Source organism: Microcoleus sp. EPA2 (genome assembly GCA_020882975.1).
Taxonomy (GTDB): domain Bacteria; phylum Cyanobacteriota; class Cyanobacteriia; order Cyanobacteriales; family Microcoleaceae; genus Microcoleus.
In genome coordinates this window covers 1-57,671 of the sequence record JAHRFD010000022.1, presented here as the reverse complement: position 1 = coordinate 57,671, position 57,671 = coordinate 1, and the positions used below count along the sequence as shown (strand labels likewise).

General features: G+C 43.3%; 56 protein-coding genes and 1 pseudogene. 32 read left to right on the top strand and 25 right to left on the bottom strand.

What is annotated here, in order from left to right; genetic code table 11:
- Window positions 1–131: 131 nt before the first annotated feature.
- Window positions 132–1,247 carry a phospho-N-acetylmuramoyl-pentapeptide-transferase gene (mraY, locus tag AAFP14_RS18580; protein WP_341733714.1) on the bottom strand — a complete coding sequence of 372 codons (1,116 nt, stop codon included), beginning with the start codon at window positions 1,245–1,247 and terminating at the stop codon, window positions 132–134.
- Window positions 1,248–1,464: 217 nt separating this feature from the next.
- Window positions 1,465–1,704: a DUF3134 domain-containing protein gene (locus tag AAFP14_RS18575; RefSeq protein WP_340522256.1), complete on the bottom strand. Its 240-nt coding sequence runs from the start codon at window positions 1,702–1,704 to the stop codon at window positions 1,465–1,467.
- A gap of 257 nt (window positions 1,705–1,961) precedes the next feature.
- On the opposite strand from AAFP14_RS18575, the gene AAFP14_RS18570 reads away from it, so the two are divergent.
- The 17 genes from AAFP14_RS18570 to AAFP14_RS18495 all read left to right on the top strand — a co-directional run bounded on the left by AAFP14_RS18570 (window position 1,962) and on the right by AAFP14_RS18495 (window position 24,119).
- Window positions 1,962–2,156, top strand: coding sequence for a hypothetical protein (locus tag AAFP14_RS18570; RefSeq protein WP_341733713.1), 195 nt, complete (start codon window positions 1,962–1,964; stop codon window positions 2,154–2,156).
- Entirely contained in the window at window positions 2,147–3,823 is a 1,677-nt protein-coding gene (locus AAFP14_RS18565; protein WP_341733712.1) for a glycosyltransferase family 4 protein, read from the top strand. Before AAFP14_RS18570 ends, AAFP14_RS18565 begins: the two co-directional genes overlap by 10 nt.
- Window positions 3,824–4,274: 451 nt before the next feature.
- Complete coding sequence (locus AAFP14_RS18560; RefSeq protein WP_341733711.1) at window positions 4,275–4,859, top strand: PAP/fibrillin family protein; 585 nt, start codon at window positions 4,275–4,277, stop codon at window positions 4,857–4,859.
- Between the two features lie 745 nt (window positions 4,860–5,604).
- Window positions 5,605–5,955, top strand: a complete 351-nt coding sequence (locus tag AAFP14_RS18555) for a tyrosine-type recombinase/integrase (RefSeq protein WP_341733710.1) — start codon at window positions 5,605–5,607, stop codon at window positions 5,953–5,955.
- A gap of 223 nt (window positions 5,956–6,178) precedes the next feature.
- Window positions 6,179–7,426, top strand: a complete 1,248-nt coding sequence (locus AAFP14_RS18550) for a hypothetical protein (protein ID WP_341733709.1) — start codon at window positions 6,179–6,181, stop codon at window positions 7,424–7,426.
- Between the two features lie 118 nt (window positions 7,427–7,544).
- Entirely contained in the window at window positions 7,545–9,878 is a 2,334-nt protein-coding gene (locus tag AAFP14_RS18545; RefSeq protein WP_341733708.1) for an NAD(P)-binding protein, read from the top strand.
- A 134-nt stretch (window positions 9,879–10,012) separates the two neighbouring features.
- Complete coding sequence (locus AAFP14_RS18540; RefSeq protein ID WP_341733707.1) at window positions 10,013–15,613, top strand: trifunctional serine/threonine-protein kinase/ATP-binding protein/sensor histidine kinase; 5,601 nt, start codon at window positions 10,013–10,015, stop codon at window positions 15,611–15,613.
- Window positions 15,614–15,796: 183 nt separating this feature from the next.
- The gene (locus AAFP14_RS26725) at window positions 15,797–16,030 is read left to right on the top strand and encodes a transposase (protein ID WP_472851070.1); all 234 of its coding nucleotides are present in this window, start codon (window positions 15,797–15,799) and stop codon (window positions 16,028–16,030) included.
- A 50-nt stretch (window positions 16,031–16,080) separates the two neighbouring features.
- Complete coding sequence (locus AAFP14_RS18535) at window positions 16,081–16,359, top strand: ribbon-helix-helix domain-containing protein (protein ID WP_341733706.1); 279 nt, start codon at window positions 16,081–16,083, stop codon at window positions 16,357–16,359.
- A 69-nt stretch (window positions 16,360–16,428) separates the two neighbouring features.
- Entirely contained in the window at window positions 16,429–17,244 is an 816-nt protein-coding gene (locus AAFP14_RS18530; protein WP_341733705.1) for a PD-(D/E)XK nuclease family protein, read from the top strand.
- A 104-nt stretch (window positions 17,245–17,348) separates the two neighbouring features.
- On the top strand, window positions 17,349–19,022 hold the full coding sequence (locus tag AAFP14_RS18525) for a family 10 glycosylhydrolase (RefSeq protein ID WP_341733704.1): 1,674 nt from the start codon (window positions 17,349–17,351) through the stop codon (window positions 19,020–19,022).
- Window positions 19,023–19,128: 106 nt separating this feature from the next.
- Window positions 19,129–19,275: a hypothetical protein gene (locus AAFP14_RS18520; RefSeq protein WP_341733703.1), complete on the top strand. Its 147-nt coding sequence runs from the start codon at window positions 19,129–19,131 to the stop codon at window positions 19,273–19,275.
- Window positions 19,276–19,401: 126 nt separating this feature from the next.
- Window positions 19,402–20,556, top strand: coding sequence for a DUF262 domain-containing protein (locus AAFP14_RS18515; RefSeq protein WP_341733702.1), 1,155 nt, complete (start codon window positions 19,402–19,404; stop codon window positions 20,554–20,556).
- Window positions 20,553–21,704, top strand: coding sequence for a DUF3696 domain-containing protein (locus AAFP14_RS18510; protein WP_341733701.1), 1,152 nt, complete (start codon window positions 20,553–20,555; stop codon window positions 21,702–21,704). Before AAFP14_RS18515 ends, AAFP14_RS18510 begins: the two co-directional genes overlap by 4 nt.
- 3 nt (window positions 21,705–21,707) lie before the next feature.
- A complete protein-coding gene (locus AAFP14_RS18505) occupies window positions 21,708–22,292 on the top strand; it encodes a hypothetical protein (protein WP_341733700.1) in 585 nt (194 codons plus the stop codon).
- A 72-nt stretch (window positions 22,293–22,364) separates the two neighbouring features.
- The gene (locus AAFP14_RS18500; protein ID WP_341733699.1) at window positions 22,365–22,649 is read left to right on the top strand and encodes a hypothetical protein; all 285 of its coding nucleotides are present in this window, start codon (window positions 22,365–22,367) and stop codon (window positions 22,647–22,649) included.
- 192 nt (window positions 22,650–22,841) lie between these two features.
- Window positions 22,842–24,119, top strand: a complete 1,278-nt coding sequence (locus tag AAFP14_RS18495) for a bifunctional sterol desaturase/short chain dehydrogenase (RefSeq protein ID WP_341733698.1) — start codon at window positions 22,842–22,844, stop codon at window positions 24,117–24,119.
- A 53-nt stretch (window positions 24,120–24,172) separates the two neighbouring features.
- On the opposite strand, the gene AAFP14_RS18490 is transcribed toward AAFP14_RS18495, so the two are convergent.
- A complete protein-coding gene (locus AAFP14_RS18490) occupies window positions 24,173–24,772 on the bottom strand; it encodes a VOC family protein (RefSeq protein WP_341733697.1) in 600 nt (199 codons plus the stop codon).
- A gap of 279 nt (window positions 24,773–25,051) precedes the next feature.
- Here AAFP14_RS18490 and AAFP14_RS18485 point away from each other — a divergent pair, with 279 nt between their 5' ends.
- Window positions 25,052–25,453: a gamma-glutamylcyclotransferase family protein gene (locus AAFP14_RS18485; RefSeq protein WP_341733696.1), complete on the top strand. Its 402-nt coding sequence runs from the start codon at window positions 25,052–25,054 to the stop codon at window positions 25,451–25,453.
- 258 nt (window positions 25,454–25,711) lie between these two features.
- On the opposite strand, the gene AAFP14_RS18480 is transcribed toward AAFP14_RS18485, so the two are convergent.
- Window positions 25,712–27,151 carry a helix-turn-helix domain-containing protein gene (locus AAFP14_RS18480; RefSeq protein WP_341733695.1) on the bottom strand — a complete coding sequence of 480 codons (1,440 nt, stop codon included), beginning with the start codon at window positions 27,149–27,151 and terminating at the stop codon, window positions 25,712–25,714.
- Window positions 27,152–27,385: 234 nt separating this feature from the next.
- On the opposite strand from AAFP14_RS18480, the gene AAFP14_RS18475 reads away from it, so the two are divergent.
- From AAFP14_RS18475 to AAFP14_RS18455, 5 genes are all read left to right on the top strand, one after another.
- Window positions 27,386–28,585: a hypothetical protein gene (locus AAFP14_RS18475; protein ID WP_341733694.1), complete on the top strand. Its 1,200-nt coding sequence runs from the start codon at window positions 27,386–27,388 to the stop codon at window positions 28,583–28,585.
- Between the two features lie 26 nt (window positions 28,586–28,611).
- Complete coding sequence (locus AAFP14_RS18470) at window positions 28,612–29,574, top strand: hypothetical protein (protein WP_341733693.1); 963 nt, start codon at window positions 28,612–28,614, stop codon at window positions 29,572–29,574.
- A gap of 11 nt (window positions 29,575–29,585) precedes the next feature.
- Window positions 29,586–29,972, top strand: coding sequence for a hypothetical protein (locus AAFP14_RS18465; RefSeq protein WP_341733692.1), 387 nt, complete (start codon window positions 29,586–29,588; stop codon window positions 29,970–29,972).
- 69 nt (window positions 29,973–30,041) lie between these two features.
- Window positions 30,042–31,679 (top strand): hypothetical protein, encoded by a 1,638-nt coding sequence (locus AAFP14_RS18460; protein ID WP_341733691.1) that lies wholly within the window; start codon window positions 30,042–30,044, stop codon window positions 31,677–31,679.
- 54 nt (window positions 31,680–31,733) lie between these two features.
- A complete protein-coding gene (locus AAFP14_RS18455; RefSeq protein WP_341733690.1) occupies window positions 31,734–32,483 on the top strand; it encodes a hypothetical protein in 750 nt (249 codons plus the stop codon).
- Between the two features lie 72 nt (window positions 32,484–32,555).
- Here the strand turns inward: AAFP14_RS18455 and AAFP14_RS18450 are convergent, their stop codons facing one another.
- The 6 genes and pseudogenes from AAFP14_RS18450 to AAFP14_RS18425 form a co-directional block, all read right to left on the bottom strand.
- Window positions 32,556–32,912: a hypothetical protein gene (locus AAFP14_RS18450; RefSeq protein WP_341733689.1), complete on the bottom strand. Its 357-nt coding sequence runs from the start codon at window positions 32,910–32,912 to the stop codon at window positions 32,556–32,558.
- Between the two features lie 14 nt (window positions 32,913–32,926).
- Window positions 32,927–33,325, bottom strand: a complete 399-nt coding sequence (locus tag AAFP14_RS18445) for a hypothetical protein (RefSeq protein ID WP_341733688.1) — start codon at window positions 33,323–33,325, stop codon at window positions 32,927–32,929.
- Window positions 33,326–33,496: 171 nt separating this feature from the next.
- Window positions 33,497–33,814, bottom strand: a complete 318-nt coding sequence (locus AAFP14_RS18440) for a helix-turn-helix domain-containing transcriptional regulator (protein ID WP_341733687.1) — start codon at window positions 33,812–33,814, stop codon at window positions 33,497–33,499.
- Window positions 33,786–33,956 (bottom strand): annotated as a pseudogene (locus tag AAFP14_RS18435) (type II toxin-antitoxin system RelE/ParE family toxin); the annotation flags it as partial. The pseudogene AAFP14_RS18435 and the gene AAFP14_RS18440, both read right to left, overlap by 29 nt.
- Before the next feature lie 365 nt (window positions 33,957–34,321).
- Window positions 34,322–34,573 (bottom strand): hypothetical protein, encoded by a 252-nt coding sequence (locus AAFP14_RS18430; RefSeq protein ID WP_341733686.1) that lies wholly within the window; start codon window positions 34,571–34,573, stop codon window positions 34,322–34,324.
- A 56-nt stretch (window positions 34,574–34,629) separates the two neighbouring features.
- Window positions 34,630–34,869: a DUF2283 domain-containing protein gene (locus tag AAFP14_RS18425; protein WP_341733685.1), complete on the bottom strand. Its 240-nt coding sequence runs from the start codon at window positions 34,867–34,869 to the stop codon at window positions 34,630–34,632.
- Window positions 34,870–34,935: 66 nt separating this feature from the next.
- Between AAFP14_RS18425 and AAFP14_RS18420 the strand changes: the two genes are divergently transcribed.
- Complete coding sequence (locus AAFP14_RS18420) at window positions 34,936–35,175, top strand: hypothetical protein (protein ID WP_341733684.1); 240 nt, start codon at window positions 34,936–34,938, stop codon at window positions 35,173–35,175.
- A 303-nt stretch (window positions 35,176–35,478) separates the two neighbouring features.
- Here the strand turns inward: AAFP14_RS18420 and AAFP14_RS18415 are convergent, their stop codons facing one another.
- The 6 genes from AAFP14_RS18415 to AAFP14_RS18390 form a co-directional block, all read right to left on the bottom strand.
- Entirely contained in the window at window positions 35,479–37,116 is a 1,638-nt protein-coding gene (locus AAFP14_RS18415) for an acetolactate synthase large subunit (RefSeq protein WP_341733753.1), read from the bottom strand.
- Window positions 37,117–37,296: 180 nt separating this feature from the next.
- Window positions 37,297–38,664: an NAD-dependent succinate-semialdehyde dehydrogenase gene (locus AAFP14_RS18410; protein ID WP_341733683.1), complete on the bottom strand. Its 1,368-nt coding sequence runs from the start codon at window positions 38,662–38,664 to the stop codon at window positions 37,297–37,299.
- A gap of 445 nt (window positions 38,665–39,109) precedes the next feature.
- Entirely contained in the window at window positions 39,110–41,440 is a 2,331-nt protein-coding gene (locus AAFP14_RS18405) for a GumC family protein (protein ID WP_341733682.1), read from the bottom strand.
- Between the two features lie 38 nt (window positions 41,441–41,478).
- Entirely contained in the window at window positions 41,479–43,074 is a 1,596-nt protein-coding gene (locus AAFP14_RS18400; protein ID WP_341733681.1) for an SLBB domain-containing protein, read from the bottom strand.
- A 36-nt stretch (window positions 43,075–43,110) separates the two neighbouring features.
- The gene (gene cysC / locus AAFP14_RS18395) at window positions 43,111–43,635 is read right to left on the bottom strand and encodes an adenylyl-sulfate kinase (protein ID WP_341733680.1); all 525 of its coding nucleotides are present in this window, start codon (window positions 43,633–43,635) and stop codon (window positions 43,111–43,113) included.
- Between the two features lie 54 nt (window positions 43,636–43,689).
- Complete coding sequence (locus AAFP14_RS18390) at window positions 43,690–43,980, bottom strand: hypothetical protein (RefSeq protein WP_341733679.1); 291 nt, start codon at window positions 43,978–43,980, stop codon at window positions 43,690–43,692.
- 50 nt (window positions 43,981–44,030) lie between these two features.
- Between AAFP14_RS18390 and AAFP14_RS18385 the strand changes: the two genes are divergently transcribed.
- The 3 genes from AAFP14_RS18385 to AAFP14_RS18375 all read left to right on the top strand — a co-directional run bounded on the left by AAFP14_RS18385 (window position 44,031) and on the right by AAFP14_RS18375 (window position 46,830).
- Window positions 44,031–45,998 (top strand): FAD-dependent oxidoreductase, encoded by a 1,968-nt coding sequence (locus AAFP14_RS18385; RefSeq protein ID WP_341733678.1) that lies wholly within the window; start codon window positions 44,031–44,033, stop codon window positions 45,996–45,998.
- Window positions 45,999–46,075: 77 nt separating this feature from the next.
- The gene (locus AAFP14_RS18380; RefSeq protein WP_341733677.1) at window positions 46,076–46,270 is read left to right on the top strand and encodes a hypothetical protein; all 195 of its coding nucleotides are present in this window, start codon (window positions 46,076–46,078) and stop codon (window positions 46,268–46,270) included.
- Window positions 46,271–46,608: 338 nt separating this feature from the next.
- Window positions 46,609–46,830, top strand: coding sequence for a hypothetical protein (locus AAFP14_RS18375; protein ID WP_341733676.1), 222 nt, complete (start codon window positions 46,609–46,611; stop codon window positions 46,828–46,830).
- A gap of 442 nt (window positions 46,831–47,272) precedes the next feature.
- On the opposite strand, the gene AAFP14_RS18370 is transcribed toward AAFP14_RS18375, so the two are convergent.
- Window positions 47,273–47,395 (bottom strand): hypothetical protein, encoded by a 123-nt coding sequence (locus AAFP14_RS18370; protein WP_341733675.1) that lies wholly within the window; start codon window positions 47,393–47,395, stop codon window positions 47,273–47,275.
- A 67-nt stretch (window positions 47,396–47,462) separates the two neighbouring features.
- On the opposite strand from AAFP14_RS18370, the gene hetR reads away from it, so the two are divergent.
- On the top strand, window positions 47,463–48,365 hold the full coding sequence (gene hetR / locus AAFP14_RS18365; RefSeq protein WP_341733674.1) for a heterocyst differentiation master regulator HetR: 903 nt from the start codon (window positions 47,463–47,465) through the stop codon (window positions 48,363–48,365).
- Between the two features lie 130 nt (window positions 48,366–48,495).
- Here hetR and AAFP14_RS18360 read toward each other — a convergent pair whose 3' ends face one another.
- Complete coding sequence (locus AAFP14_RS18360) at window positions 48,496–49,314, bottom strand: TIGR00297 family protein (RefSeq protein WP_341733673.1); 819 nt, start codon at window positions 49,312–49,314, stop codon at window positions 48,496–48,498.
- Between the two features lie 12 nt (window positions 49,315–49,326).
- On the opposite strand from AAFP14_RS18360, the gene AAFP14_RS18355 reads away from it, so the two are divergent.
- Window positions 49,327–49,758, top strand: a complete 432-nt coding sequence (locus AAFP14_RS18355; protein WP_341733672.1) for a VOC family protein — start codon at window positions 49,327–49,329, stop codon at window positions 49,756–49,758.
- Window positions 49,759–49,821: 63 nt separating this feature from the next.
- On the opposite strand, the gene AAFP14_RS18350 is transcribed toward AAFP14_RS18355, so the two are convergent.
- Together AAFP14_RS18350 and AAFP14_RS18345 are read right to left on the bottom strand one after the other, a co-directional pair.
- Window positions 49,822–50,433, bottom strand: a complete 612-nt coding sequence (locus tag AAFP14_RS18350; RefSeq protein WP_341733671.1) for an esterase/lipase family protein — start codon at window positions 50,431–50,433, stop codon at window positions 49,822–49,824.
- A 2-nt stretch (window positions 50,434–50,435) separates the two neighbouring features.
- Window positions 50,436–51,053, bottom strand: coding sequence for an esterase/lipase family protein (locus AAFP14_RS18345; protein WP_341733670.1), 618 nt, complete (start codon window positions 51,051–51,053; stop codon window positions 50,436–50,438).
- A 453-nt stretch (window positions 51,054–51,506) separates the two neighbouring features.
- Between AAFP14_RS18345 and AAFP14_RS18340 the strand changes: the two genes are divergently transcribed.
- The gene (locus AAFP14_RS18340) at window positions 51,507–51,938 is read left to right on the top strand and encodes a hypothetical protein (protein ID WP_341733669.1); all 432 of its coding nucleotides are present in this window, start codon (window positions 51,507–51,509) and stop codon (window positions 51,936–51,938) included.
- A 109-nt stretch (window positions 51,939–52,047) separates the two neighbouring features.
- On the opposite strand, the gene AAFP14_RS18335 is transcribed toward AAFP14_RS18340, so the two are convergent.
- The gene (locus AAFP14_RS18335) at window positions 52,048–53,199 is read right to left on the bottom strand and encodes a tetratricopeptide repeat protein (RefSeq protein WP_341733668.1); all 1,152 of its coding nucleotides are present in this window, start codon (window positions 53,197–53,199) and stop codon (window positions 52,048–52,050) included.
- Window positions 53,200–53,337: 138 nt separating this feature from the next.
- Here AAFP14_RS18335 and AAFP14_RS18330 point away from each other — a divergent pair, with 138 nt between their 5' ends.
- Both AAFP14_RS18330 and AAFP14_RS18325 read left to right on the top strand, forming a co-directional pair.
- Complete coding sequence (locus tag AAFP14_RS18330) at window positions 53,338–53,535, top strand: YgiT-type zinc finger protein (protein WP_341733667.1); 198 nt, start codon at window positions 53,338–53,340, stop codon at window positions 53,533–53,535.
- A gap of 63 nt (window positions 53,536–53,598) precedes the next feature.
- Window positions 53,599–54,216, top strand: a complete 618-nt coding sequence (locus AAFP14_RS18325) for a Uma2 family endonuclease (RefSeq protein WP_341733666.1) — start codon at window positions 53,599–53,601, stop codon at window positions 54,214–54,216.
- Between the two features lie 18 nt (window positions 54,217–54,234).
- Here the strand turns inward: AAFP14_RS18325 and AAFP14_RS18320 are convergent, their stop codons facing one another.
- The 4 genes from AAFP14_RS18320 to AAFP14_RS18305 all read right to left on the bottom strand — a co-directional run bounded on the left by AAFP14_RS18320 (window position 54,235) and on the right by AAFP14_RS18305 (window position 57,590).
- Window positions 54,235–54,975: a hypothetical protein gene (locus tag AAFP14_RS18320; RefSeq protein WP_341733665.1), complete on the bottom strand. Its 741-nt coding sequence runs from the start codon at window positions 54,973–54,975 to the stop codon at window positions 54,235–54,237.
- A gap of 13 nt (window positions 54,976–54,988) precedes the next feature.
- On the bottom strand, window positions 54,989–55,570 hold the full coding sequence (locus AAFP14_RS18315) for a hypothetical protein (protein WP_341733664.1): 582 nt from the start codon (window positions 55,568–55,570) through the stop codon (window positions 54,989–54,991).
- A 3-nt stretch (window positions 55,571–55,573) separates the two neighbouring features.
- Window positions 55,574–56,275 carry a hypothetical protein gene (locus AAFP14_RS18310; protein WP_341733663.1) on the bottom strand — a complete coding sequence of 234 codons (702 nt, stop codon included), beginning with the start codon at window positions 56,273–56,275 and terminating at the stop codon, window positions 55,574–55,576.
- 76 nt (window positions 56,276–56,351) lie between these two features.
- Window positions 56,352–57,590 carry a hypothetical protein gene (locus AAFP14_RS18305; RefSeq protein ID WP_341733662.1) on the bottom strand — a complete coding sequence of 413 codons (1,239 nt, stop codon included), beginning with the start codon at window positions 57,588–57,590 and terminating at the stop codon, window positions 56,352–56,354.
- Between the last annotated feature and the right edge of the window lie 81 nt (window positions 57,591–57,671).

Here is a 57,671-nt window from a genome sequence, read left to right as displayed (position 1 = left end):
ATGAGCCTTAAACGGGCAAGATGCCCATTCCACAACTACCTTTTAATTCTTGTGGAACAGGCATCTTGCCTCTTATTGACAGTAGACAATATCTCTTACATCCCCTGCACAATACCTTACCCAATTCGCGGTCAACTGTTGCCCGTCAACAAAACAATCATTAACACCAGGAGCGCGTTAGTCAAATAAAATATACCTACAACCTGAGTCTCCAACCAGCCAGACAACTCTAAATGATGGTGCAGAGGAGCCATTTTTAACAGACGCTTGCCAATGCCATCGGGCCCTTTTGTAGCCTTGTAATAACTGACTTGAGCTATGACTGACAGCGTTTCTACCAAGAAAATTATGCTGATGATTAATAATACCCAAAGGCTATTAGTTAATAAAGCTACGGCAGCTAAAGCACCTCCCAAGGCTAAGGCACCCGTATCGCCCATAAACACGCGGGCTGGATTGCGGTTGTGAGTCAAGAAACCCAAACAACTGCCGCTCATACAGACACAAAATATCATTAATTCGGGTGAAGTTGAAGCTACAGATGCACCTAATCCCAAAAGTGCGATCGCCCCCAAACCACCCATCAATCCGTCAACACCATCCGTAAGATTAGTAGCATTGCTTTCAGCAACCAGCACAAAACCAGCCAGCGGCCAAAACAGCAAACCTAAAGGCAATACTATCCCAAATGGCAAAGGAATATTTGTAGAAATAGTGGGTTGATGAAACATTAACCACAGACAAAATAGAGCAGCAAAACCTATTTGCAAAGCCAACTTCATCCGAGGAGAAATACCTTTATTCGACTTGCGACGCAGAATTTGCCAGTCATCTAACCAGCCGATAAAACCGTAGGCTAAGGTGAGAGCCGAAACTGCCACCACATCAGAGTTAAACCTAGACCAAAGTACGGCTACAGCAACTCCTACAGGCACAAAAAATATGCCTCCCATGGTGGGAGTTCCTGCTTTTTTCAAGTGTGCTTGAGGGCCGTCCTCGCGGATGATTTGTCCGGCTTTTAGTTTTTGAAGTAAAGGTACAACTACAGAACCCAAACCGGATGCGCACACAGCACAAACAACTAGCGGCATAAATAGGGATGTAGGTGAATTTAAAAATCTACCAGCGGCCAAATCTAAACCTATAGATGCAATGCCGAGCCCCAAACTCAGCAGCAGGAATAAATTCCTGCCTGTAAGTTTTAAAGGCATACTCAAAGAAACTTTCTCATCCAAAAAGTTATCCATAAAACTCCTCACCACACACCATTTGAGAACAAGAAAATTGACATTTTGGTAATTTGGGTATGGCATTGACTATCGGGGAAGTTATGAGTTTTTGTCTTCCCTGTTACTAGCTAAGTGCTGCACCCTCTTAGTCGGTATTAGACTTCTCCCGTAATTATTGTGGAACCAGCCCTTGAGCTTGTTCTTGACTTTCTTTTTAGGAGATGTCTATTAGTCGTTAGTCATCGCCAGCAGCCACATCGTCATCAACTTCGTCGTCTAAGTCATCATAGGGGTTGTCGTCAACTGCCATCAATTCCGAGATTTCTTCTTCGTGTAGATAGTCCGGTTCTTGAACATCCCTTGCTAACAGGCGATTGGTAGATTCCAGCCAATCTAACAGAGAAGATTGCTGCTTTAATGGAATTACATCAGCAGGAAGATGGCGGGGTATTTGACGCAGAGATGGGTTGTACATAATTCTCGGTTTTTAAACACAAATACTCGATCGAATTGAGGTAATTTGCTTGCCTGACCACTACTTTGATGTAGCCTTGGAAATCGGGTATTTAGCAGAGCTAAAGCATTATACCACAGGCTCCTTTTGGTTCCGGATCGAGGTACGATGGCCCATGGTTAAGGCGATCGTACCCAGGCTTGGCCGCTAGATTAGCACAAAATCCGTTCGGAGTCATCATCTTTTTGCAGTAATATTTTAGTTTGAAACCAGATTTTGTGACTTCTCCTCGGATATATTCGGATAGATGGCGATCGACCATTGAATCCATCCCATCCACTCTACACATCCAATCTCAAAAGCTCAAACTCTTTGAGAGTAAAGCTTTTATCGCTTCTGGGTTATTAAAGATTGCCCGAAGTGAATATCTCTACAACTTGCATCAAGGACGACAAATCCCAGAATGGACATAACAGCAGCAGTTTTATACACCAAGGATGGCTACGACACAGGCGGCAAAAGGCTTTTAGGGCGTCATTCCGCCGGAGAAGGATTTCTCAAAAGCTTAGTCCAACACGGAACTGCGGACTCTCTCTACTGTTGCGCCGACAGCGAAGCCACATTTCAAGAGTTTTGTACCCGGATTCAGCCCTGGCTGTCCCAACCTCGGAAAGTCCGGTGGATTAAGAAAGAGCGACCCGATTTGCTATCGGGGCCTGGTACAATTTACCGACCCGATCCAGCTCTTTCAGACATGGTTTGGGGACGTCGATTTGTCAATCAGCGGGCCTACAGCGTTTGCGGCGTTACCCACACGATCGCTACTAAGTATGTCATGGATGCGATCGGAAATTTAGTCACAGCACCAGTACAACCTTGGGACGCCCTCATCTGCACCTCGGCCGCCGTCAAACACACCGTCGAACAAGTAATGACTAGCTGGGGCGAGTACCTAGCACAGCGTACAGGCGGTAAACCCGAAATTTTGGTCAAATTGCCAGTTATTCCCCTAGGAGTCGATTGCAGCGCCTTTGCACAAGGCGTGGATGCACTCAATAGTCGCCATCAACAGCGCCAAGAACTCGGAATTTCTGCCGACGATATAGTCGTATTATTTGTCGGGAGATTAACCTTTTCCGCAAAAGCTCATCCGGTACCAATGTACATGGCCCTGGAAGGCGCAGCGCAACAAACCAAGACTAAAATTCACTTAATCCAAGCCGGTTGGATCGAAGATCCGAGAGAAGAACCCGACTTTAAAAACAGCGCCCAAGTATTTTGTCCCTCAGTAAATACTATTTTCTTAGACGGAAGAAAGCCAGAAATTAGAGTCAATATTTGGTCTGCTGCCGATATTTTTATTTCGCTTTCCGACAACATTCAAGAAACCTTTGGGCTCACCCCCATTGAAGCGATGGCTAATGGATTACCTTGTATAGTCTCCGATTGGAACGGATACAAAGAATCAGTCCGCCATCAAATAGATGGTTTCAGAATTCCCACACTGATACCGCCACCGGAATCTTGTTTAGACTTAGCGATAAATTATCTCGATGATAGTTTAAATTGGCCGACTTATATGGGTCACACTTCCCTAGCCACAGCAGTTGACATCGATGCTTGCACTGGCGCTTTGTGCAAATTAATTGCAGACAGCGAATTGAGAAAGCGGATGGGGGAAAATGCCCGACAAAGAGCCAGGGAAGTTTATGATTGGAAAGTGGTAATTGCCGCTTACGAACAGTTGTGGCGAGAATTGGCAGAAATTCGCCTTCAGGCACCAGAATCTGCCCCTGTAAAACCAGGAAGGCCACCTTATCCCCTGGGTGACGATCCATTTCGGGTGTTAAGCCATTATTCGACTCGAACTTTAAGCAATGACATGATGCTCAGTCTGGGTAAAATAGCCACACCGGAACTTGTCAGAGAGTTACAAACCATTTGGTTTACCAGTTTTGGTCAAGACCGGAGAATTTCTGTTAGCATTCAGATGGAGATCTTGGAGACAATTAAGCAAGAAGGTGCTGTCAGCGTGGGAAAAGCGATCGCACGCTATGTTCAAAACGAGCAAGAATTAGCAGACCTATATCGGACTCTGCTCTATTTTGTGAAGTTTGGCATCTTAGTCATTAGTCATTAGTCATTAGTCATTAGTCATTAGTTATTAGTCATTAGTTATTAGTCATTAGTCATTAGTTATTAGTCATTTGTTATTAGTTATTAGTCATTAGTTATTAGTCATTAGTCATTAGTCATTAGTTATTAGTCATTAGTTATTAGTTATTAGTCATTAGTCATTAGTTATTAGTCATTAGTCATTAGTTATTAGTCATTAGTTATTAGTTATTAGTCATTTTTTATTAGTCATTAGTCATTAGTTATTAGTCATTAGTTATTAGTCATTAGTCATTTGTTATTAGTCATTAGTTATTAGTCATTAGTTATTAGTCATTAGTCATTTGTTATTAGTCATTAGTCGTTAGTCATTAGTCATTAGTCATTTGTCATTTGTTATTTGTTATTTGTTATTAGTGATTGGTAGCAGCTAACAACAGCCAACAGCCAACAGTCAACAGTCAACAAATAAAATCATGATTGGAAAATCTGGACTATTAGAAATAATTGCGGGTAAAAATCGTGGTTTGCTCGCCACTCCCAGCGACAAACAGGCGATTTTAAGTGCGATCGCCCAATTGGAAGATTTCAACCCCACACCGCGCCCTGTAGAAGCCGCAGAGCTGTTAAATGGGGATTGGCGGTTATTGTACACTACCAGCAGATCGTTGCTGAATTTTGACAATTTTCCCTTATTAAAACTAGGTCAAATTTATCAATGTATCCGAGTTAAAGAATCTAAACTTTATAACATCGCAGAGTTTTATGGATTGCCTTACTTAGAAGCCATAGCCAGCGTAGCAGCTAAATTTGAAGCAACCTCAGAACGTCGAGTGCAGGTAAAATTTGATAGGTCAATTTTAGGTTTACGCAGCTTTATTGGCTATGAATCTCCGATGCAGTTTATCAATGAAATTGAGTCAGGTAAAAAGTTCGCTGCTATAGATTTTGGGATGGATGCACGGGAACAGCAGGGATGGCTGGATATTACTTATTTGGATAGTGATTTGCGGATTGGGCGTGGCAATGAAGGGAGTGTTTTTGTCTTGACAAAAGAGTGATTGATTATTGGCTGTAGGGGCGGGTTTTACCAAGCATCATCGCCTCAAACTAACAATCTCAAAAACCCGCCCCGGCCCCATTGCTGTAGGGGCGGGTTTTACCAAGCATCATCGCCTCAAACTAACAATCTCAAAAACCCGCCCCGGCCCCATTGCTGTAGGGGCGGGTTTTACCAAGCATCATCGCCTCAAACTAACAATCTCAAAAACCCGCCGCGGCCCCATTGGTTCATCAACAGACCCCTACAGGTAGATGGGGGTTTGCCGTTGGGTGGGGGCGGGTTTAAAAGACGATCGATTTGAGACAATTATTGTCGGTAAAACCCGCCCCTACTTATAGAACCGATTTGAGATCTTTTTAGCGATCGGCTTGACAGCAGTCGATCGGCTTGACAGCAGTCGATCGGGTAGAATCAGTAAAGTTAAGCAGGTCAGGGCTGAAAATGGGTTATTCGAGCGATGTGAGTGACAAAGAGTGGGAAATCATCGAGCCATTACTGCCCCAGAAGAAGAAAACTAGGCCACCAGTATGGCGTACCAACAAATATGACATGGGGAATGCAAGGGCGTGGAGGAATACCTTGTGTAGGTATTAGCGTTGATGGTGTTTGTGGTGTAACCTATTACCGGCATAGCACAACCTTCCCGATCATTCAAGATTTGAGGCTGCTGTTGGAAACCTACTCACATCCCCAACACCCCTACCTGTTCCCCAGCCGCCACCTCAACCACCACTCTTTAGCACATGAACCCAGAAGCCGCCTCACACCTGTTCCAAAAAGCCTGCGAGAAAGTCGGCATCATCGGCGCTTCTACCCACAGCCTCAGACGTTCGGCACTCACCCAGATGAGCAACGCCGGGATTCCGCTGCGGATTATTCAAGAAATCAGCGGCCACCGCAACGCCAGAACAGTTGCAGTGCTACGAAAGAGCTTGGGCCAGAACAAGTCAGAGGAGCGATCTCTTCACTTTCCATGCTTTCTAACACTGGAAAACGCTCGTTACCCCGTTGGCAGCGGTCTCCTAGTTTATGACGATCGCCCTCAACCGCCCTCAATCGCTCCATCTCAGCCTACCGATGCACTATTGCAGTAAGTTTGACCGATTCCGTTGTGGGGTCAGATATACACCACAAGTTGCACCCCAACGGTCGCATGAAGTATAGGTGGGTCGCGAGCTTTGGAGTGCTTTCTCGATCGAGAGAAAGAGTTTGTGATTGAGAAAATAGGCGTTAAGAAAGCTCGATCCGATCGGTATTTGTGATATGACTGAAATATTAAGAAGTTTGCAAGCTAACTTACTATGAGGTTATGAAGCAATGAATGTTAACAGCGCCGCTCAACTTCTGCAAACAGGTTTTCGTACAGCACTAGGAGCAAGCAGCGCGATCGCCCAACTGCTCAATAACCCGCAAAAATTAGCAGACATCCTCGCACAACCGCCGCGATCGCCTGAGCAACTCCTGCAAGACCTTGCAGCCAGAGGCGAAAACATAGAACAAGAAGCACATAAATTTGGCGAGACATTTTTATCGGGCGGTAGTCACCATTTCAAACCTCCACAATACATTGAACGAGCTGGCGAGCAGTGTTTTCTTCAACCCTACGACATCAAAGGTACAAACCTCTATGGATTTATCTTAGAAGGTTCTCTGCATAAGCTACAAGCAGTATGCGACACATATCTCAATCAGCCAGCCAAAGGAGAAGTTGAGTACCGCCCTGCCATGCACTATGTTGTCCTTACTTTCGGAACGATGGATTCGCTCAGTTCCACAAACAAACCAGACAGCGAAAAGGGATATGTTCTTGAAGAAGAGGTAGTTTTTTGGATATTGACGATGGTCGGAAAACAAGTGGGACCTGCATTTGTAGTGGAGCGGCTAGCTTGGTTCATGCCTTACGTTTTTGTCAATAACTCACCCGTTTTAATTTCAGGGCGCGAGGTTTACGGTATTTCAAAACAACTGGGTTCTTTTCAAATTCCCAAACCCCCGCAGCCACCTGATTTATTCACTTTAGAGACGCTTTTATGGAAACATTTTAGACCGGACATTCAAGCCCAAGATGAAAGGTTGATAGAAGTTTGCAGAGTTGGTAAGGAGGCATCTTTTAAACCCAACAAGACTTGGGATACCCCACAAGAATTAGTCAATGAAATTTTAGAGCTACTTTTTGACAACAATGGTAGGATCGAGATTCCTGGTTTTAGTTTGCCACTCAATATTTTTGACTACCTAACTCATACAGCAGTTCCAGTCGTATTTCTCAAACAATTCCGCGATGCAGAAGATGGTAGCCGAGCTTGCTATCAAGCGATCGTCGAAAACTTGATGAAAATGTACAAATATCACAGCGGACGCATCCTGGGCTTCGGTTCTTTAGGCGATCAGTTTGAGGTCACACTGTACGATTATGCCAGCCACCCCATAGTTAACGATTTGGGGTTACGCCCACGTGGTACCAAACCAGGAGAATCAGTTCGACTGCCCGTCAAGCTGTCTTTCTGGATCAACTTCAACTTCACGGTAGAAAATGGTACTACAGTTTGGAAAGCGCCTTCTTAAATTAGCTTTCATCTCAGTCAAATTATAGCGCGAAGCCATGAAAAATCCTGCTTAAAAGCTAGGGATGAAACGCAGTTAAAAATATACTTTTGAAAGTAGATAATCTATTAATAAACACATGACCTCAGCACCAAAAATCAAAAAAATTGCCATCTTGGGAGGGGGAGTAGCCTCCCTAACCACTGCTTTTGAACTCACCAGCCAACCGGGATGGAATGCCCTCTACGAGATTACCGTGTACCAACAGGGCTGGCGTCTGGGAGGTAAGGGCGCATCAGGACGCAACGTGGAGCCGAACCCGCCTTACCACGAACCAACCTACCGCATTGAAGAACATGGATTGCACATTTTTTTTGGATTCTACGAGAATGCTTTTCGATTGATGAAACAGTGCTACGACGAATTAGGAGAAGACGGCCCGTTTTTGAGTATAGAAGATGCCTTCAAGCCGCACAGCCTGATAGTTCTCGAAGAATATATCAACGGTCGCTGGGTTCAGTGGCCTTTCAACTTTCCCCAAAATAAATTGCTTCCTTGGGAAGGAGGGGGCTATTTCTCGATGTGGGAGCATATCTGCACCCTGATCAAATTGATGTACGATGGATTTGAAGGTTCAAACTCTTTAAAATCTCAGTGTTCAGTTAATAAATTATCCAGGAATCAGCAAATCCCGAACTGGTTAGAACTTCTTGCTAAACAGATAGATATTGGCGGGGAAACTCTTAAACTCACCTCAGAATTTGGACCGCTTCAGCTTCCCGACCAACTGGTGCAGTTACTTCTCAAGGAACCTGCCCGTTGGTGCCTGTGGTTGGAAAATACTATGAAACAGATAGGAACTACCTTAGAAACTATTGATTTAGCATCTGAAGGAACATTTCTCGATCTGGCCTACAAGTTAGCAAAATCCATGCCGGACGATACCCGCACTCATCGCCCAGAACACCACAGGATCATTCTTAAACTTTTAGAGCGATTTATGCAGCGGTTGAAAAGCTCTATCGAGTCTGAAATTGAGCAAGATGACGATACATTTCGGATTCTAGTTTTGTTAGATTTAGCATTTGCCAATATTCGGGGATTATTTGTAGATGAAGTAATTTATTCTGGTTCTTTAGATTCTTTAGATGAATATGATTATAGAGAGTGGCTGCAAAAACACGGAGCGCAAGAAACCAGCATCAATTCAGCATTTATCCGCGTTTTGTATGACCTTGTTTATGCCTTTCCAGGGGGGAACGTTCATCAGCCCAGACTAGCCGCAGGAACAGCAATTCGTATCCTAACAACCGTAATTTTCCAGTACAACGGGGCGATCATGTGGAAAATGCAAGCTGGTATGGGAGATACGATTTTCGCCCCGCTTTATAAAGTGCTGAAACGTCGAGGCGTCAAATTTGAGTTTTTCCACCGCGTGAAACAGTTGCACCTTGACGATTCGCAGCAGTCGATCGCTAGCATTTCTTTGGGACGCCAGGTGCATCTCAAAGAACCGACTCGGGAATACGAGCCGCTGATTAAAGTTAAGAGGCTCCTCTGCTGGCCGAGCAAACCCCGTTACGAGCAAATTGTAGAAGGTGAAGAACTCCAGCAACAGCAGGTAAATTTGGAGTCTTTTTGGACTCCGTGGCAAGATAATGAAACCCCAGTCACTCTGAATGTTGGAGAAGATTTTGACTTGGTAATTCTCGGCATTTCTCTAGGAGCTTTACCCTTTATCTGCGGCGATTTGATTAATGCTGAAAAAAATCCGGCTCATCAAAAATGGGCGTTGATGGTCAATCAAATCGAAACAGTTCCAACTCAAGGCGGACAGTTGTGGCTTAAATCTAATTTACAGCAGTTGGGATGGAGGGGGGGCAGTCCTGTAGTCGGTTCTTATGTAGAACCCCTCGATACTTATGCCGATATGAGTGATTTGATCCAGCGCGAAAATTGGTCTTCTGAACATTATCCCTACAATCTTGCTTATTTTACAGGCGTAATAGCAGACTCAGGAATTCCTCCCAGCAGCGATCGCGATTTCCCCAAAAGGGAACAGGAGAAAGTGGAACAACAGGCGATCAACTTCCTCGAAAACCAAATCGGTAACTTATGGCCTAAAGCCACTACTCCAGAAAATCCTCAAGGGTTGAATTGGGATTTGCTTGTCGATCTAAAAAACCAGCAGGGACAGAAACGTTTCTATTCCCAATATTGGCGAGTCAATATCGACCCTTCAGAGCGTTACGTGCTTTCTGTCCCCGGAAGCACTAAGTACCGACTCAAAACCGATGAATCAGGTTTCGCTAACCTCTACTTGACGGGAGACTGGATCGACAACGGTTACAATTCCGGCTGTGTCGAAGCAACCGTTATGTCAGCTATGCAGGCTGCCCGTGCTATTTTAAAACAAATTTTTGAGATTGAGTATGCAAAAAAAATTATCGGTGAGCGGGATTCCTGGTTTTGAAAACTGTGTCAGGGTATAAGCTCGCTCAGCATTTAAATTGGATCTCAAGAAACAATCAAACTCTTGTATGTCTGGGTTTTGAGATGTCCGATCTCATAAATACTTAATTAAGTTCGCTAAAAAATTCAACTATTATGCTAAGCCTTCCGAGATATACAAATTTAAAAAAAATAAATGAAGGAATTAAAACAGTTGTGTATCGAGGGCTGAATGTTCAGAACCAACAGCCTGTTATTGTTAAGTTGCTCAACTCAGAGTATCCCCATCCTATTGATGTTGCTAATTTAAAGTTTCAATATGAAATTACCAAGAACCTGAACATTTCAGGAGTTGTTAATTGCTTGGAATTGGAAAGATATCGGAATAGCTTTGCCTTAATCATGGAAGATTTTGGCGGTCAATCTTTGAATTGTATTCTTAGCGATCTCAAAAACGATATAATCAGCTTTCTCAAAATAGCAATTCAGTTAGCAGCAACTTTAGGGCAACTGCACGAAAAACAGATTATTCATAAAGATATTAAACCGAGAAATATTATTATAAATCTTGCAACTGGGGTGGTTAAAATTACCGATTTTAGCATTTCTTCTCGCCTGGAGAGAGAAAACCAAAGAATTAACAATCCTAATTGTCTAGAAGGCACGCTAGCCTATATATCCCCAGAGCAAACGGGCCGGATGAATCGGTCGATTGACTATCGTACCGACTTTTACTCCTTGGGTGTAACCTTTTATGAAATGCTGACAGGTTCCCTACCTTTTGCAGCCACTGACCCAATGGAATTGATTCACTGCCATTTAGCAAAGCAACCAGTTCCGCCGATTCAGTTAAATCCAGAAATTCCCCAAGCCATTTCTGACATCACGCTCAAATTATTAGCCAAAACAGCAGAAGAGCGGTATCAAACTGCTGAGGGATTAAAAGCCGATCTAGAAAATTGTCTAACTCAGCTACAGGAATTCGGCACAATTTTACCATTCATTGTAGGGTCTAAAGATTTATCCGGTCAACTGCTGATTCCGCAGAAGCTCTACGGCAGGGAAGAAGAGGTAGCTGTATTAATGGAAGCATTTGAACGAACCAGCCTCGGCACAGCCGAAATGATGCTGGTCAGCGGTTATTCGGGAATTGGTAAATCTTGCTTAGTGAATGAAGTTCACAAACCTGTTGCAGCCAAGCGGGGGTATTTTATTGCTGGTAAATTTGACCAGTTTAAGCGCAATATTCCTTACGCTTCGCTGATTCAAGCTTTCCAGTCACTCTTGCGACAGCTATTAACAGAAGATGCTCAAAAAATAGCTGTTTGGAAAGAGAAGATTTTAACGGCACTGAGTCAAAATGGTTCTCTAATTATTAATGTTATCCCCGAACTTGAACTGATTGTCGGTCATCAGCCAGAAGTACCGCAACTGAGTTCCTATGAATCCCAAAACCGCTTTCATCGCGTTTTTGGTCAGTTCTTCAAAGTCTTTTGTCAACCCGAACACCCCCTCGTTCTTTTCCTAGACGACTTGCAGTGGGCTGATTCGGCATCCCTCAAATTAATCCAACTGCTGATGAGCGATCGCGACAGCCAATACCTGTTAACGATCGGAGCTTATCGAGATAACGAAGTCAATCCAGCTCATCCCTTGATTCAGACATTAGAAAAGATTCGAGAAAGTGGGGCTGCCATCCATAATATTACTGTTAAACCTTTACAGCTCAACCATGTTAGGCAGCTAATTGCAGACACGCTCAATGAATCTCCAGACACAAACCGTATAAAATCATTCTCCGAACTACTTTTCAATAAAACCCAAGGCAATCCCTTCTTCTTGACTCAATTGCTGAAAGTCCTGTCTTCTGAAAATCTGCTAACCTACGACACTTTCATCGGTAATTGGCAGTGGGACATCGAAGAAATTCAAAGCATTGGCATTGCCGATTACAATATCGTTGAACTGATCGCAAAAAACATTCAAAAACTACCAGCATCAACCCAAAAAGTCTTAAAATTGGCTGCTTGTATGGGCAGCACTTTTAATTTAAGCATTTTAGCAATTGTTAATGAAGAATCAGAATTAGTTACTGCTTCTGGTTTGTGGTCAGCACTTCATGCTGGTCTAATTTTACCCTTGAGTGAAAACTACAAAATTCCTCTAATTTTCGGGCAGGAGGAACTGGACGAACTTATGCTGCGTGATGCTAGAGTTGACTATAAGTTTTTGCACGATCGCGTCCAGCAAGCCGCTTATTCTTTAATCCCCGAATCCGAGAAAAAAGTCACTCATCTGAGCATTGGCAAACTCCTGTTGCAAAATACCACTCCTGAAGACAGAAAAGAAAATATTTTTGCTTTAGTCAATCAACTTAATTTTGGTGCTGATTTAGTTGTTGAGCAAGTAGAAAAAGATGAACTAGCTTTTTTAAATCTAATTGCTGGTCAGAAAGCAAAGGCAGCGACTGCCTATGAATCGGCTGTTAAGTATCTGAATATGGGTTTGGAACTCCTCCCGGCTAATAGCTGGCAGAGTCAGTATGACTTAACCCTGACTCTATATGTAGAAACAGTAGAAGTGGCATACTTAACGACTAATTTCGAGCGGGCGCGAGCGCTCTCTGAGATTGTTCTGGTTAATGCTACTCTCATTTTAGAAAAAATTCAAATTTACGAGTTACAAATGCTATTTTACATAGCTCAGAATCAAATGCAATTGGCAATAGATACATCCCTAAAAGTTTTAGAGATTCTGGAAATTAGGCTACCTCAACAGCCGACTCAAAATGATATTGGTACAGCCCTCATCCAAACAAAAACTATTATGGGAGATAGACAAATTGAAGATTTAGAAAAACTTCCAGAAATGACTGACAATTATAAATTAGCAGCACTACGAATCATGATGAATCTGTGTGCTCCTGCTTATATTGCGAATCCACCTTTGCTAATTTTCACAATTTTGAAAATGATAAGTCTATGTGTTGAATATGGCAACTCAGAAATTGCCAGTTTTGCTTATGGTTATTACGGACTGCTTTTGTGTAGCGTATTGGGCGATATAGATTTAGGTTATCGCTCTGGGAAACTTTCAATTAAACTATTAGAAAAATTTAAAACTAAAAAACTAAAAGCCAAAGTTTTCGCATTATTTAATATCTTTGTCAGACATTGGAAAGAACACGCTAGAGAATCTTTAGAGCCTTTTTGGGAGGGGATAGAAAGCGGATTAGAAACTGGAGATATAGAACACGCCTGTTATTGTGCTTGCAATTATTCAACTTACCCTCTTTTTCTGGGAGAAGAGTTGAAAAATGTGGCTGATAGGCAGGCACAATTTATTGACTTTACCAAAAAAAATAAGCAAGATTTTTCACTTTATTATATCAAAGTATGGCGACAAATGGTATTGAATTTGCTGGGACATTCAGCAGATAAATACAAGTTAATTGGTGAGAGTTTTAATGAAGAAGAGATGCTACCTGTTTTAGAGAAAAATCATAATAAATTATCGATTTTTCATACCTACTTTGCTAAAGCAATTATTTATTATATTTTCAGGAAATATAAGTCTTCAATTGCTAGTGCTAGGCAAGCAGAAACATATTTAGATGGGGCGATAGGATTTGTAACGGTTCCGCAACACAATTTTTATTATTCTCTGGCTCTTTTGGCTGAGTGTTCTGATTCTCAGGGCGATACCAGTTCTTGCAACGAACAGCAGCAATACTTGGTTAATGTTAAGTCAAATCAAGAAAGAATGAAGCTGTGGGCGTACCATGCACCAGAAAACAACCAGCACAGATACGAGTTAGTAGAGGCAGAAATAGCGCGGGTGAAAGGGCAAAATTGGGAAGCGATGAAGTATTACGATCTTGCCATCGCGGGAGCTAAAAAACAGGGGTACGTTCAGGAGGAAGCGATCGCTTACGAACGGGCGGCTGAATTTTATTTAGGGGCCTCAAGAGAGGAGATCGGCCAGACTTATATGGCCTCAGCATACTATGGCTACGCTCGGTGGGGAGCGAAGACTAAGGTTGTAGATTTGGAGTCAAGATATCCACACCTTCTTTCTTTAATATCTGCTGCTGGGAACACCAGCATAGAGGGAATTCTCTCTACAACAACAACAGCTACAAATAGTACAACAGGTAACTCTTTCCTCGATTTAGCAACAGTAATGAAGGCTTCGCAAGTTTTAGCGAGCGAAGTTGTTTTGAGTAAATTGCTAGAAAAATTGCTAAAAATTATGATGGAGAACGCTGGCGCCCAAAGCGGTTTTTTAATTTTAGCAAAAAATGGCGACTTGTTAATAGAAGCGTCTGGCTCGGTTGAACGAGATCGGATCGTAGTACAGCAATCGCTTCCAATCGCTTTCTGTCAGGATTTGCCATTGTCTTTAATAAATTATGTAGTCCGAACGAAAAGAGATGTTGTTTTAGATGATGCCGGGAGGGATGAGCTATTCAAAAATGATATTTACCTTGTCAAAAACAATACTAAGTCTATTTTATGTACGCCTATTATTAATCAAGGTACTTTAATTGCTGTGCTTTATTTAGAAAACAATCTGGCAACAGGTGCTTTCACAGAAGAACGGCAGGAAGTTTTAAAGCTTCTTTCTACTCAGGCTGCAATTTCTTTAGAAAACGCTTTTCTATATAAAAATTTGTCCGCAGCTAATGAAAAGTTGCAGGAGTACAGCGAGACTTTAGAGGTGAAAGTGCAAGAGAGAACGCGGGAGGTTACAGAAAAAAACGCGCTCTTGCAGCAAGAAATTAGCGAGCGAATTTCTATCGAATCAGCTTTGAGGCAGTCAGAAACGCAGTTGAAAGAACAAGCAATTCAGCTAGAAATTGCTCTGGTTGAGTTACAACAAACTCAAGCTCAAATGATTCACACTGAAAAAATGTCGAGTCTGGGACAGTTAGTGGCAGGGATTGCTCACGAAATTAATAATCCGATTAATTTCATTTACGGTAATCTTACTTACACAACTCAATATATGCAAAATTTGCTGAAACTGATCGATACCTACCAGCAAACATACCCCAATGTTACTCCAGATTTGGCAGCAGTCACAGAGGAAATTGAACTGGATTTCCTCAAACAAGACTTGCCGCAAATTCTGAAGTCGATGAATGTTGGATCTGAACGCATCCGCAATATTGTGATCGGCTTGCGGAATTTTTCGCGTCTTTCTGAGAGCGAGATGAAGCGGGTTAACATTCACGAAGGGATTGAAAGTACGCTGCTGATTTTGCAGCACCGCCTGCACCCTGCGGTACAGTTGGAGGATGGGGAGAATAGCGGCGACGAGGGAGGCATTGCCGGCAGAGAAATTCAAGTTGTTAAAGAATACGGGAACCTGCCTTTAGTCGAGTGTTCTGCTGGAGAACTCAATCAGGTATTTGTGAATATTCTAGGGAATGCGATCGATGCGCTGGTACTGTTGAATAACCAGCAATGTCCAACGCCAACGATTCGGATTCGCACGGAGGTAAAGGACACTAGCGCGATCGTTTCAATTGCGGACAACGGACTGGGAATGAGTGAATCTGTCCGCGTGCGGGTATTCGACCCCTTCTTTACAACTAAGCCTGTAGGTTCGGGGACTGGTTTGGGCTTGTCTGTTTCGCACTCAATTATTGTACAAAAACACGGCGGCAAGCTAACGTGCATTTCGGCACCGGGGCGGGGAGCTGAGTTTGTTTTGGAGATTCCGCTATCGCAGGGTATAAAAACGTTATGCTAGTACATGATTTAGTTGAGTTTTGAGAACAATTTGGACATACAACAGTAACAGCAGGTTATAGAACCCATTTGAGATCTTTTTAGCGATCGACTTGACAGCAGTCGATCGACTTGACAACAGTCGATCGGCTTGACAGCAGTCGATCGGGTAGAATCAGTAAAGTTAAGCAGGTCAGGGCTGAAAATGGGTTATGCGAGTGATGTGAGTGACAAAGAGTGGGAAATCATCGAGCCATTACTGCCCCAGAAGAAGAAAACTAGGCCACCAGTGTGGACAAAACGGCAAATTCTCAATGGCATATTTTATCAACTCAAAAATGATTGTAATTGGTCTGACCTACCCAGAGATCTACCGCCATATGCCAAACTCAAGCTGTGCTTTATCAGACTGATGCTTAAAAGACTAGCCGCCGCGTAAAAATATCTCAAATGGGTTCTATATAATGCAGCTTTAACATATCAAACATCATGCAAATTGTTTTGTCACCTGAAGTCGAAGCCCTCGTGCAACGTCAACTCACGACTGGCAAATACAAAAGTGCGATCGAAGTCATCCTCGCAGCCATTCAACTACTCGAACAACAGGAAGAAATATATCAAGGACGACTGCAAGAACTCCAACGAGATGCACTAATTGGTCAGCAAGCGTCCCAACGCGGCGAAGTCGTAGACGGTGTAACCGCAATGGCAGAAATCCGCGCTAACCTGCGATCGCGCTACACTTCAACAGATAGTTTTGGCGCATAAACTGTCACATAAATTTTATAATGGGCATAAAAAAGCTTACCAAAAACAAAAAAAATAACAGACACAAAAATGTTCCGACTCTCCCAAAGCCAACTTAAAATTCTCCAAGAATGCCCGCGCAAATTCCAACACAGCTACCTAGAACTCCTCGCCACTCACACATCCCCAGAACAACAAGAAAAACTCGCATGGGGTAGCCGATTTCACCTCTTGATGCAGCAACGCGAACTAGGATTGCCCCTGGCCTTCATCACCGAACAAGAAACTGAAATGGAACGCTGTATTACAGCATTTATCCATAGCGCCCCCGAACTTTTTACCCCGTCAGAAAAGGACGACAAAACCTTCCGCCAAGCCGAACATCCCCGTACCCTAATTTTTCAAGATTATCTATTCACGGTCATCTACGATTTGCTAATAGCAGAAGCCAACCAAGCTAAAATTCTAGACTGGAAAACCTATCCCCGTCCTCAAGAATTTCACTGGATTTCTCAAAGTTGGCAAACTCGCCTCTACTTATATGTATTAGTAGAAACCAGCGATTATGCGCCGGAACAAGTTTCTATGACATATTGGTTTGTACAATTGCAAGGAGACGAACCGCCACAAAGCCTCACATTTTCTTACAATCAAATAGAACACGATCGCACAAAACAAGATTTAACCAACCAGTTGCACCAGCTTAGTCAGTGGCGAGAGGAATATACCCGCTCCGGTGAATTTTTACCCCAAGTACACATCAATTCCCATGTCTGTAATTCCTGTCAATTCGCTCCTCGTTGCAACCGGACCAAAGACACCAAAGCTTCCTTAGCCAATTTTGTTGTAGAACCTCCGACGGATTGGCTACCAAATATTGCTATAATCGATGAAATAAGTATTTAACAGGACTGACGCATTTCCACGTAATTTTGTAGTGGTGCATCAACGCGATCGCACTTAGGCGATCGCACCCAAAAATTGACGCTTAAACCCAATTTAATGTTCCCATGAAAATTGCACCAAATCCCATCGCCATTCCGCAACGCCAGCGACGCTTTTTAAGTGCAGTAACTGCCGTTTTAACCTGTAGCTTCATCTGCCCAATCCTGGGAGAAATCATTGAAAATAAACCAGCAGTTGCCCAATCCTCAGCCTATTGCCAATTTTCCAAAGAACAAGTAAATGAAAAAGAAGATTTGCGTCGCGCGGCCCTCTCAGGAAAACCAGAATCTCAGCAGGCATATTTTAGTGTATTAAACAAACACGCGCGGGCAATAGCCGAATGTCGCCAAAAAAATTGGCTTCAAACTCAAGCTGTTTGGCTGCGCTTGTATCCCTGCGATGTCCGGGCGGGAGAGCTCGATCGCGTATTAGACAAAGTTGTGAATAAAGGCTACAACCAAGTCTATATCGAAGTATTTTATGATGGTCAAGTCCTACTTCCCGTCGCGGATAATCCTACGACTTGGCCTTCTGTTTTGAGAAATCGTGGCTACGAGAAATCCGATTTATTACAAAATGCGATCGCCAAGGGAAAACAGCGAGGTTTAAAAGTATATGCTTGGCTATTTACCATGAACTTTGGCTATACCTACGCTCAGCGTGAAGACAGACAGCAAGCACTGGCAAAAAATGGTCAAAATCAGACAAGTTTAACCGTAGTTCAAGACGGAGGAATTAACGATGACTTCGGAGAAGTTCCGGGAAATCAAGCCTTTGTCGATCCCTACAGCCCCCAAGCGCGGCAAGACTATTCATTGTTAGTAAATCAAGTGCTCAAACGTCGCCCCCAAGGAATGTTATTTGACTACATTCGTTATTTACGAGGCGTTGGCCCTGCTTCCGTTGTCACTAAAGTCAAAGATTTGTGGATTTATGGCCCAGCATCCCAGCAAGTTTTATTGCAGCGTGCTAACAATCAACAAGGGCGAGATTTAATTCAGCGATACTTGACAAAAGGATTTATTAATGTTAGCGATGTTCAAGCAGTAGTCAAACAATATCCAACCGAAAAAGAACCTCTTTGGCAGGGGCGAATTCCGCAACCTATAGCAACACCAACTCCCACACCAACTCCCCCTCCTAAAAAAGCCAACTCTAGGGGACTGACTGCTGCAAAAGTTCCCGATAATGGTAAACCAAACGTTCCGAATTCCACACCAAAACCCACACCAAAACCAACCCCAACACCAAAACTGCCTGACACTGGCACTCTGCAAAAAGACCTCTGGAAACTGAGCGTTGCTCACGCAGTCCAAGGAGTTTTAGAATTTTTGGGGATCGCGATTCAACCCGCCCAAAGGATGGGAATACCTGTAGGAGCAGTATTTTTTCCCAATGGGAATCAAACTATAAATCTAGGAGGATTTGATTCGAGATTGCAGCCTTGGGACAGGTTTCCGGCTTCTGTGGAATTTCACGCGATGTCCTATGGCAATTGTGGGGATGTAAGCTGTATTGTACCCCAGGTGCAGCGAACTGTGAGTTTAGCACCTCCGGGAGCAAAAATTATTCCGGCGATCGCTGGTGATTGGGGAAAATCCCTGAAAAATCGGCCTTCTTTGGAAGTTCAAATGCAGGCAATTCGCTCGGCAACCCCCCAAATTAATGCAGTGAGTCATTTCTCTTTTGGGTGGCAAGAACCGGAGGATGAAAGGGCACGACAAACTTGTCGGTTGTAGGGGGATGATATCAAATGCGGTAGAAAATTCGGCGGTTGAAACCGCTACTACACTAACGAATTCTGCCTCCGCAGACTAACAGATTGAGGGGATATTTAAGCGGAATTTGGAAAGCTGGCTAACTGTTGGACAAACTCTTGATGTGCGTCACTGTTTAATCCGGCTTGAAGAGTTGCGATCGCCCTTGGCATATCCCCCTCTAGGAGTGCTGAAACGGCCAACCACAGCCCCGGAAAAACTCGGCTGCGGATAATTCCTGCTGCATCGGGAAGCTAATTTTAGACAAAGCTGTAAGCCACGAAATTTGTGAGATAATATTTGAGAAGACTCTTATTTGCTAAAATACTAACATCAAGGTTAACACAGAGGAGTATTTCCTATGGTAGGTCTGCCAAAACTAGAACAGCAAGTATCCAACCAAGATTCAATGATTGATGACTTAAATTTGAATCAAGAAGAAGATAACGGTGATGAACTTTATGAAACAGACAAATTGATATACGATCCTGATGAAATTAATATTTTCACCAGAGAACCAACCATCGAGCAACTGCTAAGAAGAATCAATGAGGAAGCTCTTGACTTAGCACCAGATTTTCAGCGTCATGCAAACATTTGGAAAGATGACGCTAAAAGCAGACTGATTGAGTCGATCCTGATTCGGATTCCATTACCAGCTTTTTATATAGATGCAACTGATGAAGATAAATGGTTAGTTGTGGATGGATTGCAGCGGCTATCTGCTCTCAAGCAATTTATGAGCGATAAAAAACTGAAGTTATGCGGACTAGAATACTTGCTCAATTTAGAAGGCAAAAATTATGATGAAATCGGACGCAGATACCAGCGTCGAATAGAGGAGACTCAGGTGACAGTTTATTTGATTGAAAAAGGTACGCCTCCAGAAGTTAAATATAATATTTTCAAACGGATTAATACAGGTGGACTGCCGATGTCTCCTCAAGAACTGCGCCATGCTCTCAACCCCGGTAAGGCAACAAAATTCTTAGCTAAACTTGCTCTTTTACAAGAATTTCAGCAAGTTACTAAGCTAAGTAATTTGCGTAAAATGCGGATGGACGATCGGGAATTTATACTGGGGTTTTTAGCATTTACACTTACATCTTATAAAAACTATCAATCTGAAAAAAGAAATTTATTTTTAAGTAAAGCATTATCAAAAATTAACAATATGTCTGAACCAGAATTAAAAGTAATTGAATATAATTTCAAAAAAGCTATGGTGGCTGCATGGAACATCTTTGGGAAAAATGCCTTTCGTAAAATCTCCCAGCACCAAACAAAAATGTTTCCGATTAATAAAGCATTGTTTGAAGTTTGGTCTGTTAATCTCAGTTTGCTTAGCGGCGAACAACTTGATGTATTGAAGCAAAAAAAGGAGCAGTTGATTGAAAAATTTAGAAATTATGTAGACAGCGATCGAGATTTTTTGACTTCTATCTCTCAGGCAGCGGAAAAAATTGAGTATAGATTTATGATAATTGAACAAATAATTCAGGAGGTTTTGATATGATTACTTCGGTGCACTTGCTCAACTTCAAACCTTTTGCAAATCAGTTATTGGACTTTAAAAATCTTACTTTATTTTCAGGTTTGAACAGCACGGGTAAATCTTCTGTTATGCAATCGCTCCTACTGCTAAGACAATCTTACCAACAGGGTTTATTGCCAGAAAAAGGGTTGGCGCTTAATGGCTATTTTGTGAATATCGGTACTGCTAGAGACGCACTTTTTGAGGGAGCAAAAGAGGATTTAATTGGTTTTGGCATTGTTTGGGAAAATAATAAAAAAGCAACCTGGAGTTTCAAATATGACAGAGAAGTAGATGTGTTAAAGATTGACTCGGAACCAGTTAGTTCGCAAGTCTATAAATCGAATATTTTTGGCAATAATTTTCACTATCTTCAGGCAGAAAGGCTTGGGCCACGCCCATTTAATGAAATGTCTGATTACCAAGTACGACAGCTCGGTCAACTGGGGATAAAAGGCGAGTATGCTGCACATTTTCTTGCTATTAATGGGCGTGGGGCTATCCCTAATAGTAATCTCAGCCATCCCGATGTAAAGTTAAAAAGGCAAAACTTGACACAGACTCCTAATAAATCAATGGATTTAATCGACCAAGTTGAGGCGTGGATGGGAGAAATTAGTCCTGGTACGCGCCTTAAAATTGATGCCAAATCCGATGTCGATTTGATGAGTTTTCAATATTCCTATGGAGATAGCAATCCTTACCGTGCAACAAATGTGGGATTTGGAATTAGCTACACTTTACCGATTATTGTAGCGGCACTTGCATCAACACCGGGTACAATCATTTTAATTGAAAATCCTGAAGCACATCTTCATCCCAAAGGACAAGTTAAAATGGGTCAATTATTAGCTTGGGCCGCTAGCGGTGGCGTTCAAGTGGTGATAGAAACTCACAGCGATCATGTTTTAAATGGCATTCGCCTTGCGGTTCACGGGGGCAAACTTGACCCGAAAGATGTTCAGTTGCATTACTTCCAGCGTCAAAATAAAGAAGGACAAGCTGTGACTGAGGTAATATCGCCAAAAATCGATCGCAACGGACGAATAGATCGGTGGCCGGATGGTTTTTTTGATGAGTGGGACAACAGCTTGGAAATTTTGTTAGAACCTGCGGTAACAGGAGAATAAGGGATGGATTTGGAGATGGTGTTTAATGAACTATCCGCGCGAACTCTTGCTCCTGATATTTCTATAGCACGACAATGGATGTCAGAATTGATTAGGACGATGGTTGCAGCTAAAGGCTGTGGATTGAAAGGTATCCGCACTCAAGCAGATTTTCATACTATGGTACTTGCAGAAAACTATCCTCTTTCTCGTTGGCGTAATGATAATGAAGTTAATAGAGAAGAGCGGACTTTTCTGAGAACTCTCGCAACTAAAGCTCCTTTATCCGTTGATATTCCCAATCTAGAAATTAAAATAAAAGTTGAAAATCCCGATTGTGAGTTTAGTTTAGAGGGTAGCCAAGCAGAAGGCTTCAAAGTTGCTTATTACCTTGAAACATTGGCAATTAGTCTAAATTCAGAATCGCTGTGGAATCGCAGTCGCCTCAATTTAGAACTAATACAAATAGACGACAATGAGGAGCTGATAGAAGAAAGTGTAGAGGTTCTTCATGCTAGTCATAAAAACCACGTTCTCGAACACGCTGATTGGATTAAAAAGCGTCAGCAAACAGGAGTTGCTGATGGTTTGGAGCTTTGGAACCGTTGAGCTGAGTTATTCTCCAGCCTGGAATTTTGCGATCGCACTAGCGAACAAATACAAAGCCTTATCGATCCAAAAATGTTACGACAAATTGTCAGAAAGTTATTGGAGCTTGATGCCTTATCCAAAAATTGGACTGACGGAGCCGTGGATTTGGAGAAGCTTCCTAGCAAGGTATCTCCAGAGAGCGAGTCAAGGCTTAAGCAGTTTAGAGAGCAACTAAATATTAAATGTCTTGACGGAAAAAAGCGTATTTTCAGTTTGCACATCCGTATGACACCGGGAGCTTGGCGACTCCATTTCTGCACGGAATTAGGGCCGGGAAAGATAATCATTGGGTATATCGGTCCCAAAATAGAATGATTTACAAAAAATTTCCCATCGTAAATCCTAATCAACCGACATCTCAACAAAATTAACTTGTTCTGCATTTCATCCGCGTTTTGCAGATTTTAAAACACCTGAGTAAACTTCCAGACTAGCTAAAAAAGCCATTTTGAGTTATCTTTCAAAACAGACAATATCTAATATCTCAAATTTCCAACTGGTGCGAGTATGATCAATTACTGGATAGTCGGCGCTTTGGCAATAGCTTCTGTCTGTTGGGCAGAAATCATCCGAGACTTTTATCATGTCGTATCCCACTATTGGCCGCCACTGTACAAGCTACACGCTTGGCACCACCGCGTTTTTCGCCCGAATTTGACTCCCGTCAGCGAGACAATCTACAAGCAAGCCCACTGGCGTCACGATGTACCGGAAGCTGCGTCTATGATGGTTTTGGGCTTGTTGCTGTGGGTGGCTGCTTTTTTCTGGATGCCGGAATATCACTGGGGCGCAGCAGCGGGTTGTGTTTATACTTTAGGCTTTTTGTTGAGTGCGATCGCCCGTGGTTGCGGCATCAAGGGTGCTGATGAATTAACCGACATCACCCATCAACCGGGAGACTTCCTCACTCCACCGGGAAATTGGTTGGTGAATAAACCTTACCATTGGCGGCATCATTTCGATAATCAAAATGCTTACTATTGTGGTACTTTCACGTTAATCGATAAACTTATGGGCACTGCACTTTCTCTCAAAGGCAAAACTGTAGCCGTCACGGGGGCATCGGGAACTTTAGGAAATTTGCTGTTAAAATATCTCCACCAAGCTGGTGCAAAAGTTATCGCCCTCACATCGGGAAATCAAACAATTACTGTGAATATTGATGGCAAAGATTTGCCTGTGAAAACCATAAGTTGGCAAATAGGTCAAGAGGCAGACTTAGCAGAATTGTTAGAAAAAGTCGATATTCTGGTGATTAATCACGGCATTAATGTACAGGGTTCGAGAAGCCCAGAGGCGATCACCAATTCCTACGAAATCAACACTTTTTCCGCGTGGCGGCTGATGGAACTTTTTCTGCTAACGGTGCGCACTAACGAAAATATAGCTAACAAAGAAGTTTGGGTCAACACCTCGGAAGCCGAAGTAATTCCGGCTGTCAGTCCCCTCTACGAGCTCAGCAAGCGGGCTTTAGGAGACTTGGTAACTCTGCGGCGACTGGATGCGCCTTGTATTGTTCGCAAACTAATTTTAGGGCCGTTTAAAAGTAAGTTAAATCCGATCGGCATTATGTCACCAGATTGGGTAGCCCAGCAAATTGTCAAGCAAGCTAAAGCCGATGCCCGCAATATCATCGTGACAATTAATCCTTTGACATTGATACTCTTTCCGGTTAAAGAGTTTTTGGTTTCTTTGTATTTCCAAATTTTCAGCCACCCGGTAATTTCCGAGGGCAAAGAAGCGATGACACCGGAAAAATCTACTGTGGGTACAAAGATTAATTGACCAATAAAAAACCCGGATTTTTAGTAAAACCGGGTTTCTCCAACTGAATCAAACTAATTACTTACCTCAGACATTTCAATGACGCGGCCATCATAATCTTTTACCAAAAAGTTTAGTGGTTTTTCCCGGCGAATTTTATATTTCATGCCACGAGTTTGGACTCTCATTAATAACTGATCCAAACATTCGCGATCGAAACAAACGTGACGATCGCGATTTTTTTCCCCCGTTAGAGCACCGCTAATTACGTGCAATTGGGTATTTTTCATTAACTGATACCACAAACCCTCGGAAGTCGCCATGGTTTGACTGTTAGTCCCCCTGCCGACATTGGGCGACAAATATAGTGGATCGATACCCGTTGTGCCCAAGGTTTGCTCGTAATTGTAGTAGTAGTGCAGCGGCACCTCTGCTACTGGCAGATCTAACATTCCCTCGTAAAATTGTCGAGCTTGCCCCAGATCTGATACCATCACGGTGTGTACCTTGGGTGCACTGGTGAGAAACATCCACATCGCCCCTGCATAGGCTGCTAGCAGCATCACCATAATGCCTTGAGTCGAAAACAAGCTGTCTAGGGGCAGCGATGGCAAGAAAGAACTTAAGTGCAAAGGGTGAAGTGCCGGGGTAATAATACTAACTGCTAGAGTCATGAATTATAAGAAAGGGTAAACAACGAAATTTATCAGAAAATTGGGTTTAAAACCCCGTCCTGATAGCAGGACGGCTTTTTCCCCGAAAGTGTATAGTCCCAAATCCTATTGTTGGTAACAACACTCGCAGTCGCCCGCGAGGCTTAAACTATTTAGAGAACTCCCAAACAGCCTGTTAAGAACAAGTCTGATGACCTGACGGGTTCGACAATAATTATGGGAGAAGTTTATTAGGTTAGCCATATATGTTAGCAAAAACTAGCCGTTAGGGTCTGCGTGATGAAAGTCTTTGTCTACGGTACTCTCAAACCCGGTGAATGCAACTACCTCCGCTATTGCGAAGGAAAGGTTGTGTCTGCTTGTCCGGCGATCGCCCGCGGTCAGCTTTTTGCCTTGCCCGCAGGCTATCCGGCTATGATTTCTGGGGAAGGAAGAGTCTACGGTTTCCTCCTGTGTTTCGGCGACTCCGCTATTTTGCCAGATTTAGACGGACTTGAAGAATACGATCCTGAACGCCCACCCGCACAAAACGAATATCAGCGACAGGAAATCGAAATATTCGATCTCAATTGCCAATCTTTAGGTACTGCTTGGGCTTACTTGATGTTACCCGATCGCCTTCGTTCTCTCAGAGGCATCTTCCTGCCTGATGGGACCTGGAAAAATAGGCTGTATCTCTGATTTGGTATTTTGAGGCTCTGGGGGCGTTGAAAGCGTTATTTTTGGTTTTTTGAGTGTTGACTGTTATGGCTAGGGCTTACGCAAAAAACCCGGTTTCTTCCAAAAATCGTCGATTTTTTCAACAGATATTCACGCAGAAACCGGGTTTTTGACATTTAGCTGTATTTTATAATTCTGATGGTAGCAGATTTGATCTAATATCAATTCCGGTTGCACCGTCAGGTGATGTTGACAGTCAACCGATTTCTGCCGATTTGACTAATCTGGATAAGTCGATCGCTTTTTGATGCTGGTTTTGTTGATTATATATTCTCTGATTACTGGCCAGATTGTGAAGTGCGATCGCCCATTTTGTTTTACTGTTTCAACTAATGACCGTCGTCCTAAAGATTGGATCACTTTCAATAGTTCTGGCGGTGATAGTTGCAGATTTTCTGGTATTTTTGAGATGTCTGCTGGTTCTGGGGTACTTGCTAGCCATGCGATAACTTGTTGTTCAGATGCAGTTAGGCGATCGTACTGCTGCTCCAATAGTGATTCTAAGTCACCTAAGAAGAGGGTATCATAGGATAGGAATTCGGAAACGCTACCGCCGAATAAGTCTTGAATCATAGTGGAAATTATATTTAACCATAAGGGATTGCCTCGGTAAAGGTCTATTAGTTCTGACCATTTTTCCGGTTCTGCTAATCCTTTTTCTCTGAATATTTCCTGTGCTTCCGTGCCTAAACCGTTGAGTTGCAGGGATTTGCATGGGCGGTTTTCGCCTTCTAAGGTGGCAATTTCTCTGGGTTTTTCCCAACTCAGGAGAATTAAGCAACTGTTGTGGGATGATTCTGTTAGTTGTTTGAAGAATGGGCCGTAATTTTCATAGCCTGGTTGGTAATTTCCTGCGAGTTGTTGGCTGCTGAAAATGGTTTGGATATCATCGAGGATGATCAGACAGCGGTGCGATCGTAAATATTCTAGTAGGGGCCATCCCCCCGTGGTTGCCCTTTCTTCGGGCACGGAGAGGGCGGGCACGGGGGCACCGCCCCTACAGGATTTAATTATGTCGGTTTGGAGTGTTTGGAGGGGTGGCGCGTTGTAAAGGCTGCGCCAGATTATGCGATCGAATTCGTGTTGAATTTGTGGGATTAATTGGAGTGTCAGGGCGGTTTTGCCAATGCCGGATAAGCCGAGGATGGTGATGAGGCGGGTGGGGCTTAAAATCCAGTTTTCTAGGGTGGTGAGTTCGGATGTGCGGTTATAGAATAGGTTGGGTTCTGGTGCGTCGCCTAAGTCTAAATGTATTTTAGGTTCGGAATTGCTAGTTTTTTCGTGAAATTTATCCTTGTCTTGCGGTTCAGATTGTGAGGCTTCTGGGGAGTGCAAACTTTCAGCAGAGATGTTGCCAATATGGATGCAGCCATTCCCGACGAGTGAGACAATATTAGAAGCTTGTAAATTTTCCAATTTAGCTCTAAAGTTTGCTTTACATACTTGTTCCTCACCTAATGCAACTGACATAAGCTTCCACAATTTGAAACCAACTTCTTTAACATATTTCTCTGAACGGTTGTGATCCTCGGCAATTTCCTTATATTTTTGATTGTTCCAAGCGCCGCGTAGTATAGCTTTTTGCAGACTATCTAAGTGTTTTCCCGTAGTAGTTAAAGCTAGATTGTCAGTAAACTTTAAGGCTTCTTCAACGTCCATTAGTCACGTAGATGCAAGGGTTTGACTTGATTGTAACTCAACTAAACATGACTTTTTCGGTAACAACTAGCTAAATGTGACTTTTCATGACTTAGTTGGGATGGAAAAAAACTACTAAATATGACTTTATATGGCTTGACAAGATTTGGCATTTAGGGAAAAATTTATACTTTATACTACTTTATACTTAAGACAACAAAAGATTATGCTAAGCGCTAGTTGTATCTACCTGTTATGACACAACCGAATATTTTGGAACTCGCGAAACAGGGAGATGCAAAGGCGATCGCGCTTCTGCTGAACCGCCAGCTACAACCCAAGGGCATCACCGTCGCAGCTTCCCTGAAGGATGGTTGTTTACAGGTGATGCTGGAAGCGACAGCAGCACCTAGTCAGCAAGTCTTGGCCGGGTGGGTGAGTAAGTCGATCGCGGGTTTGGGGGCTGCATCCATTGAGAAAGTCAAGGTTTACGGGCGACAGACGGGCGCAAAGGTGCCGGCGTGGAGTCAAGAGTTTGAAGTGGCGGGGCAAAAATTGCCTGTTGCGAATGGCACACAGGTGCGGGCAAGTTCTAGTCAGAATACGGAGTCAAATCAGCTTAGTTTGAAGGAACGGGCTAAGCTTGGGGATGTGGAGGCGATCGCCAGTCTGTTAAATCTTCCGTTACAGAATAAGGGGATTAGTGCGACTGCGAGTTTGCAAGATGGTTGTTTACAGGTGATGCTGGAGGGCGATCGGGTTCCTGATGAGGAGGCTTCTATCAGGATTGTCCGCAGGGAGTTGACGAATTTGAAGGCGGGGGCGATCGCATCTGTGAAGGTTTACGGGCAGCAGGCGGGTGAAGATTTCCCGGCTTGGAATCGAGAGTTTGAGCTAAAGGCTGAGGTTAGTTCAGATTCAAAAAAATTATCAACCGATAAATTTGCAAATTTGACTGATCTATTGACTCCGATTATTGATTTGCTTAGAGAACGAAAATTTAACGAATTATTAGACATCGGCAAAAATTATCTTAATGAAAATCCCGATCGTCAAAAACGTTTGATTGTAGTAGGAGTTATTGTCTTAGCAACTCTAACCTTTAAAGGAATACCTTTTTTAGGTTTCAATCACAATATTAAAGGCTCACTAACACTCAAGGATGACTTCTTCGGTGGAGTGGGTCAGTTTTGTAATGGAAAAGGAGGTTACGGGGATATTAAAAGTGGTAGGCAGGTGCTAGTAAAAGATCATAAAGGAGAAACTATTGCGACTGGAGAGTTAGGCATAGGTAAAATAATATCTGATAACCACTGCCAATTTTCTATCGAAGTGAATAGTATAAAAAAAGCAGAGTTTTACACAATTCAGATCGGTAGGCGAGGCGATTTGACATATTCATATCAAGAGATGGAGGATAAAAACTGGGAGCTAAACGTGTCTTTGGGTGATTGATTTACTGGGAATAAAAGGAGTAGTTTATGATTTTTGTAATTCCGTTTATTATGGGCGCTGCTGTTTTAGCTACTGCTGCGTATGGCGCTGTGAAAGGTAGTGAAGGCTTTGGTAACATCAATCAAGCCAAGGAAATAGGAGAACGATCCCAACATCGACACGAGAAAGCAGTCAGCGATCTAAAAGTAGACTGGGAAGCAGCCAACAGATTAGCAGAAGTTTACGGTCAACTGCAAATTCGTGTAAGGCATCGTACTATTGGGCGGTTTGTGGCTTTCATCGAACGCATTGGCCAGAAAGCTTCCCAAAGTGATATGAAATTTTTAGCTGGACTAGAAGGCATATCAATTCAGCAGCTAAAAGAATACAAAACTGTCGCGCTGGAAGGTCAGGAAGTATTCCAAGGTGTGACTTCAGCCGCAGGGGCAGGCGCGGCTGCTGGTGCTACAGCAGTAGGCGTGGCGCAAACTTTTGGGACAGTTGCGGTTCCTCAATTTTTTGGCTTGTTTAGTACCAATGTAGCTGTTTCTCAACTCGGTATGTCTGGTGTGGCGGCGTGGTTAGGCGGTGGCAGCATGGCACTAGGTGGCGCTGTACTCGGAGGTATTGCACTTGGCCCTGCTTTAGCTGTTGGCGGTTTCCAAATTGCAGGTAAAGGTGAGGAAGCTTTAACGAAAGCACGTGAATACGAAGCTCAGGTTAACGTTGAAGTTGCCAAAATAGAAGAGGCTAGAGATTTCATCCGACAAGTCGAACGGCGAGTCAAAGAATTAGGCAAATTGGTGTCTGATTTAGACAATCGCGTTGTTCTACTTCTCAACAAACTTGAATCAAAACCCTTTGATCGAGTTCAAGATGCTGCTAAGTTTCAACAGGTAGCCCTACTGGTGAAAGCCCTTGTAGAAATTATGAAAACCCCTGTGTTAGACAGCAAAGGAAATCTGAATTCGGCAGTGGCAAATATTCAAGCAAAATACGGGAATCTGTGAGGAAATTAACAATGAGCAAAATGGCAGCGTTTGTTAGCTGTGGTGATGTCTTGCAGCAAGTTATTGCACATTACGCTGAGTACAAGCAAATCGCGGAACAAGAGCGGACAAAGCGTCGTGAAATCAAAGCCTGGGAAAAGGAAAGCCTCGCCAAGATTAAAGCTCAACGTGATTTGTTAATGGAGTACCTCGATCGCTCCTTTGATGAACGATCGCAAAATTTTAATCAACTTTTCGATGTGGTCGATCGAGCAATAGCATCTGGTAATAATGAGCAACTGGGATTAGCATTAGATTCGATTACAGAGCTTGCTAAGTCTAGCCCGTTTAAAGAACTGGCTAATTTATATTCTGTGCAGGCTGCTCTCGCCGATCCAAACCACGAGTGGAAGTTTTAATTAGCTAGCTGTTAAACCATTATTGATAAACTAGAGTGGGGATTCCCCCACTCTAAAGGAGAGTAAATCATGGCTGACCTTGAAAACCTTCTAAACCAACTGCCAGAAATTGCCGAAGCAATGAAACTTACTATTGGCAATCCTAGCGAAATCAGACGTGAAATTGGGAAGATCGATAATCTTATAAAGCGACTAAATACTATTGGCAAGGAACTTGAAGAAGTATTAAATAATGAGAGATTCAATAAAGGATTTTTGGGAGTGATACCTTTGTTAGGGGCAGTTGCGGGCTGGTTCATACCTGGTGGATTTTTAGTAGATGCACTTGTATCGGCAGGGAGTGGCCTACTTGCTGAAAAATTGGGCGACCCGAATAAGGAAACGTCTCTTGCTGACTTAATAGAAAATGTTGAAAACTTAATTGAGTGGGGCGAGGGTCTAAAGAATATAGCAGAAAATATTTTAAATGATTCACAATTATTGATCAAGCTAGAATGGGAAAGGAAATCTCTAAGTATTCCAGAAGAAGTAAGGCAAATTGATGAAAATTTAAGAATTCACATAGACTTTGATGAAGAGCCAAGTTTAAGGGAACAAGTTCAGCAAATAAAGGTAGCTCAAGAACAGCTAAAACAGGTTCAGCCAAAACTGGATAGTATCGTACACAATCTTGAACGAAATGTCGAGCCAATTGAGCGCATAAAAGCTTTTATATCTTACTTTGGGGAATCAGTGTTTGCGATAGAATGGTTTGATGAAGAGCATGGGCTTATTATATCTTATGATGATGATCAAACTACAACATTAGGAATTATCTTGAATGAATGTGTATCCTTAAAAGAAAAAGCTAATGCTTTAATTGACCGGGCTAATAGGTTAAGAGGAGAGGCTGAACAATCTCTTAAACACCTAGAAAAAGAACGCCGTCGCAAGGAACAAAAAAAACCTAGTCGTAAGCAAAGCGAAAGATCCACACAGACAGGAGAATCTCTAAATCCTATTGACCGTACCATGTCTTCAGAGCAAAGACGCGGGGGTAGAAGTGGCTGGATACTGATACTATCCACACTGACTCTAGGAGTTTTGGGTTTTGTCGGCTGGAAAACTACCTTTCAAATTTCACCGAGTCAGCAGACAATAGCAAATTCGGGAATTCCTCTAAATGTTGGGGAGCAAAAACCAAATTCTGAACCTTCACCCACCTTAACACCGACTCCTCAGCCAGACCCAACAGCAACAAATTTAGTAGCAGCTCAAAAACTAGCAATGGAAGCTGCCGTTATGACTCAAAACCCGCCTCATCCACTAGAAAATTGGCAGCAAGTACAAGGGAAGTGGCAGGAATCAATCAAATTGTTAGAGGCAATTCCAGACAGTTCGCCTGTTGCAACTCAAGCTCAAGAAAAGCTAACTGTTTATCGAACTAACTATCAGGCGATTACTAATAGAATTGTCACTGAACAGAAAGCAGCCACTAATTTAGACGCCGCCCAAAAACTAGCATGGGAAGCTGCCGTCCTGGTGAATAATCCACCTCATCCTAAAGAAGTCTGGCAGAATGCTCAATCAAAATTGCAGCAGGCGATCAACTTGTTAAGTTCTATTCCTCAAGGTACATTTGTGGAAGCTCAAGCTAAAGAAAAGCTTGCTGATTATCAGAACAACTACACGCTAATAAGCAACAAAATTAAAACAGAATCGCCCTGATTTTATCCAGGAAGATTCAAGATTTTAAACCCATCTTTTACTCATAAAATAGCTATGACTGACTATCCTATAAGCGCAAATATTTACACAGATCATTCTAAGATAGAAATTACTTCTCTTGAGGTGAGTCATAAATTATCATTTAGCCATATTAAAGCAGCAGCTCACTTTGCAAAGTTAAGTTATGACATAGAAGATAAGTATGATGACAGCCAAGATTCATCAGAGTTGTTTGAGAAACATAGATCGTATGTTATAGGTTCCATAATCACTGCGGTCTGCTATCTAGAGGCTACAATCAACGAATTGTTTACAGATGTAGAAGATATTTCCCGTTCTAATGAATGGAATCCTGATGTTACCCAAAAAATGAATGAAGAGTGGGATAAGGAACGAAGCTTACAACTTATAATAAAATACGAAAGGGCTCTTTGTATAGTAAAATCAGAAAGCTTTGATAGAGGAGCAGAACCTTATCAATCTGCTGCTTCACTCATTTTCCTACGGAATGCTTTAATCCACTATAAACCTGAGTGGATTGGAACTGGAGAAAGTTATAATAAGACGCTTAATGAAAAATTAAGGCAAAAGTTAGAGAAGAAAATCAAAAAGCTTAACCCAATGACACGAGAAGGAAGCCTTTTCTTCCCGCACCAGTGTCTGGGATATGGTTGTGCTAAGTGGGCGGTTGAATCTTCTGTAAAGTTCTCTGATGAGTTCTTTTATAAAATAGGCTTACCTTCTAACCTAAATCAAGATGACCAATTAAGTTTGAAATTACCAGAGATTAAGCTAGCTCCCTAGCTGCTGATATCCTAGTTACTACAAAAGTGCGATCGCCCTTAAATCCCAATTTCTCAAAAAGCGCGATCGCTCTTACTCAGGCAAAGTTAAAATAGTTGTAGCCTCAGCCAATAGTTTACACTTGACTTTATTGTTTTCCCCCTCCATAAGACAATGAGCTGGATTATCCTGCAAGGGATCGTGGCGGATAATGAAACCTAAAGAACGGGCATATCCTGCTACCAACACACCCACTTTTGTAGTGTCAGGATTTTTCGCAAAAGCTAAACTCTCCTGCGGAGTTGTTAACCGAGCTAACTCAACTGAGATACTGTTATCAGGTTTTCCTCTAACCTGGAAAGCAACTGATTTTACAGTACCATCCTCATAGAGATGTACATTAGGAATTCGACGATAAAGAATATCATTGTCTGCAATTTCTTCTAGCATTATCTCATCCTGACTTATGCAATCAATAGCTGAGACACCACATTCAGGACTTCAGATAATGACACCTGGTTTTTTTCCTCAAATTTTCTCTCGCTTCCTTCTCCCTTAATTAGTAGATAGCTGAAACTCATATCAGGTTTAATTTCCACTTCTAGATTGCCCTGTGGACTCCGCCATTCCAGTTGTAGGCTACCATTAGCAATTGGTGCTGCATCATAGGGTAAAATTAGATCGCCAACTAAAGATGAAAGAGAATATTTAACATGAATTAGCAACTGACAGGCTTTTACAAAAGCAACGGGCGAAACTGCTAATGCACCATAAGAATCCCAGTCAGGTTCTAGTTGGGCAAGTTGCGTTAAGCGCTCTAATATTGGATCTAAGGAAACATCAATTAATGTTGCTTGAAACATAGCTTTTACAAATATCGTATTTTTTATTATATCATAGTTATTGCTGACGATAAGTTAATAGAGTGAGACATGAGAGCAAAAGCGCGATCGCCCTTACATCCCAAATTGTAAAAAAGCGCGTGAACCGCAGCTATCCCGTAGGGAATCGCCCTAACTACTGGATTAATTAACCTATTTTACTGCAACAGCTAACTGGAACCCCAGTTTATCTAGTAAAACTATCAAAGCATAAATTTCCTCGCCCCCACTCTCAGACAACATTCGATCGAGTTTCTCATATATAAATTTAGCTTCCGTCGATAACTTATTCATCTGCAAATAAGCATCCACCACATCTTTAAGTCCTGCTCGCAGCAATTCTGGTTCTGGTGTTTCAGACTCTAATTCCAACATAACCTCGATATAGCTAGCAGCACTTTCTGGATTTTTCAGAGAAGAAATCAAGTATTCATGGTAGCTTCTACTTGTTGGCACTTTGAGTTCTTTCATAATCTCTCCAATATTTTTTAGCTTGGCTAATATCTTGTTCTTGAGTGCTTTTATCACCGCCACATAGCAGCAACACAACTGTTAACCCGATTTGTCCAAAATAGATGCGATAGCCAGGGCCATAATCAATATTAAGTTCATAAAAAAGCTCGGTACGGTAAGTGGGAAACTCAGAGTCTTTAGACCTGAGAGGGAAACGACGTGGGTGGTTTTAACCACCGTGAATCTTTTTTTCCATTACCGCGCCAGGGATTGTTTGACGGGAGTGTACTTTTGTAATGTACTTTCAATGGGACAATTACCATCTCAAGCCTTGCAATCCTGTACGCATAATGGTTGCCTTTGTTGGGCCTCCCTTGCGGGGTAATGTTAGCTTCGCCAAAGTTATAAGGGCTTGTTAAGCTTGCAACACTGTTCCAGTGACTTTAGAACTGTTTAATTGCAAACGACAGAGCAGGGAACTAGCTTCGCATTCGCCCGGTGTCGTGACCCAAATAACGTAGTCAGTTAAGACTGAGGCTGGTCAGAATAGCTTGCTTCGATTTCTCTTGCAAGCTCAGTATCTTTAGACCTGAGTTCCTGACAAACTCCGGCTCCTAGTGAGCGATAATCTCCCAGATTGCCTAGCTCAACTCGCCTGAGTCGTTTCTTAATTTTAGATACAGTTTTCGTATCTTGAAAGGAATCAAGCCATCCTTCAAAGGGACTTGTGCCATCGGCTTTTAGGTAGTTTTGTACTTCTCGTGGTTGAGCTTCCATAATTTTAACACAGGCGATCGGGCTTTTAAGGGGAGTGCTAGCGTGTCGCCACTTTTTTAAGCCTTCTGACTCAAGTGCAAGTCACCCACAATCGGTAATTCAAATACATTACTCTCTCGCAACCGCTTTGAGAAAAACATAACTTCCAGATTTTCAATTTCCTCCGTGTCAGGATTGAGACGAGCCACAATTCCATAGTCGAGTTCTTGCGATTCTTGCTCTGCATAAGGTGAACATTTATTGACGTACAAAATATCCCCAATAGCATCGTATTTAAAAGTTAATTCTTCTGCCATATTATCTCTCCTTGGGTAACATTTTTTGTTAAGTAAGGCGTAGGATATGAAGTAGAATTTGTCACCTTGACGGGAAAAACATTAGCTATTATCTCACTCTTTAGTTCCCAAGTCCGTCTTATAGGTGATAGAGAAATTGCTCACGCCCGGATGCTAGCTCGATCGTTATCTGAATGGAAACAAAAACCAGACGATCGCTCAAAGTCCCTTACCCGAAATAAGGCGACGGAGGAAACGGCACTGCCCATAGGTTTCAACAATCGCCTGAAAGCCCGCGAAGTCTGTCTGTGGGCCTTCGAGTCCTAAGCGTGAATGAATTCCCCCTCTAATAGCTAAAGTCCTCCTCAGAAACTCATCCCAAATCCTAGTTGAAAACTCTCATCTCAAGAGAGGGGGAGAGGGGGAGAATGGGGGAGGGGGAGAGAGTTTCTTTAATTCATAACGGGCGTACAGCGTCCGTGGGACGCTCTAAAAGAGGACTCAAGAACTCATCAGTCCTCTTTTAGAGGACTTGCGCTTTGAGGCAGGGGTTTCAACCCCTGCCGGACTATTGGTTGTACCTTAAGTTGACACGCTTTGGGCACTGCCGTGTCCCCATCTAGACTACTCTTACAAATTACAACTCATATCGCCAGATTGTTGACTGAAACGCGCGTTTTCCCGGTAATCAACCGGACAGTCTATCACGCAAGGTACATCTTGAGCCAGGGCTTCTTTGAGGATAGGAATTAAATCCGTTGCAGCCTCCACTCGATAGCCTTTCAAACCCATACTTTCGGCAAACTTCACAAAGTCGGGATTGCCAAATTTGATGAAATCGGAATGACCAAAATGATCTTCCTGCTTCCATTCAATCAAACCATAACCGCCATCATTAAAGATGAGCGTCACAAAATTAGTACCGACTCGCAAAGCAGTTTCTAACTCCTGACAATTCATCATAAAACCGCCGTCTCCCGTGGCTGCTACCACCTTGCGATCGGGATAAACCAGTTTGGCGGCCAACGCGCCCGGAATCGCAATTCCCATCGCCGCAAAGCCGTTGGAAATTAAACAGGTATTTGGGCGATCGCAATGATAATTCCGCGCGAGCCACATTTTATGAGCACCCACATCAGATATTACAATATCATCAGGTCCCATCACCTGCCGCAAATCATAAATCAATTTTTGGGGTTTAATTGGGAAACCATCATCCGCTGCATATTGTTCATAGCCCGCCCGAATATCTGCCCGCAATTGCTTAGCAAAAGGATCGGCTTTTCCATTTCTATCCGCACGCTGTAAAATTTCATTCAGCGAATCGGAAATATCTCCCACAACTTCTACAATGGGAATATAACTGCTATCGATTTCTGATGGCAAAGCTCCAATGTGAATAATCGGAATTTTGCCGTCAGGATTCCACTTTTTCGGGGAATATTCAATTAAATCATAGCCAACTGCAATCACTAAATCGGTTTCTTCAAAAGCACAACTAATGTAATCCCGTTTTTGCAACCCCGTTGTCCAAAGTGCCAAAGGATGAGTGTAAGGAATTACACCTTTGCCCATGAAAGTATTAGCTGCTGGAATATTCAATCGAGTAGCAAATTCGGTAACAGCTTCACTAGCATTCGCTCGAATCGCGCCATTTCCAATTAACAACAGAGGACTTTTTGCCTTGGAAATTGCCACAGCGGCTTTATTCAAACTTTGGTAAGCACCAAAAGTTTTTTCCCGGTTGTCTTTGGTGAGAGGTTTTCCTTCCACAGGCATGGCTGCAATGTTTTCTGGCAAATCAATGTGAACTGCTCCCGGCTTTTCACTCTGAGCTACTTTAAAGGCTTTGCGGACAATTTCTGGGGTTGTACCAGGGCGAACAATTTGAGCTCCCCACTTAGTAACTGGGGCAAACATAGCCACCAAATCTAAATATTGGTGCGATTCTATGTGCATTCTATCAGTACCAACTTGTCCGGTAATGGCAATGAGAGGAGCGCCGTCTAAGTTAGCATCAGCCACACCAGTCATTAAGTTAGTTGCGCCGGGGCCCAAGGTGGATAAACAAACGCCGGCTTTGCCTGTCAGGCGGCCGTAAACGTCGGCCATGAAAGCAGCGCCTTGTTCGTGACGAGTAGTAATAAATTTAATTGAGGAGTTTCTTAGGGCTTCTAGAACTTCTAGATTTTCTTCGCCTGGGAGTCCAAAAACATATTCGACGCCTTCATTCTCTAGACATTGTACCAGTAATTGAGCTGTGTTCATTTCCATTTTAGTCCTCTGTAAGTGGGGATATCTTCTCCTGGTCAACTTCTGGCAAAAATCCTAATTAACAGTTAGGCAAAATCTCTCTGTGTTGCGGAATTTATATCACAGGTAGGATGCCCGTGGCACAATCAACACAGATTAATTTAGATTTTTGCCAGAAGTTGATTGAGTGCGCGCTTATTTTACCCACACTGTTTTAATGTTAACAAATTCATGAATTCCTTGGATGCTCAATTCGCGTCCGTAACCGGAGCGTTTGATGCCACCGAAGGGCAATCTGGGGTCTGATTTGACTAAACCGTTGATGAATACTGCCCCAGCTTCTAGTTCGGAAATAAACCGATCGCACTCTGAGCTTACTGTAGTCCAAGCTGTCGCGGCTAAACCAAAGGACGTACTGTTGGCTAATTCTATGGCCTCATCGATGTTAGCTACTCGGAATACTAAAGCAACTGGCCCGAAAAATTCTTGTTGACGGGCGGCGGCATCCAGGGGAATATCTGTCAAAATAGTTGGCAAGTAGAAATTGCCGGCTTTTTCTGACAAAGCACGGCCACCTGTTAGCAGTTTAGCTCCCGATGCGATGCAAGCTTGTACTTGATTTTCTAATTCTTTGAGGATTGCGGGAGTCGCTAAAGGGCCGATATCAGTTTCTGGTAACATCGGATCGCCTACTTTTAGTTGCTCGAATTTTTCCACAAATCCTGCGATGAATTCCTCGGCAATCTCTTCTGCTAAAATAAATCTCTTAGCAGCGACGCAAGTTTGGCCGCTATTGAGCATTCGCGATGTGACAGCAGTGGATAAAGCTGCTGGTAAATCGGCGCTAGACATGACGATAAAGGGGTCGCTTCCTCCCAATTCCAGCACTACTTTTTTCAAATTTTTGCCAGCCTGGGCTGCTAAACTTTCACCCGCGGGTTCGCTACCGGTGAGAGTGGCTGCTTTAACGCGATCGTCCGCCACTATTTTACCTACTTTGTCAGATCCCACTAACAATGTTTGAAAAACGCCTTCGGGAAAGCCTGCTTCGGTGAAAATTTCCTCTATTTTCAAAGCACATTGTGGCACGTTGGAAGCGTGTTTGAGCAAGCCTACGTTGCCCGCCATCAGTGTCGGCGCTGCAAACCGAAAAACTTGCCAAAATGGGAAATTCCAGGGCATGACGGCTAAAATAACGCCCAAGGGTTGGTAGCGGACAAAGCTGCTGCTAGCGTCAGTGCTGGCTGGTACGTCTGCCATAAATTGAGCAGCGTTTTTGGCGTAGTAGCGACAAACTAGGGCGCATTTTTCGACTTCGGCGATCGCAGATTTGAGAGTTTTCCCCATTTCTAGGGTCATCATTTTAGCGTAAATTTCGCGATCGCGCTCCAGGATATCCGCAGCTTTCTGCATCCAGATAGAGCGCTGCTCGAAGGGCAGTCGCTGATATTGTTTAAAAGCTGTTTGTGCTAATCCTAGCTTGGTTTCGATTGCCGCATCTGTGAGGGGCTCAAAAGTTTTTACAGTTTCTCCCGTTGTCGGGTTGATAGTAGCAATAGCCATTGTTTTATCTCCTGTGTGAAAAACACAAAACTCCCTTCTAGTTTTCCAGCTAGGCGGGGAGTTGTATCAATGTATTACAAAATGGAAATTTACCGGCCACGTTTTCAGGTTTTGTTAATTTGCAGGTTTGGCAATTTGTTTAAAACTCTCAACTTTTAATTATAGTGCAAAATCTCGATGGCAAATCTTAAGATAATTTGCCTTTCAAGTTTAATTGTTGAGCCGGAAATGCGATCGTTTCCGGTTGTACCGTCAGGTGATTTAACCGCGAAGGCGCTCTTGACGCGAAGGCAGAAAAGAGAGAGTGGGGCAGGGCTAAGCATTTGGGCCTATAAATTTGGGTGTTTCCCATCGGCTATTAGCCCGAATGCTTCGCCCCTACAGGGATTGGGGTAGATATAAATTGGGGGATTTGTGATTTTATTTTTACCCCAATGCTGGGTACTTACACCGATTTTTCCTCGATGTAATTCTGGACGTAAGACTGATAGTAATACCTGCTCCCTTTATCGTTATTTGCCACCATTCCCAACAGCGGAATATCGGCCATTCTCAAATCTTCCAAAGCCAACAGTAGCGCCTCTCGCTCAGTTTGATTCAGCCCCACCACCAGCATCAATCCATTAGTGTGAGCGGCTAACAAATTGGCATCGGCTAAACCCAAAAGTGGCGCAGTATCGTAAATCACTAAGTCAAAATTATTTGACAAAGCTGCCATTAAATGCTGCATTTTTCGGGAAGAAAGCACCTTGGTGGGATCGGGAGGAACAGGGCCTGATGTTAACACAAACAGGTTTTCATCGTGGGGCGATCGCAAAATCAACTTTTCTACATCTACATCATCCGCGATCGCATTGTGTAACCCTTGCCAATTCGGCAAACCCAGCATTTCGTGCACCTGGGGGCGTCGCAAATCCGCATCCACCAACAACACCTGCTGGCCCATGGCCGCCGCGGCCCGTGCTAGATTTACAGCTACAGTAGACTTCCCATCTGCTACTTGACAAGAAGTAATTACACAAGAGGCGATCGGACTATCAACCTTTAGCAAGCGAATATTAGCATTGAGCGATCGAAAAGCCTCCTGAAAAGCATCCGTCGGCATTTGCGAACTTGCTACCTCAACACTAACTGTCTCCGCAGGAGGAAGTCTCAAAATTTTATCGCTAGCAGGAATTACCCCCAACAAAGGCAGTCGAATCGAATGTTTGACATCCTCTGGAGTCTGGAACACCTTATCATTATTAAACCGTTCGGCCAACTGCGCCGCCAGCATACCGAAAACTAAACCAGCTAATCCCCCCAAAGCCAAATTTAAAGGCATAATTGGAGCAACAGCCATCAACTCCCCATTGCGATAGCGCGGAATTTCCGGCTTAGCAATCACCTCCCAAGCCACCTCTTTTTTACCCACAGCTTCAAGCTGCAAAGCTTGCTGTTTTGCCAACAAATTTTTCAGGGTACTATTGGTTAAATCCGCCTCCCGCTGCAAATCCGAATAGCGCCGCAAAATCACCGGGAATCCTTGAGAATATTGATTCAACTGCTTAGCAGCTTGTTCCAAAACTTGATTTCGCACTCCCAAAACCTGAATAGTATTAGCAGTACCAATAAACTGCTCGATCAACTTAATCCGCACCGGATCTTGAAAAGCCAGCACTTGAGAATTTACCTTACCTAAATCAGTTCCCAAAACCTGTGTAGCCTCTTTTTTCAACAAAGGAATCAGATTTTTTTGCTGTTCTCGCAACAACTGCATTTGGGGAGTTTGGTCAGTATAAGTCGCTGAATTAATCGCAATTTGTCCTTCTAATTGCTGCAATTGAGTCAGCATTGCTTGGTAGCGAGGTGCTTGACTCAGAGAAGAAGCCATCAGGGCTTGTTGCTGATTCAGTCCTAGCTGATTTTGCAAATTAGCATAGAGCAATCTTTGCTGATTTAGTTGGGTTTGAGCATCCAATCTTTGCGCTTGAAGTTGACTAATTTGCTGCGCTAGTTGTTGGGTTTGAATTTGCGGATCGATGAAATTGTACTGCTGACGCAATTTTTGAATTTCTGTTTGAATCGCTTGTTGGCGCTTTTGCTGATTGGGAATTTGCGATTTCACAAAATCCAGACTCTGACTAATTTGAGTTCTGGTATCTTGGACGCTATAGTTGCGGTAGCCTAACGCAACTTTTTCTAAAACAAACTGAATTTTTTTCGGATCGAAATCCCGATACTTAACTTCGATAATCTTGGTGTTTTTGAATCGATTAATTGACAACCTCGTTTGCCGGTCGAATGGCAAATTCTCTGTTTTTTCGTTAAAAAGGTAGTTGTAATTAATTTCAGGATACTTCGCCCGCAACTGTTTGATAATTGGCGACATTACTTGCGGACTTTGCAAAACCTGAATTTGGGATTCGTAGTCAAAACCAGGATTTTCTGGCGTTTCGGAACCGCCTGGTTTGAGTTTCAATTCACCGGAGTAGATTTTTGCTAAAGTGTTTTGGGTAACAGTGGGTTCTACTAATAATTGAAATCGTCCTTCGTACTCACTTTTTTGATTCAATGTCCAAGCAAAAACTCCCGTGGTTACTGCCGCAGCTACGCCTAGGACTAAAAACGAGCGACTGCGGCATACTTCCCAAAAATTCAATGGCTCTGACTCTGTTTGTTCCAGTTCTAAAAAATCATTTTCTCTGTCGTAAAGCACCGAAGATATTTGTCGCGGTCCTGGGGATTTTTGGTTTTTTTTAAGCAGTGATATCTGAGACTTTTTCCCTGGTTTCATTTGTTTATGCAGCTTATTAGTTTCAACGTCTGTACGAGCTATCGAAAAATATTGAACAATCTGAATATTCCCAATAAAGGATTAAGAGGAGCGAGGGTACCACCTACATTATCCGAGAATGCAGCGCGACCCGATCGCCTGACCATGATTACATCATTATTTTGCAGTTTAGGATTGGCTTCATCATTAGCAGTGGCGGAAAAATTCACCTTAATCGCGACGCGAGAAACAGTACCATTAGCATTGATGCGGATTAAATCCACCGAATCCATTTCTGCCCGCGCTTTATTAAAACCGCCCGCTGCTACCAGCGCTTGATTTAAAGAAGTATTTGGTCGCAGGGCAATCGCCCCTGGTTTGATCACTTCTCCCACCACTGTCACCTTAATTGTATCCGGTGAAAAACTAGAATTAGCTACCTGGGCACCCTGAGTTTCGTCAATATTTTCGGCTTTGGGAATAATCACCGTATCTCCCTGTTGCAGCACTAAATCTTGAGATACATCTCCTGTTTGCAAAAGTTGCCACAAATCGACATTAATAATTTGTTCAGTACCAGCCCGCGTCAGACGACGAACTTGTATTTGCCGAATATCCGCTACGGGGGTAATGCCGCCAGCTATTTTAATCGCCCTAGTAACTGTTTGCTGCACAACGGTTTCGCTACCCGCCGTCTCAGTGGCACCAAACAAACCCGAATTTGCACCCATGTCATTCTCTTGTAACCTACTTTGAGAATCCTTTGCCAGAGTATAAGTACCGGGACGAGCGACTTCTCCCACCACAGCAATATTAATCGGCTGAGTGCTTTGTCCGGTAATATTGGCAACTGCTAAAGTAGGTGCTTCTTGGCGATTGAGGCTAGTTACAGTGGGAATAAATATAGTATCGCCGTCGCGCAAAGTCATATCGGCGCGCAAATCACCGTTTTGCAACAATTCCCATAAATCAACACTAATAATTTGTTCCGCTGCATTGCGTTGGGGGCGGCGGATTTTGATTTGTCGCACGTCTGCTGACTGTGTAATACCACCAGCCATTCGCAAAGCCCGTGATATCGTGGGCATTTGAGTTCCCATTTGCTCTGCTGTGCCTCCGGGGCCCGCCGCTGAGGATATTGTATAGGCTCCGGGGCGGTTGATTTCCCCTGCGATCGCAATTTGTAAAGGACGCGGGGCCAGCAGTTTCAGTGTAATCCAAGGACGCTTTAAGTATTGACCATATCGCCCTTTGACACTATTGGCTGCTTGTTCTAAAGTCATCCCGTACACCGAAACGCTACCAATTAAGGGCAAACTGAGGGAACCGTCAGCCTGTACCTGATGTTGACCGTTGGGGCCGCTATATTCCGGGACGTTAAAAATGTCCAGTTGAATGCGATCGCCCGCTCCTAAAGTGTAAACTTCCGATCGTACACTCGAAGGTGTCGGTACTGCATTGGCTGGCGCATTTCCCGGAACCAGCGGCAATCCGGGCGCGGAGGGTACGGGTACGGGTACGGATGCGGGTACGGCTAGGGGGGGAGGAGGCGGAGGTAACTGAGCCCAACTAGGAGCAGAAACTAGAATCGCCATCAGCACTGATCCAGTGAAACCGTTGACAATATTGATTCCCAAATCACTTTTGAGCACCATCGTTTTTTGCCCGATCCTTTTCCTAACCCATCACCATCAAATGTAACCCAACTCTTCTAACTTACTCAGAATTTTTTCCACACACTCTGTCACACTTTCCTTTTCTGTGCAACAAATAATCTCAGGATTAAGGGGTGCTTCATAGGGATCGTCAATCCCTGTAAACCCCTTAATTTCACCTTTTCTGGCTTTGGCGTACATCCCTTTGACATCGCGCGCTTCACAGGCTTCTAGGGAGGCTTTCACATATACCTCCACAAAGTTAGGTTCCATGGCTCTAACTTCGTCACGAATTACTTGGTAGGGACTAATGGCCGCGGTAATAGCGACAACTCCATTGCGGCTCAGCAGGTGAGCGACAAATCCAATCCGCCGAATATTGGTATCTCGGTCTTCTTTGCTAAATCCCAAACCTTTTGATAAGTTGGTACGCACCACATCTCCATCCAAGATTTCCACTTTGCAGCCTCTGGCTTTCAACTCTGGTTCCAGAGCTTGGCTAATGGTTGTTTTGCCAGAACCGCTCAGTCCGGTGAACCACAAAATAAAACCTTTGTTCATGTTCAATTGCTTTGTAACTAATGAATGTTGACATTTACCCGACGCCTGACTTTACTATCGGGGTTCCCCATTTTCAGATTTTTTTTTGATGGGAATTGCCATCTTACAACAATAGCTTAAAAGTAATTGTGGAGTTATAGATTTGTGTGAAAAAATAAAATATCCAGTCTTGGAGGCAACAGGAATTGGTAATATCGGTAATATTGAATTCTCCGGCGAAAGGTCGAAGGGCTGGATCAACGCAGTCCTTGAGCCATCTCCCATCTTCCATCTTCCATCTTCCCTCTTCCATTTTCCCCCCTTGGGGGGGGTAGGGGGGTTCTTCTTAGATATTCCATCTTCCATCTTCCATCTTCCATCTTCTTTCTACTTAAAATTTAAAATTTAAAATCCTCATGTTTTCTGTCTTAACAGCCGATGTTTTAGTAGTTGGTGGCGGTACTGGTGGCACAGCAGCCGCCATACAAGCAGCCCGCTGTGGTGCCAAAACTATTTTGGTGAGTGAGTTTCCTTGGTTGGGCGGTATGCTTACTTCGGCTGGGGTTTCGGCTCCCGATGGTAACGAATTAGCCGCTTTTAGGACTGGTTTGTGGGGTGCTTTTCTCCGCGAACTTCAGCAGCGACATGGGGAAGGTTTAGATTGGGGCTGGGTCAGTTTTTTTACTTACGATCCGCGCATTGGTGCAGAAATTTTTGCTGATTGGGTTAAGTGTTTACCAAATCTGCGCTGGATTTCTGGACAAAAAGTTCAAGGTGTGATGAAGGAAGGCGATCGCATTGTTGGCGTTCAATTTCCCGATTTTATGGTGTCAGCAACAGTCACTTTGGATGCTACGGAATTGGGAGATTTATTGGCTGTGGCTGAGGTTCCTCACCGTTGGGGTTGGGAGTTTCAAGCAGAATTTGGAGAACCGAGTGCACCGATCGCACCTAACGATCTGACACAAACATATCCCATACAAGCTCCGACTTGGGTAGTAATGATGCAGGATTTTGGGGAAGGTGCTGTAGCGCCAGAAATTCCCGCGCCACCGATTCACGATCCCGATCGCTTTACAGGAGCTTGGGATAATTATACTCCTGAAGATTTTCTCAATTATGGCCGACTTCCGGGTGGGTTGCTCATGATTAATTGGCCGATTCGGGGTAATGATTATGGCTTTAAGGTCGATCGACTAATTGGATCTGAAACATCACAAACAGAATTCCTCCAAGAAAGTCTATGGCATAGCCAAAGTTTCGCCCGCTACATTCAAACTCAACTCGGCCGCCGCTATGGTTTAGCAGAGAACATTTTCCCCACTTCTAACACCAAAAATCCCCAACATTCTTCTCTCTTATTTGCTTCCCCCTTAACCGAAAGTTTTCCCTTATTTCATTCCCCCCTTGGGGGGGGTAGGGAGGAGTTAACTGCTGGGCCCAGGGAGGAGTTAACTGCTGGGCCTAGGGAGGAGTTGACTGCTGGGCCCAGGGAGGAGTTGACTTCTGCCTTCGCCCTCCACCCCTACTACCGAGAAAGTCGCCGCCTGCAAGGAGTAAAAACAATCCGAGAACAAGATATTTTGCCCGTTGCCGGTGGCAGAGTCGCGAAGTTGCCCATAAATGCTGAGGGAATTTGTGAAACAATTGCGATCGGCAACTACGCCAACGATCACCACTATCCTAGTGGCGACATTCCCTTGCAGCCAAAATCGATCCGCTGGGGCGGGCGATGGACGGGAACTCCTTTTACTATTCCTTACAGTGCGCTGATTCCTGCGAATACCGATGGTTTGCTAGTCTGCGAAAAAAATATTTCTGTTTCTCACATCGCTAATGGTGCGACTCGTTTGCAACCTACAGTAATGAATATTGGACAGGCGGCGGGGATGGCGGCGGCTTTGTGTGTGCGGCGGGGATGTCAGCCACGGGATTTGCCAGTCAGAGTTTTGCAGGAGGCTTTGCTGCAAGATGTGGAGGCTAGGGCGGCAGTTATTCCTTTATTTAATTTGACACCGAGTCGATCGGATTGGCTATACTGGCAACGCTATTATCTCGATCGACCCTCTTCATATCCCGCCAGTGGCAATTGTCCTTTGTCCGTAGATAAACCGATCGCTGACAGCAGAAATACTCACAGTCCCTGGCATGGGATTTTCCACCGCCGAGGCGAACAAGATTACGCCCTGACGCTGACTGATGCGCCCTCCCATGGCGATCGAATTTGGAAACTGGTGACTTTAGATCCTCAAATCGATGAGTTTTTACACCGTTGCGAAAGTCAGAAACTTCTGAAAGTGTGGGGGAGGCTGAATTTAGCTGGTTTGTGGCTGCTGGTAGAGGCAGTTGAGTTGCCAAAATCAGGTTTTTTGCATAAGTCCTGAAATTTCCCAGAATTTTATCCTGATAGATGGGGGAGAGTCTGTATCAGTTAATAGACACTGACACGGATATTAACCTCATGCAAAATTACACATTTCTTCCTGTACTTGGTGTTTTGAGCGCTAAGGTCGATCGAGTTTTTGCATCTCTAGTAGAACTGCTCGAAATTGCCACCGCAAACTACATTTTCTCTGCCCAAACTCAACAAAAGGGCGATCGTTCTCCTGAAAGAGGCAGCGGACGCCGAGAGTTTCATCTCCTACAAGCATTTTAATGACGTTGCATGAAAGCGAGTTCCGTTATTGAGTTTGTTTTGACGGTCTGTGTCGAGCGCTCAATCTAATTTTCTGGGCTGCTAATTTTTCAGATTTGCCTGGTAACTTCACTTCTTGTTTATTGTCATTCGGATATCCTTTTATGTGATGAGAAAGTATAAACCTTCAACCGCTATTTATGGAGACAGTGAGTCTCCGTAAATGGCGGTTTTGTATATTATAGCAATCAAATTAGCAATGCCTCAATGGTGTTTTTCATTAGATTTTATGTAAATTTATCCCGATCTGCATGGGTAGTGTCTGTATCTCTAAATATACACCGATACGGATACTACCCATGAAAAACTACACCGCAATTGCTTTATTGAGCCTGTCTGGCATCTTCTTGAGTGCTACCGCTGGTCTATCTATTGAATCTCATGGGGCACAGTTAGAAACTTCCACTGCTCAATATATGTTGTCTGCACAAACTCAACAAAGAGGCGATCGTCCTCCCAGCAGAAATACTCAACGCCGTGATTTCAGCTCTGCCAGCACAGAAACTAACTCGCTACAATAACTTTAATGGTCTTGGATGAAATCAAATTATTCCACAAAGTTGGTTAGAGGTTGGTTTGGAGCTGTTCAGTCGATCGCTCAGATTTTCGATAATTCTAGTTTTTCAGATTCGGGAGACAAATCTACTTTTTGTTACCAGTGAAAAGAATATAATTTTTGGTGTACCAAAACACTATTAAATCAACCTTTAACCGCCATTTATCTAGAGTTGGACTCTTGTGATTGGCGGTTTTGTATATTTAACTCTACCGCTCTGGCCCTGTGGCAAATCCCCATGAGTCGCTAAAATTTTTCCGAGAGCGCGTCTGGGAAGCATTTTGCCCCATTAAATTGGTAAATAGGGGGATTGGTAGCAACCTTTCCGACGACTGTCAGTTATGCTGGATTCCAAGGGGGTTTAGATCCCCAAGGTCTTTAGCCCTAGAAGGCTCTACCCTGGTGAGTCACGGTATCGAGAGCTTCTCATCTGTTGTCGTAATAGATGATGCCTTCATTTTGTCTTGCCTGGAAGTAAAATTGCTTTCTTCAGCTAAAGCTTGACTTAACTGATATGTTGTTGTTACCATACCCTCCTTTTCCTCCCCAACCAGTGCTGAGTCTAGCTATGGTGGGGGTTTGCCAAAGAGAATAAAAATGAAAAATGACTCCTTCGATCTGGTCAAAAGCCTCAGCCCTAGCGCAATGGATCAGATCATGCTCTATTTGGCGTTTAGCGCCATGCGAACCAGTGGGCACAGGCACGGTGCGTTTTTAGACGCGGCTGCAACCGCAGCTAAATGTGCCATTTACATGACTTATATGGAGCAGGATCATAACCTGCGGATGACTGGACACTTGCATCACATTGAGCCAAAACGGGTGAAGGTGATTGTCGAGGAAGTTCGGGAAGCCCTGACAACGGGGAAATTGCTGAAAATGCTGGGTTCCCAAGAACCTAGATATTTAATTCAGTTTCCTTATGTCTGGCTGGAACAGTATCCTTGGGTTCCGGGACGCCCTCGCATTCCTGCTACTAGCTTGACGGCGGATGAAAAAAAATATCTGGAAGGAAAGATTCCTCCTAATCCGCCAGATGCTCAATTGATCAATTCTTTTCAGTTTATGGAGTTGATCGAGTTTCTGCACCGGCGATCGCAAGAAGAAATGTCTCCAGAAAGACGGATGCCTTTGAGTGAAGCTCTAGCAGAACACATCAAACGCCGTTTGATCTATTCGGGAACTGTGACTCGTATTGATTCTCCTTGGGGAATGCCGTTTTATGCCCTCACTCGCGCTACTTACTCTCCCGCAGAGCAGGAAGAACGGACTTTCACTATGGTGGAAGATACTGCTAGATATTTCCGCCTGATGCAAGATTGGGCCGAAAAACAACCTAAAGTGATGCGGGTTATGGAAACCTTGGATATCCCGCCGGAACGGCTTGACCAAGCTGTTGAGGAGTTAGATGAAATTATTCGTAATTGGGCCGATCGCTATCACCAACGGGGCGAACCGACCATGATTTTACAAATGGTTTTTGGACCCCAAGAAGATTAGTCATGAGTCATTAGTCATGAGTCATTAGTCATTAGTCATTGGTCATTGGTCATTGGTCATTGGTCATTGGTCATTGGTCATTAGTCATTAATGAATTGACCGCTGGAGACTAATGACTGGTGATTTATAACTAAGCGAAAAAAGCTGTCCAGGCTAAGGCTAACACGATCGCAGCGATCGCTCCAATCAGAGTATTGACAAAATTCACTACTTCATTGGTGAGCCACTCAAACTTTGATTGGAGGGTTGCCCCAATCACGCTCTCGATGTTAGTAGCAATAAAAGCTGCAATAACACAAAAAACAATTCCTGTCAAGTCTATTAAACCCACAGCCCAACTCAAAAGTGCGATCGGAATAGAGGCGAAAATACCAGCGAGAGTTCCTTCTAAACTGACAGCCCCTTCCGTCCCCCTAGGTACTGGCTTCAAAGTAGTAATCAAAAACGTTCGCTTCCCATAAGCTTTACCAATTTCACTAGCACTGGTGTCGGCAAGTTTAGTACAAAAACTAGCCGCATAGCCCAGCAATAACCAGGAAATTAGCTGTTGTGAAACTGGCATCTTGCCTGTCTCTCCTAAAATAGATAATACCAAAACTCCCAAAGCACAAAGAGTAGCGGTTAAAGCAGAACCCCAGACATTTTCCGGGCCTCGCGCGCCGGAACGCTTTTCGGCTATCCCTTCGGCCTCTTTTTGGGCTTTGCCAATCCGAGTAACTCCCGATCCCACGAGAAAATAGAACATCACCACAGCATAGCCTTGCCATCCCAAACAACCCCAGATGATGACACCCAACAGCCAGCCGTGAAATTGCCCAGCCGGGGTGAGTAATTTTTTGGGACTAATGGTGGCGATCGCCAGTAAAATTGTATTCAGGGCGATCGCCACCAACCAAGGATTAGACCAAGATAAATCATTAAACCACAACTCAGAATTCTGCACAGTCATCTTTTTACCTCCATGAACAAAGTCTTATTTCATCTTGCCTTCCCCGTGAGCGATATTGCTCAAACAAAAGCCTTCTATGTGGACGGGCTCGGCTGCGAATTAGGTCGGGAATCCCCGAATTCGGTGATTATGGGTTTGTGTGGCAATCAAATTGTCGCCCACCTTAGCCACGAACCTTTGACACCTCAAAGAGGTATCTATCCCCGACATTTTGGATTAGTTTTTACCTCCGAGGCCGACTGGGAAAGCTTGTTAGAAAAAGCACAACAAAACAATTTGAACTTCTATCAAGAACCGAGAAGAAGGTTTGTTGGTTTGCCTACAGAACACCGCACTTTCTTCTTACAAGATCCTGCTCACAATATACTGGAATTCAAGTATTACTGTGAAGCTGAGGCAATTTTTGGGCGCAGCGAATACGCCGAAGTGGGCGATGCTGTTTGATTGCTGCGCGAAATAATCACCATTTGCAATAGAAAAGACAATTTTAGGTTTTATTAAGTCAACCTACGGGGGAACTTGCAATGGTGCTGAAAGTGCTTCAGTAACTGCTGTTAAGCTCCGAGAATTTCTCGCCATCATAGCATGAGCAAATACTGGCAACTTCACATCTTTAGCTGCGGATATTTGGGAACTAGAAGCAGGGACAATGATGAAATCCCAAGGTGTCCAAATAGAAGTAAAGTTAAGCTTTTTCAACAGATTAGCATCTCGATTCAAATCTTCTAAAAAAACACTACCAGGACGCATTTGAACACAGCCTTTTCCCCACAAAGTGTAAGCAGTCCAAGTGCCACTATGAGGAGAAGATATGGCAATAAATCGCTGCACTCGGTTAATTCCGCCTAGCCTTTGCAGATAGTAGCGACCGACCAAACCTCCCATGCTCAATCCTACTAAATCTAAAGGCTGTTGTGGGTCGAAGTTTGTGTCTATATAATCTGCCAGTTGTTGGGCTAATTCTTCCAGGGTAGTGTTGCCCCAATTAGGTGCAAGGTCAAGGCTATATACGGACCATCCTAGTTTGGTAAGATGGCCGGACATTTTATTGAAAATCCCCGATTTTCTGAAGATGCCATGAATCAGTAACACTGGGTTATAGCTAGAATTGCTATTCATGATTAGCTGGAAATTTTATTTTTAATAGGTGCTTTTAGTTCTTCAACTAAGGCGTTGATACTTTGGGGATCTGTTACCATTTGGCGGTGCAGCAAAACCTTGAGTTTGAGTTCTTTACCTACTGGCATTTGGGAGCTTTTTGCCGGGACTATCATTATGTCAAAGGGTGTCCACATAGATGTGAAATTGATGCGTTTGAGCATGGTGACATCTTGATTTAAATCCCGCAGTAAGTCACTATCGGGACGCATATGCAAGTATCCTGGTAAAGGCAGAGAATAGGCGGTGAGAGTGCCGCTGTGGGGCGAAGATATGGTGATGAAACGCTGGACGCGATTAATCCCTCCCAGTCGCTGAACGTAGTAGCGGCTGACTATGCCGCCCATGCTGTAGCCTACTATGTCGATCGCCTGTTCTGGATCGAAAGCCTCAGAAATGTAGTCTGCTAGTTGCTTCGCTAGTAAGTCGAGGCCGAGGCTACCATCGTTGGGGGTGAGGTTGAGGCTATGTACAGGCCATCCGAGTTGGCTGAGGTGGGCCGAGAGAGTCTTGAAAATTGCTTTTGTATCCCAGATACCATGTACCAGGATGACTGGATTGCGATCGAGCGAACTGTTCATTTGGAGAGGAAATTTCTGATCGACTACAGCATAAATCACTCACCTAGGGAGTTTGACCCCTAGTGGGACAGATGGCGAATCGGATCGAGTTAAGTCGGAAATCTGTCATCAATTCTGAGATAATCGTAAATAAGTGCAAAGCTCAGACTACTATTACTGAGTAAAAATTACTATACTATGGGTGTTTTTACTCACGAAATGTAAATTTTGATGAATAAATATAGACAAAGGTTTCTTTACCTCGTAGTCTAACTTTGTTGACAATACTGCTAGAAATATAGAACAAGTCGGGATGGGGAATCGCCACGACTCTAAATGGGCGCAGAGGGATTGTCAGACTAGCAACAGTTAGCAGAACCCCATGAAGCGTCAAGAATCACTGCTGCTTTAGCGAGCGTGAGTATTTCAAAAGCTGGTACAAATTTCTCTAAAAAAACAAAAGGAGTAAATCTAATGTTTGGTTTTATCAAAAATTTCTTCGGCGCTATTTTCGGGTTTATCGGCGGATTGTTGGGCTTCAAAAAGTCTGAATATTTTCTAGATTTGGGAAACTCTGATGGGAATGAGTCACCAAAAGTTGAGCTTGCTGCTGCTAAACAGCCTGAACCAGTAGTCGCAGTCCCAGCAGTAGCAAAACCGAGTGCAGCCAAATCGGAACCCGCCAAGAAACCCAAGACAGAAACAGCCAAAAAGCCTCAGCCAGAAAAAGAACCTGTGAAAGTAGCCACAGCAGCAGCAACTAACGGAAAAGTATCGAGTTCTAGCGAACCGACTCAGACCTTTGCTCCTAATAATTTAATGCCAACACCAAATACCAGCCGTAGGACTCCTGGACCCAGCATGAATAATTTCCGGGAAATGGCTCGTCAGGTAAAAACCAAGTAGGTAATAGGTAATAGGTAATAGGTAATAGGATCTTGGAAAATTGCAAATACTAATATTAAAAAGTTAACACTGGTGTTTGTGATTTTTAATATTTAACTTTTTATTACTATTACCTATTTTCTAGGTTTTTCAGGAAGGCTAATCCGCTGTATAGCTGGAAAGCTGCATCCCAAGGGGTTTCGGATTTGCGATCGACCTCTACATAAGATTCGATGTTGCTTAACATATTAGTGTAATCGAGAACGGTCTCGGCAAAGGGAGTAAATTCTGACCACACTGTCACATCAAGCTGTTGGTCAAGTATTTCTAGTAAGTGATTCCAGTTGATTCTGGTGGTACTTTGAGGAACTTGTAGAGGTTTTTGGGAACGAGATTTGGTTTTTTTGGGGGCTGAAGCGGGAATATCTCCTGAAATTTGGGTAAAGTCAATGCCTTGTTGAAATTCGTAACTTTGGTCGCAAATTCGGAGAATACAGTGGCGACTAGGGATGTGTAAATCGCAGATTTGAGCGTAATCTTGGGTGATTTCTTTGTGGCGAAATTGCTCGGTTCTGCGATGGGGTGAGTAGTCCATGATTTCCATAAACATGGGTAATAATCCTTCTACTCTTTGGCTGATTTCTGACCAGTTAAAGGCGATCGCACCTAGTCTATCCAGTGTATCTTTACAAACGACGACGGGGGGAGACAGGGATTGGAAGTGTTGAACTCGAAAGATTTGGATTTTTTGAATATCGGCTAGGGTGCCCCAGAATACGGGGATTCCGGCGTTGAGGAGTTCTTCGCCGTAGATTTGGAGTTCGGCGATGGGGCCGGTTTTATACAGTCTCCAGCCGCGGCTTTGAACTTGCATCCGAGTTGTATAGGCGTCGGTTTGAAAGATTCTGCTGATATTTTGGATGGCTGCGGGTTTGTCTTCGGGGCTGACTGCTTCCAGGATCAGGAGTGCTGGTTCGAGGTTGCTGGGGTCGTTTTTGGCGGTTTCTATGGCTTCTTGGAGTCTATCTTGTGCTGCGGTTTCAATGCGTTGAATCCCTTGGCGGGCTTGGGAGATGATTTTGGGGTTGGTGATTTCGTGGAGTATTTGTCTGTAGGTGGTTTCGGCTTTTTTGGGGTTATTGGTGAGTTCGTAGTAACGGGCTATGTAGTATTTCACCCAGGGATTTTCTGGGGATTCTGTTTGTAGTTGTTTGATGAGTTGGGCGGCTTGTTTGTATTCTTTGTCTTCTAGGGCGGTGACGATTTGGTGGATGTCTGTCATGGTGGTTGGGGGAATGAGGTTGTTTCTATATTGGCTGATGTTGGGTTGGTTTCGCCACTGGTTAATAATTTTTGCTTTGAGATGTTAAATTATAGATATGTTAACTTATAGATATAAAATGACATTTTGCCAGAAACGATGGTGGAACAAAAGGTAACTTACACGCTGGAAATCCATGGTAAGTTTATTATTATTGAAAATGTTCCTGCTAGAGTGTGTTTGGAAACGGGAGAGCGATTTTTTTCGCCTGAGACTGTGGAACGATTACAGAAGATGATTTGGGAAGATAGAAAGCCTACTAGGGTGATTGAAACACCTGTTTTTGAGTTTGCGTAGCGGTTGGTTTAAGTTGAGTTAAAAATGATTAGAATTAACACACAAGTATAAAAAAAAATAGTTATGGTGCAAACAGCAGTTAAACTTTCTTTTGAGGATTTCCTCGAACATTATCCCGATGGTTATGGCATCTACGAACTTGTAAACGGAGAAATGGTCGAGGTGGACGCAACCAGAGCTCATAAAAATGTGGCGCGCTATCTGGTCAAGTGTTTTGATGGAGAAAACGAACGTTTAGGACTTGATTATATCGTTGATAAGGACATCCGAATTAGAACTGTAACGGCTGGGGGACAAGAACAAGGTAGAAATCCTGATGTTGGGGTGGTAAGTGGCTTGTTGTGGAATAGCAATGTATTAGCTTATGGTGCTTTGAGGGAACCAATTCAGTTAGCGGTTGAGGTGGTATCAACTAATTGGGAAGATGATTACGTTGATAAGTTCGATGAATATCAACGGCTGGGTATTTTTGAATATTGGATTGTGGATTTTTTGGCGATCGCATCTCGATATTATCTGGGTAATCCAAAAGTTCCTAGCATTTTTGTTTACCGTTTAGTAGATGGGAATTACGAGGTTGAGAGGTTTACAGGCTGCGATCGCATTATTTCTCCAACTTTTCCAGAATTAGATGTAACTGTCGATCGGGTTATCAAAAGCAGTAAAATTCAAAAACTGTAATATTTGCGATGATGTTTGTTACAACTGATTGGAGTTAACGCTTAATGTGTAAGTACCTTTGCTGGTGCGATCGCCTCCTTTAACAACTATTTTATAAGTACCGTTACTCGGCAATTTTACGGTGAGTTTAGACTCTGGGGGACGCTGAAAGTTGTTTGTTTTTCCGGCAATCCTCTTACCGTTGGTGTCGAACAATGTTATGTTGTGGTCTAATCCTCTGCTGCCGAGTTCTATCGTAATAGATTGACCTGCACGTCCTTGGAACGTATGTTCGCGGGATTCGCCTTCTTTTAAGGTTTCTCGCTGCTGGAGGAGGGAGAGAGAGGTGAGTTTTGGGCGATCGGGATTGCTTAAATCTAAGCCATAATTAGTCGCTGTTGCACCAGGACCATTTCCTTCTCTGACTGCGATGATAAAGGCTGTTTTGTTGTTGGGGTCTGTGGCTATTTTGTCAATAAATTGTCTTTGTATTTTTTCTGCATTTAAAACTTTTGGTTGGTTAAAATTGGGTTCTGAAATACAAAAAAGAACTGCTCCATCTTGATAGCGGCCTGCGTAAAATGAATATTTTTTACCGTTAGCTGTAAACTCATTTTGATTGAATACAGTGAATTTGTCAAATTGTAGTTGCTGGTTTCGGCGACAATCTTTATCTATGTAGATTTCGTTGGCTGATGGCTGTCGCTGGGCGAAAACTGCTGGAATGCTTGCAGCAGCTAGGATTGCTGTTATGATGGTGATGATTGTGGGCGATCGCATTTTCATATTTACCTCAATTTTTTTGTGGAATCGGTCTTCCTGAACGCAGAATGCGGCTAATTTGCTCGTTAGTCATAAAAGGAGCTTCTAAACAAGTAAGTGCTAAACATCCTCCTCCTCCTTTTTCATGATATCTAATTTCAGTATCTTTTCCATAACGTTGAAAAGATCCGTTACTAAGTGACCAGGAGAAAAAAATTGCTTTGCCAGATTTTAAATACTTATCTCCTATATCTGGGTTAATTTGTTGCTGTCCACCAACTTTCCGAGGTGGGTAGCTAGATAAACCTTGCTTGAGAAGGTAAGCTCCAATAACGCTGGCTCCCGTATTGAAGTAAACATAGCCATTCCTAAACTCCGATGGTAGGTCGTAATCATTTTGAATATAACGTCCCCCACCTTGTTCTACAAATTCTCTCCAAGTTATAAGCTCAGACTTGGGTTGTTGAGCAACATTTTGTGGCCAGCTTATCATCTGAGAATTACCCGTAGCCTGTCTCGACTGTGCAAATACTGATAAAGACCAAGCACACAAAATTGTCAAACCTATTGTTAAACCCAAAAGCGATCGCACTTTCATAAACTTTATCCTCATTTTTTATCTGACATTTTGAATCGGAGATTCGTTAGCCATAGAAATAGCTAAATTAATCAATGCTGATTTATCGCGTTGTGATACAATATTGCGATCGCGATCGAATCCGCCTCCTAGACTGACCCGATAATTTAAACCATCTTGCTTCCAAATCACGCTCAAAGAAGGTGGAGTTGAAGCCCCTCCAGAATTTTGAACGACGAAAAGACCCTCAATACCTTGCTTTAAAGTGATAGGTGTCCTTTCTAGGACTGCCATCTCTGAGCGGATCAAGTCTCTTTTATCAGCTTCTGTCCAATTTTCATAACCACGCCTTCTAATTTCGTTAACTCTTTCAAGTTCTTTCAGAGTAAAAATGGGTTGGGAACGCAGATTATTATCGTAGGTAGAATTTTGCGCTACCGTAATAATTCCAAATTGACAGGATCTACTCGTGCAATTCAGTTGTGAATTTAGCCAGACGGCAAACTCTCCTGGGATGGTTGTAATGACTTGTGGGTAAAGTTGAATGTCGCTGATATTAACACTTGAAGGTAAGCGCATTAGCCATCCTCTAGGGAGCTGAGTTTGAATATCTCGGAGAATTGGTTTAAACATAGGTGCGGGTTCAGCATTTGCAGTTTGGGGTTTTGTCAGACAGTAAGCTCCAAATACCGTACAAATGCCTAAACTAATTGTAATGGTGATTGGCGATCGCGCTTTCATAAGTAATCTCCTTATTTTCATTATTTCTAATCTACAAGCTTAGAATGCCAGCTTATTAACTCTTGAAATAGCAATTTTAATTGCGAAGTTTATCAGCATCTTCTAAGGTAATAGTAGCTTTTTCGCCTGCGGCTGTAGCATAATAAAGGTCTGCCCCTCTTGCAAATGTGTTTAACTTACTGCCAGTTATTCTAGTAGCTTTTACAAATGTACCCAGTCCTGGCAGGATGAATTTATCAAGGGCAATTTCTAGACCAATGTTACCGACATCTTTATATACATCTAGGAAAGCTCCTATAAATGGGTTTTTAGATGGATCGCTTTCCCCTGAGACTGAAAACTCAATTAATTGTTTGAATACTTCAGCAGCTTTATTAGGATCGACCAAATCCATTGTGAACATAGCTTGACTATTAGGTTCACTCTTGAAGAAGTTGATAGTGGTTTTGGATGTTCGGGAAAAATATGCTTCTTCGGCAAATCTTTTGACAAATTGCTTCACTGTCTCGTCTTTAGCAAACCCTGGATCTCCTTGAGCGAGCAATACTAACTCAAGGGATAACATAGCAGCATTATACCTAAATGCTTCGTTACTTGACTTGGTTATTTTTAAATATCCCCCAGGCGGAATAATGATGCTATTCTTATTCTTATCCGAAAACTCTTGCTCGTTTAAATTTTTTCTGGCATCTGTCAAAGAATATTGATTAAACAAGGAGACAGGAAACCTTGTAAACATATCAATACCGGAATCAATCAATCCTGTGGGAGGTTTATTACCCTCAATGATTTTAATCTTCACTAGCTGTTTCTTGGAATTATATATCTGGACTAAAGCTTCAGCAGAACCTTGATTGAATACTTTCATTTCAACTTTGATGGAACGATCTGCTTGTCTCTCCCATGTGATGCTATTGAATATAAGTCGAGAATCTGCTTCTTTGCTCCTACAAGAAGCCGGAGATTCTTGTCCTAAAAAATTTCTGGTTTTACCACTACACACAATATTATTATAAACTATTGTGTCATCGCCATTGATCTGGGTTTGTCTCTGTGGATTCTGCTGATTTGAAGCAGGCGATCGCCCTGTGTTAGTTTGTTGGTTTGGAGAGGGCGATCGCCTTGCCATAACCTGTTGCCCCGTTCTACAATCTGGGTTCTCCTTTGTGGGAGATACGCCATTCCGTAGCTCTGTATATCTAGAAGATTCACACACCACCACATTTTGATTGGGATTTGCAGCAGCAATGCGGAGGTCTAATAAATACGTGATATAGCAACCGCCAAGGCGGTTAGGACGCAAGATGTAAGACAACCTCGATCGCATCTCGCAAAGAATCAAACTGATTCTTGAGTTTACGAATTCGACTTTTCAGCCAAGACCAGCATTGTTCAA

Bases quoted from the DNA above. Each gene is read 5' to 3' on its own strand.
- mraY (WP_341733714.1), bottom strand. From the start codon at position 1,247: ATGGATAACTTTTTGGATGAGAAAGTTTCTTTGAGTATGCCTTTAAAA.
- AAFP14_RS18575 (WP_340522256.1), bottom strand. From the start codon at position 1,704: ATGTACAACCCATCTCTGCGTCAAATACCCCGCCATCTTCCTGCTGAT.
- AAFP14_RS18565 (WP_341733712.1), top strand. From the start codon at position 2,147: ATGGACATAACAGCAGCAGTTTTATACACCAAGGATGGCTACGACACA.
- AAFP14_RS18560 (WP_341733711.1), top strand. From the start codon at position 4,275: ATGATTGGAAAATCTGGACTATTAGAAATAATTGCGGGTAAAAATCGT.
- AAFP14_RS18555 (WP_341733710.1), top strand. From the start codon at position 5,605: ATGAACCCAGAAGCCGCCTCACACCTGTTCCAAAAAGCCTGCGAGAAA.
- AAFP14_RS18550 (WP_341733709.1), top strand. From the start codon at position 6,179: ATGAATGTTAACAGCGCCGCTCAACTTCTGCAAACAGGTTTTCGTACA.
- AAFP14_RS18545 (WP_341733708.1), top strand. From the start codon at position 7,545: ATGACCTCAGCACCAAAAATCAAAAAAATTGCCATCTTGGGAGGGGGA.
- AAFP14_RS18540 (WP_341733707.1), top strand. From the start codon at position 10,013: ATGCTAAGCCTTCCGAGATATACAAATTTAAAAAAAATAAATGAAGGA.
- AAFP14_RS26725 (WP_472851070.1), top strand. From the start codon at position 15,797: ATGGGTTATGCGAGTGATGTGAGTGACAAAGAGTGGGAAATCATCGAG.
- AAFP14_RS18535 (WP_341733706.1), top strand. From the start codon at position 16,081: ATGCAAATTGTTTTGTCACCTGAAGTCGAAGCCCTCGTGCAACGTCAA.
- AAFP14_RS18530 (WP_341733705.1), top strand. From the start codon at position 16,429: ATGTTCCGACTCTCCCAAAGCCAACTTAAAATTCTCCAAGAATGCCCG.
- AAFP14_RS18525 (WP_341733704.1), top strand. From the start codon at position 17,349: ATGAAAATTGCACCAAATCCCATCGCCATTCCGCAACGCCAGCGACGC.
- AAFP14_RS18515 (WP_341733702.1), top strand. From the start codon at position 19,402: ATGGTAGGTCTGCCAAAACTAGAACAGCAAGTATCCAACCAAGATTCA.
- AAFP14_RS18510 (WP_341733701.1), top strand. From the start codon at position 20,553: ATGATTACTTCGGTGCACTTGCTCAACTTCAAACCTTTTGCAAATCAG.
- AAFP14_RS18505 (WP_341733700.1), top strand. From the start codon at position 21,708: ATGGATTTGGAGATGGTGTTTAATGAACTATCCGCGCGAACTCTTGCT.
- AAFP14_RS18500 (WP_341733699.1), top strand. From the start codon at position 22,365: ATGTTACGACAAATTGTCAGAAAGTTATTGGAGCTTGATGCCTTATCC.
- AAFP14_RS18495 (WP_341733698.1), top strand. From the start codon at position 22,842: ATGATCAATTACTGGATAGTCGGCGCTTTGGCAATAGCTTCTGTCTGT.
- AAFP14_RS18490 (WP_341733697.1), bottom strand. From the start codon at position 24,772: ATGACTCTAGCAGTTAGTATTATTACCCCGGCACTTCACCCTTTGCAC.
- AAFP14_RS18485 (WP_341733696.1), top strand. From the start codon at position 25,052: ATGAAAGTCTTTGTCTACGGTACTCTCAAACCCGGTGAATGCAACTAC.
- AAFP14_RS18480 (WP_341733695.1), bottom strand. From the start codon at position 27,151: ATGGACGTTGAAGAAGCCTTAAAGTTTACTGACAATCTAGCTTTAACT.
- AAFP14_RS18475 (WP_341733694.1), top strand. From the start codon at position 27,386: ATGACACAACCGAATATTTTGGAACTCGCGAAACAGGGAGATGCAAAG.
- AAFP14_RS18470 (WP_341733693.1), top strand. From the start codon at position 28,612: ATGATTTTTGTAATTCCGTTTATTATGGGCGCTGCTGTTTTAGCTACT.
- AAFP14_RS18465 (WP_341733692.1), top strand. From the start codon at position 29,586: ATGAGCAAAATGGCAGCGTTTGTTAGCTGTGGTGATGTCTTGCAGCAA.
- AAFP14_RS18460 (WP_341733691.1), top strand. From the start codon at position 30,042: ATGGCTGACCTTGAAAACCTTCTAAACCAACTGCCAGAAATTGCCGAA.
- AAFP14_RS18455 (WP_341733690.1), top strand. From the start codon at position 31,734: ATGACTGACTATCCTATAAGCGCAAATATTTACACAGATCATTCTAAG.
- AAFP14_RS18450 (WP_341733689.1), bottom strand. From the start codon at position 32,912: ATGCTAGAAGAAATTGCAGACAATGATATTCTTTATCGTCGAATTCCT.
- AAFP14_RS18445 (WP_341733688.1), bottom strand. From the start codon at position 33,325: ATGTTTCAAGCAACATTAATTGATGTTTCCTTAGATCCAATATTAGAG.
- AAFP14_RS18440 (WP_341733687.1), bottom strand. From the start codon at position 33,814: ATGAAAGAACTCAAAGTGCCAACAAGTAGAAGCTACCATGAATACTTG.
- AAFP14_RS18430 (WP_341733686.1), bottom strand. From the start codon at position 34,573: ATGGAAGCTCAACCACGAGAAGTACAAAACTACCTAAAAGCCGATGGC.
- AAFP14_RS18425 (WP_341733685.1), bottom strand. From the start codon at position 34,869: ATGGCAGAAGAATTAACTTTTAAATACGATGCTATTGGGGATATTTTG.
- AAFP14_RS18415 (WP_341733753.1), bottom strand. From the start codon at position 37,116: ATGAACACAGCTCAATTACTGGTACAATGTCTAGAGAATGAAGGCGTC.
- AAFP14_RS18410 (WP_341733683.1), bottom strand. From the start codon at position 38,664: ATGGCTATTGCTACTATCAACCCGACAACGGGAGAAACTGTAAAAACT.
- AAFP14_RS18405 (WP_341733682.1), bottom strand. From the start codon at position 41,440: ATGAAACCAGGGAAAAAGTCTCAGATATCACTGCTTAAAAAAAACCAA.
- AAFP14_RS18400 (WP_341733681.1), bottom strand. From the start codon at position 43,074: ATGGTGCTCAAAAGTGATTTGGGAATCAATATTGTCAACGGTTTCACT.
- cysC (WP_341733680.1), bottom strand. From the start codon at position 43,635: ATGAACAAAGGTTTTATTTTGTGGTTCACCGGACTGAGCGGTTCTGGC.
- AAFP14_RS18390 (WP_341733679.1), bottom strand. From the start codon at position 43,980: ATGGAAGATGGAATATCTAAGAAGAACCCCCCTACCCCCCCCAAGGGG.
- AAFP14_RS18385 (WP_341733678.1), top strand. From the start codon at position 44,031: ATGTTTTCTGTCTTAACAGCCGATGTTTTAGTAGTTGGTGGCGGTACT.
- AAFP14_RS18380 (WP_341733677.1), top strand. From the start codon at position 46,076: ATGCAAAATTACACATTTCTTCCTGTACTTGGTGTTTTGAGCGCTAAG.
- AAFP14_RS18375 (WP_341733676.1), top strand. From the start codon at position 46,609: ATGAAAAACTACACCGCAATTGCTTTATTGAGCCTGTCTGGCATCTTC.
- AAFP14_RS18370 (WP_341733675.1), bottom strand. From the start codon at position 47,395: ATGGTAACAACAACATATCAGTTAAGTCAAGCTTTAGCTGAAGAAAGC.
- hetR (WP_341733674.1), top strand. From the start codon at position 47,463: ATGAAAAATGACTCCTTCGATCTGGTCAAAAGCCTCAGCCCTAGCGCA.
- AAFP14_RS18360 (WP_341733673.1), bottom strand. From the start codon at position 49,314: ATGACTGTGCAGAATTCTGAGTTGTGGTTTAATGATTTATCTTGGTCT.
- AAFP14_RS18355 (WP_341733672.1), top strand. From the start codon at position 49,327: ATGAACAAAGTCTTATTTCATCTTGCCTTCCCCGTGAGCGATATTGCT.
- AAFP14_RS18350 (WP_341733671.1), bottom strand. From the start codon at position 50,433: ATGAATAGCAATTCTAGCTATAACCCAGTGTTACTGATTCATGGCATC.
- AAFP14_RS18345 (WP_341733670.1), bottom strand. From the start codon at position 51,053: ATGAACAGTTCGCTCGATCGCAATCCAGTCATCCTGGTACATGGTATC.
- AAFP14_RS18340 (WP_341733669.1), top strand. From the start codon at position 51,507: ATGTTTGGTTTTATCAAAAATTTCTTCGGCGCTATTTTCGGGTTTATC.
- AAFP14_RS18335 (WP_341733668.1), bottom strand. From the start codon at position 53,199: ATGACAGACATCCACCAAATCGTCACCGCCCTAGAAGACAAAGAATAC.
- AAFP14_RS18330 (WP_341733667.1), top strand. From the start codon at position 53,338: ATGGTGGAACAAAAGGTAACTTACACGCTGGAAATCCATGGTAAGTTT.
- AAFP14_RS18325 (WP_341733666.1), top strand. From the start codon at position 53,599: ATGGTGCAAACAGCAGTTAAACTTTCTTTTGAGGATTTCCTCGAACAT.
- AAFP14_RS18320 (WP_341733665.1), bottom strand. From the start codon at position 54,975: ATGCGATCGCCCACAATCATCACCATCATAACAGCAATCCTAGCTGCT.
- AAFP14_RS18315 (WP_341733664.1), bottom strand. From the start codon at position 55,570: ATGAGGATAAAGTTTATGAAAGTGCGATCGCTTTTGGGTTTAACAATA.
- AAFP14_RS18310 (WP_341733663.1), bottom strand. From the start codon at position 56,275: ATGAAAGCGCGATCGCCAATCACCATTACAATTAGTTTAGGCATTTGT.